The sequence below is a fragment of the Bifidobacterium sp. VU/mBH4 (B4) genome, from assembly GCF_058199535.1.
Genome location: NZ_JBVPQJ010000006.1, coordinates 1 through 57,671, shown reverse-complemented (window position 1 = coordinate 57,671; position 57,671 = coordinate 1). Strand labels below are relative to the sequence as shown.

At 60.7% G+C, this 57,671-nt stretch carries 40 protein-coding genes, 2 tRNA genes and 1 pseudogene (1 of these 43 running past the window's edge); 24 read left to right on the top strand and 19 right to left on the bottom strand.

Going from position 1 to position 57,671, the window contains the following annotated elements; translation table 11 throughout:
• A protein-coding gene (gene pknB, locus AC0AII_RS07550) for a Stk1 family PASTA domain-containing Ser/Thr kinase (protein WP_490446686.1) crosses the window boundary here: on the top strand, positions 1-121 show its 3' end. The gene continues 2,039 nt to the left of window position 1, outside the view; the window shows 121 of its 2,160 coding nt (coding positions 2,040-2,160); the start codon falls outside the window, past its left edge; its stop codon occupies positions 119-121.
• 241 nt (positions 122-362) lie between these two features.
• On the opposite strand, the gene AC0AII_RS07545 is transcribed toward pknB, so the two are convergent.
• The gene (locus AC0AII_RS07545; RefSeq protein ID WP_490446685.1) at positions 363-1,493 is read right to left on the bottom strand and encodes a class E sortase; all 1,131 of its coding nucleotides are present in this window, start codon (positions 1,491-1,493) and stop codon (positions 363-365) included.
• A complete protein-coding gene (locus AC0AII_RS07540) occupies positions 1,494-2,246 on the bottom strand; it encodes a DUF881 domain-containing protein (RefSeq protein ID WP_101431771.1) in 753 nt (250 codons plus the stop codon). It lies immediately after the preceding gene.
• 90 nt (positions 2,247-2,336) lie between these two features.
• Here AC0AII_RS07540 and crgA point away from each other — a divergent pair, with 90 nt between their 5' ends.
• Positions 2,337-2,756 carry a cell division protein CrgA gene (crgA, locus tag AC0AII_RS07535; RefSeq protein ID WP_024627538.1) on the top strand — a complete coding sequence of 140 codons (420 nt, stop codon included), beginning with the start codon at positions 2,337-2,339 and terminating at the stop codon, positions 2,754-2,756.
• Positions 2,757-3,158: 402 nt separating this feature from the next.
• On the opposite strand, the gene AC0AII_RS07530 is transcribed toward crgA, so the two are convergent.
• The gene (locus AC0AII_RS07530; RefSeq protein ID WP_232342027.1) at positions 3,159-3,920 is read right to left on the bottom strand and encodes a rhomboid family intramembrane serine protease; all 762 of its coding nucleotides are present in this window, start codon (positions 3,918-3,920) and stop codon (positions 3,159-3,161) included.
• A 154-nt stretch (positions 3,921-4,074) separates the two neighbouring features.
• On the opposite strand from AC0AII_RS07530, the gene AC0AII_RS07525 reads away from it, so the two are divergent.
• Both AC0AII_RS07525 and AC0AII_RS07520 read left to right on the top strand, forming a co-directional pair.
• Positions 4,075-4,305, top strand: a complete 231-nt coding sequence (locus AC0AII_RS07525; protein WP_015021110.1) for a hypothetical protein — start codon at positions 4,075-4,077, stop codon at positions 4,303-4,305.
• Positions 4,306-4,440: 135 nt separating this feature from the next.
• Positions 4,441-4,860: a sterol carrier family protein gene (locus AC0AII_RS07520; RefSeq protein ID WP_045923787.1), complete on the top strand. Its 420-nt coding sequence runs from the start codon at positions 4,441-4,443 to the stop codon at positions 4,858-4,860.
• 6 nt (positions 4,861-4,866) lie between these two features.
• Here the strand turns inward: AC0AII_RS07520 and AC0AII_RS07515 are convergent, their stop codons facing one another.
• Positions 4,867-5,250: a DUF3073 domain-containing protein gene (locus tag AC0AII_RS07515; RefSeq protein ID WP_024627535.1), complete on the bottom strand. Its 384-nt coding sequence runs from the start codon at positions 5,248-5,250 to the stop codon at positions 4,867-4,869.
• Between the two features lie 153 nt (positions 5,251-5,403).
• Here AC0AII_RS07515 and trpS point away from each other — a divergent pair, with 153 nt between their 5' ends.
• Positions 5,404-6,489, top strand: a complete 1,086-nt coding sequence (gene trpS, locus AC0AII_RS07510; RefSeq protein ID WP_490446720.1) for a tryptophan--tRNA ligase — start codon at positions 5,404-5,406, stop codon at positions 6,487-6,489.
• Here the strand turns inward: trpS and AC0AII_RS07505 are convergent.
• Positions 6,486-8,264: a threonine/serine exporter family protein gene (locus AC0AII_RS07505; protein WP_490446719.1), complete on the bottom strand. Its 1,779-nt coding sequence runs from the start codon at positions 8,262-8,264 to the stop codon at positions 6,486-6,488. The genes trpS and AC0AII_RS07505 overlap by 4 nt on opposite strands.
• A 306-nt stretch (positions 8,265-8,570) precedes the next feature.
• On the opposite strand from AC0AII_RS07505, the gene AC0AII_RS07500 reads away from it, so the two are divergent.
• Both AC0AII_RS07500 and AC0AII_RS07495 read left to right on the top strand, forming a co-directional pair.
• The gene (locus AC0AII_RS07500; RefSeq protein ID WP_490446684.1) at positions 8,571-11,330 is read left to right on the top strand and encodes a phosphoenolpyruvate carboxylase; all 2,760 of its coding nucleotides are present in this window, start codon (positions 8,571-8,573) and stop codon (positions 11,328-11,330) included.
• A gap of 262 nt (positions 11,331-11,592) precedes the next feature.
• A pseudogene (locus AC0AII_RS07495) lies at positions 11,593-15,196 on the top strand (RCC1 domain-containing protein).
• A 516-nt stretch (positions 15,197-15,712) separates the two neighbouring features.
• Here AC0AII_RS07495 and AC0AII_RS07490 read toward each other — a convergent pair.
• From AC0AII_RS07490 to AC0AII_RS07470, 5 genes are all read right to left on the bottom strand, one after another.
• Positions 15,713-17,350 (bottom strand): glycoside hydrolase family 36 protein, encoded by a 1,638-nt coding sequence (locus tag AC0AII_RS07490; RefSeq protein ID WP_490446683.1) that lies wholly within the window; start codon positions 17,348-17,350, stop codon positions 15,713-15,715.
• Positions 17,351-17,395: 45 nt separating this feature from the next.
• Complete coding sequence (locus AC0AII_RS07485; RefSeq protein ID WP_490446682.1) at positions 17,396-19,516, bottom strand: alpha-galactosidase; 2,121 nt, start codon at positions 19,514-19,516, stop codon at positions 17,396-17,398.
• Positions 19,517-19,621: 105 nt separating this feature from the next.
• Entirely contained in the window at positions 19,622-20,482 is an 861-nt protein-coding gene (locus AC0AII_RS07480) for a carbohydrate ABC transporter permease (protein WP_313837592.1), read from the bottom strand.
• 1 nt (position 20,483) lies between these two features.
• Positions 20,484-21,470, bottom strand: coding sequence for a carbohydrate ABC transporter permease (locus AC0AII_RS07475; protein WP_313842313.1), 987 nt, complete (start codon positions 21,468-21,470; stop codon positions 20,484-20,486).
• Positions 21,471-21,495: 25 nt separating this feature from the next.
• Positions 21,496-22,758 carry an ABC transporter substrate-binding protein gene (locus AC0AII_RS07470; protein WP_490446681.1) on the bottom strand — a complete coding sequence of 421 codons (1,263 nt, stop codon included), beginning with the start codon at positions 22,756-22,758 and terminating at the stop codon, positions 21,496-21,498.
• Positions 22,759-23,082: 324 nt separating this feature from the next.
• Between AC0AII_RS07470 and AC0AII_RS07465 the strand changes: the two genes are divergently transcribed.
• The gene (locus AC0AII_RS07465) at positions 23,083-24,096 is read left to right on the top strand and encodes a LacI family DNA-binding transcriptional regulator (protein WP_490446680.1); all 1,014 of its coding nucleotides are present in this window, start codon (positions 23,083-23,085) and stop codon (positions 24,094-24,096) included.
• Positions 24,097-24,243: 147 nt separating this feature from the next.
• On the opposite strand, the gene AC0AII_RS07460 is transcribed toward AC0AII_RS07465, so the two are convergent.
• Positions 24,244-25,995 carry an FAD-dependent oxidoreductase gene (locus AC0AII_RS07460; protein ID WP_490446679.1) on the bottom strand — a complete coding sequence of 584 codons (1,752 nt, stop codon included), beginning with the start codon at positions 25,993-25,995 and terminating at the stop codon, positions 24,244-24,246.
• Positions 25,996-26,116: 121 nt separating this feature from the next.
• Positions 26,117-26,680 carry a redoxin domain-containing protein gene (locus AC0AII_RS07455; RefSeq protein WP_024627523.1) on the bottom strand — a complete coding sequence of 188 codons (564 nt, stop codon included), beginning with the start codon at positions 26,678-26,680 and terminating at the stop codon, positions 26,117-26,119.
• Between the two features lie 156 nt (positions 26,681-26,836).
• Between AC0AII_RS07455 and AC0AII_RS07450 the strand changes: the two genes are divergently transcribed.
• The 3 genes from AC0AII_RS07450 to AC0AII_RS07440 all read left to right on the top strand — a co-directional run bounded on the left by AC0AII_RS07450 (position 26,837) and on the right by AC0AII_RS07440 (position 30,556).
• Positions 26,837-28,213 carry a hemolysin family protein gene (locus AC0AII_RS07450; RefSeq protein WP_490446678.1) on the top strand — a complete coding sequence of 459 codons (1,377 nt, stop codon included), beginning with the start codon at positions 26,837-26,839 and terminating at the stop codon, positions 28,211-28,213.
• Between the two features lie 214 nt (positions 28,214-28,427).
• Entirely contained in the window at positions 28,428-28,907 is a 480-nt protein-coding gene (locus AC0AII_RS07445; RefSeq protein WP_015021094.1) for a Dps family protein, read from the top strand.
• 227 nt (positions 28,908-29,134) lie between these two features.
• Positions 29,135-30,556: a Na+/H+ antiporter NhaA gene (locus AC0AII_RS07440; protein WP_490446677.1), complete on the top strand. Its 1,422-nt coding sequence runs from the start codon at positions 29,135-29,137 to the stop codon at positions 30,554-30,556.
• Between the two features lie 111 nt (positions 30,557-30,667).
• Here the strand turns inward: AC0AII_RS07440 and AC0AII_RS07435 are convergent, their stop codons facing one another.
• Both AC0AII_RS07435 and AC0AII_RS07430 read right to left on the bottom strand, forming a co-directional pair.
• Complete coding sequence (locus tag AC0AII_RS07435) at positions 30,668-31,435, bottom strand: SDR family oxidoreductase (RefSeq protein ID WP_490446676.1); 768 nt, start codon at positions 31,433-31,435, stop codon at positions 30,668-30,670.
• 498 nt (positions 31,436-31,933) lie between these two features.
• Positions 31,934-32,542, bottom strand: a complete 609-nt coding sequence (locus AC0AII_RS07430) for a M48 family metallopeptidase (protein WP_490446675.1) — start codon at positions 32,540-32,542, stop codon at positions 31,934-31,936.
• Between the two features lie 104 nt (positions 32,543-32,646).
• Here AC0AII_RS07430 and AC0AII_RS07425 point away from each other — a divergent pair.
• The 4 genes from AC0AII_RS07425 (at position 32,647) to AC0AII_RS07410 (ending at position 34,141) form a co-directional block, all read left to right on the top strand.
• A tRNA-Ile gene (locus tag AC0AII_RS07425) sits at positions 32,647-32,720 on the top strand.
• 37 nt (positions 32,721-32,757) lie between these two features.
• A tRNA-Ala gene (locus AC0AII_RS07420) sits at positions 32,758-32,830 on the top strand.
• 561 nt (positions 32,831-33,391) lie between these two features.
• Positions 33,392-33,706: a hypothetical protein gene (locus AC0AII_RS07415; RefSeq protein WP_490446674.1), complete on the top strand. Its 315-nt coding sequence runs from the start codon at positions 33,392-33,394 to the stop codon at positions 33,704-33,706.
• Positions 33,707-33,811: 105 nt separating this feature from the next.
• Entirely contained in the window at positions 33,812-34,141 is a 330-nt protein-coding gene (locus AC0AII_RS07410; protein WP_490446673.1) for a hypothetical protein, read from the top strand.
• 218 nt (positions 34,142-34,359) lie between these two features.
• Here the strand turns inward: AC0AII_RS07410 and AC0AII_RS07405 are convergent, their stop codons facing one another.
• Positions 34,360-35,328 (bottom strand): hypothetical protein, encoded by a 969-nt coding sequence (locus AC0AII_RS07405; protein ID WP_490446672.1) that lies wholly within the window; start codon positions 35,326-35,328, stop codon positions 34,360-34,362.
• An 818-nt stretch (positions 35,329-36,146) separates the two neighbouring features.
• Here AC0AII_RS07405 and AC0AII_RS07400 point away from each other — a divergent pair.
• Positions 36,147-37,544: a methyltransferase gene (locus AC0AII_RS07400; protein ID WP_490446671.1), complete on the top strand. Its 1,398-nt coding sequence runs from the start codon at positions 36,147-36,149 to the stop codon at positions 37,542-37,544.
• Positions 37,544-38,494 carry a BsuBI/PstI family type II restriction endonuclease gene (locus tag AC0AII_RS07395; RefSeq protein ID WP_490446670.1) on the top strand — a complete coding sequence of 317 codons (951 nt, stop codon included), beginning with the start codon at positions 37,544-37,546 and terminating at the stop codon, positions 38,492-38,494. Before AC0AII_RS07400 ends, AC0AII_RS07395 begins: the two co-directional genes overlap by 1 nt.
• 947 nt (positions 38,495-39,441) lie before the next feature.
• Here AC0AII_RS07395 and AC0AII_RS07390 read toward each other — a convergent pair.
• Entirely contained in the window at positions 39,442-41,193 is a 1,752-nt protein-coding gene (locus AC0AII_RS07390) for an amino acid ABC transporter ATP-binding/permease protein (RefSeq protein WP_490446669.1), read from the bottom strand.
• Positions 41,177-43,057: an ABC transporter ATP-binding protein/permease gene (locus AC0AII_RS07385; protein WP_490446668.1), complete on the bottom strand. Its 1,881-nt coding sequence runs from the start codon at positions 43,055-43,057 to the stop codon at positions 41,177-41,179. Before AC0AII_RS07385 ends, AC0AII_RS07390 begins: the two co-directional genes overlap by 17 nt.
• Positions 43,058-43,276: 219 nt before the next feature.
• Between AC0AII_RS07385 and AC0AII_RS07380 the strand changes: the two genes are divergently transcribed.
• The 7 genes from AC0AII_RS07380 (at position 43,277) to AC0AII_RS07350 (ending at position 54,226) form a co-directional block, all read left to right on the top strand.
• Positions 43,277-43,885 carry an MptD family putative ECF transporter S component gene (locus AC0AII_RS07380; RefSeq protein ID WP_198216721.1) on the top strand — a complete coding sequence of 203 codons (609 nt, stop codon included), beginning with the start codon at positions 43,277-43,279 and terminating at the stop codon, positions 43,883-43,885.
• A complete protein-coding gene (locus AC0AII_RS07375; protein WP_180335325.1) occupies positions 43,882-44,580 on the top strand; it encodes an energy-coupling factor transporter transmembrane component T in 699 nt (232 codons plus the stop codon). Before AC0AII_RS07380 ends, AC0AII_RS07375 begins: the two co-directional genes overlap by 4 nt.
• Positions 44,558-46,009, top strand: a complete 1,452-nt coding sequence (locus AC0AII_RS07370) for an ABC transporter ATP-binding protein (RefSeq protein ID WP_490446667.1) — start codon at positions 44,558-44,560, stop codon at positions 46,007-46,009. The genes AC0AII_RS07375 and AC0AII_RS07370 overlap by 23 nt, the downstream gene beginning before the upstream one ends.
• A 163-nt stretch (positions 46,010-46,172) precedes the next feature.
• A complete protein-coding gene (locus tag AC0AII_RS07365; protein WP_045923831.1) occupies positions 46,173-46,874 on the top strand; it encodes an ABC transporter ATP-binding protein in 702 nt (233 codons plus the stop codon).
• Between the two features lie 2 nt (positions 46,875-46,876).
• The gene (locus tag AC0AII_RS07360; RefSeq protein WP_490446666.1) at positions 46,877-50,335 is read left to right on the top strand and encodes an ABC transporter permease; all 3,459 of its coding nucleotides are present in this window, start codon (positions 46,877-46,879) and stop codon (positions 50,333-50,335) included.
• 95 nt (positions 50,336-50,430) lie between these two features.
• On the top strand, positions 50,431-53,262 hold the full coding sequence (locus AC0AII_RS07355; protein WP_490446665.1) for an ABC transporter ATP-binding protein/permease: 2,832 nt from the start codon (positions 50,431-50,433) through the stop codon (positions 53,260-53,262).
• Between the two features lie 121 nt (positions 53,263-53,383).
• On the top strand, positions 53,384-54,226 hold the full coding sequence (locus AC0AII_RS07350; RefSeq protein ID WP_232342036.1) for a formate/nitrite transporter family protein: 843 nt from the start codon (positions 53,384-53,386) through the stop codon (positions 54,224-54,226).
• A 706-nt stretch (positions 54,227-54,932) separates the two neighbouring features.
• Here AC0AII_RS07350 and AC0AII_RS07345 read toward each other — a convergent pair.
• Entirely contained in the window at positions 54,933-55,685 is a 753-nt protein-coding gene (locus AC0AII_RS07345; protein WP_490446664.1) for a tyrosine-protein phosphatase, read from the bottom strand.
• Positions 55,682-57,076 (bottom strand): hexose-6-phosphate:phosphate antiporter UhpT, encoded by a 1,395-nt coding sequence (gene uhpT, locus AC0AII_RS07340; RefSeq protein ID WP_101431743.1) that lies wholly within the window; start codon positions 57,074-57,076, stop codon positions 55,682-55,684. The genes AC0AII_RS07345 and uhpT overlap by 4 nt, the downstream gene beginning before the upstream one ends.
• Positions 57,077-57,671: the final 595 nt, after the last annotated feature.

Genomic DNA, 57,671 nt, shown 5'->3' with positions numbered 1-57,671 from the left:
CGACAGGATCACCTCCATCGGCAAGGACACGGACAAGGTGACCGCTGTAAACCCAGCGGCGGGAAGCAGGGTGGACGACAACACACCCATCACGGTGACCACCATCAGCTCCGCCAACTGACCTGATATGGCCCCGGCGGGCACCGTCCTGCCGCCGGGGCCATATGTTGGGTCATATAAGGCCGGGCAGCATGAGTACGGGGTGAATATAGCGGCGCCTTTCAGACCATGGCCACCGTGGTGTCTTAGATAAACCAGGGCAATCACTGCCGGCAGTCGGCAAGACATGGCACCAATAAGCGGCGGGGCCGCAGGATCACATTGGATCCTGCGGCCCCGCCGCTCTTGCTATGCCGTCTAGATCAGAAGGTGGAGTAGTTGGACATCTGTCTGAGCATGGGCACGTTGCTGGCCAGCCATGGGAAGCCCCATTCCATCAGGGCACAGACCAGAGCCAGCAGAAGCAGAATCAGCAGAAGCCATCGAATCGGGGCTATGCCGGACTGGTGCCGCAACAGCCAGCCGTAGAGGCTGATCATGGGCTGGGGCTTCTCGCCCTTGCGAATCTGCTTCAGCAAGGGGTAACGCCAGGCAGCCAGTGCCGCCAGGTAGATGATCAGATAGGCTGCTGCCAAAACCAGGAAGACCGGCTGCAGAGAGCCCAGCCTGGCCATGATCGAACCCTTGTCGTCGGCGAAGGCCACGTTGCTGCCCCGGTCGCCCAGCAGTTCCTTGGGCACGCCGTCGGACACCTTGGCCCAGTAGCCGAATTCGCCCCAGCTGATCCACCGATGGGTGGCCGTGGTGTACTTGGGCTCGCAGGTGGTCAGCGTGATCATGCGCCGATCAGGAGCGTCGCTGGGTGAATAAGGGTTGGGGGCGATGACGCTCACCTCTTCAGGCGAGACGATCTTGTAGCGGGTGTAGTGGTAGACGTACCAGTAATCCTTGGTGCGCAGAACGATGGCGTCGCCCACTCGCAGCTCGTCCACATGGCCCAGCGGCTCACCATAGCCGGCACGGTGTCCGGCTATGGCCACGTTGCCCATCTCGCCCGGCATCTGCGTATTGGGGTAGTGCCCCAGCCCCGCGTAGGCCAACTCTCGGGGTGACGTGCCCTGAACCACGTTGCGCTCCCAATGCTGCCCAAACCGAGGAATGTAGGCCTGGGCCATCAGTTCACCCTCGGAGGCCTGCTTGGGCTGCACCGGCGGCGCCCCTTTCTGCGGCTTGGCCACCTTGCGGGAGTCGCCCGATCCTGGGTTGCTCCAGGAGGTCGAGGCGCGTGCCTGCAACTGCTGATGCTCGGACTGCACGCCGGTCCACCAGAGCTGCCAGACCACGTAGAGGGCGCAGATGACGGCCAGGGTAATCAGCAATTCCCCTACGATTTCTGCAATGCCCACCAGCCAGGTTCGTCGCTTATCCGCCGGCTTATCGGCCGCCGGCTTGTCGGCCGACGTCTTGTCGTTCTCCGCGTCCTCTGTCGTCATTTACCGTGCCTTCTCATCTAGCGATGCGTACTGGAGTGGCTGCAGGACAGCCGTCGTCTCAGGGAATCTCAGATTGTCCGAAGATTCGACATTCCAACCCAGACCCACCGTATTCACATACTCCTTGTAAACGCGGATGGATGGCGAAGCATTCAGGGACTTGGTCATCCGATCGACTGGTCCTATGGCTGAAATCTTATATGGCGGCGAGTACTTTCGGCCGTGCAGCAGCAGCACATTGCCCACGCATCGCACGGCCGTGGTGGGCAGCACCCGCTGATCCTGGATCCGCATGGACTCGGCTCCCCCGGCCCAAAGCGCATTGACCACGCTCTCCACATCCTGCTGGTGGATGACGTAATCATTGATGTTGGCCGTCGACCCGTCGGACCCCACCTTCTGCTGCCAGAGCGGGGAATCGTTGAGGGTCACCGTCAGCCCCGGCCCCTGGACGGCCTTGAGCACCGTGCCCGAGCCAGGGTCCTCACGCGACTGGTCCGAGCTGCCCTTGTCGTCGGTAAGGGTCTTCAGCGCGTTGATCTGCGAGCTCATGTCATTGATGTCCTTGCGCAGCTCGGCAGCCTTGTTCTGGCGCTCCTCCACCAGCCCGGCCGTGTCCGAGGTGACCGTAACCGTCCTGTTGACACGGATATTGGTGGTCAGCATGTACCCGACCAAGGCCAGCACCACAGCCACGGACACTGTGCCGACCAGGGACCTGCGCGCACCGTGCCGTCCCGTCCGTCTGGTCATAGGCATACCCTCATCCTCATCTGCGATAGTATTACGTTCGAGTCTAACCGCTACTATGGCTTAGTAGATCTACTGAAGGAGAATAACCTCATGGCAGAGCATCAACTCCATGATGACGAGGACCAGGCGGTGGACGAGGCCAAGACCGCTGACACTGGCGAGGACGCCGAGGACGAGGAGTACGGCCTGTCCATGGACAAGGTGGAGGCTGTGCTCAACCAGAACGTTGACAAAAAGCACATGACCCCGCAGATGCGCCGCATCGTGCAGCGTCAGGAGGAGAACACCCGCCGCGTGGAGGACACCATCAAGAGCACCAAGGCCAATCCACGTTGGTTCGTGCCTCTCTTCGTCACGCTGATGGTGGTGGGCCTGATCTGGATCGTGGTCTACTACATCGCCTCCACCCGGGGCAATGTCTTCCCCATCCCCGGCATCGGCAACTGGAACCTGGCCGTGGGCTTCGGCATTCTGCTGGTCGGCTTCCTCATGACCATGTGGTGGCACTGATCCAGCCACAGTGTTCTTCAGGAACCCCGCAACCGTCCAGACACGGCTGTGGGGTTCTTTGTGTACCCGCCTATACCCATCCACACCTGAGCGTCAGGCATGTGTGGATTCAAGCCTCCAGCTCCACCTATTTCATCCACTGTTGTCAGACTCAAGCCACAGTTATCCACAATCGCCCGAATTCATCGTGGACTTCCTAGGACACTCGTCCACAACCCTTCTGCTGACTGGGTTCTTCCTTCACTTATCCACTTTTTACCGGTATATATGCACCAGTTCTGGATACTTATTCCCAGGTTATCCACACGATTGTCAACAAATGTGGATAGATGACATCCATGTCATTTACCGATAACGAGGCCCAAAGCGGAGACGAGATAGTCGGCAGTCAGATGCTGATTTTCAGCGCATGGGGTTGGCCATGTTGCAGCCCAGAGCCAGCAGGACCAGGGCCGCCAGGAAGATCAGCGTGGGCAGCAGCCAGGAGAGCAGGCCATGCACCCGCGAGCCAGGCCGGCCCATGTGCAGCAGGGCCAGCATGAAGAGGCCGCCGACTATGAATCCGCCCACATGGTCCTGCCAGGCGATGCCGGGCACAAACAGGGGCATGCAGAAGTTGATGGCCATCCAGACCACCATGGAAACGATGTCGATCCCCAGACGGCGGTAGACCACCAGGATGGCGGCGAAGAGCCCGAAGAGCGCGCCCGAGGCCCCGATGGCCGACGTGCCCCATCCATTGGGCGCCAGGACCGCATAAACCATCAGCCCCAGGTCTCCGCCCAGCCCGCTGATCAGATAGAGGGCCAGAAAACGCCCATGCCCTATCAGATTTTCCAGCACCGGCCCCACAACCCAGAGGGTGATCATGTTGAAGAGTATGTGCGAGACATTGGTGGCGTGCAGAAATATGTTGGTCACGAACATCCAGGGCTCATGAATGGCCGTAATCGGCACGAAGGCCCAGTAGCCCAGCAAAAGCCTCTGGTAGCGAAGCGGAGCCAGCAGGTACAGGGCCATCTGGATGACCCAGGCCACTATGCAGATCAGGGTGATGGCTATGGTCACCACCGGAGCATGGTCACCCCAGTGCCGCCGGATCCAGCCCAGCGGCCCCCGACCGTTCCCTCCGCCTGCGAAACCGGTGCCCATGCCATTGACCATGAACCTTACCTTACCTGACCATCCGGCCCGGGGTGTGCGGTTTCCGTGCCGCAATGGCACCGATGCGCCCCACAGTTCGCCGCTTTCTACTAGGATGTTGACTAGGTCGGTCGAAGTGGGCAGGACCGACGAAAGTCGTCGAAAGGAGCCAAACATGGAGAATTCATCTTCAAACGGCTGGAAGTTCTTTGCACTGCTCTTCGGCACGCTGCTGGCCGGCGTTGTCGCTCTGTTCGTATACAAGCAGCAGAACCCGGATTACGATCCCTGGGAGGAGCCGTGGGAGAACAGCTCATCGCCAGTCGACCTGGGCCTGGCCAAGGATGAGGAGGACAAGGGGTCCGAGGACCCCGAGACCCCTCTGCAAGCGGGCGCACAGGCCTGACCGTTCCGGTCGGGAAGGAATCCGACCCAGCGTCAAAGACGTGAGGGCAACGGGTTCCTTTTTTTCATGCCTGAATTCGGCCCGGCTGCAGCCTGCTGGGACACGCCTGTTGGGGCGGCGCGTCACAATGGAGCCATGAGTGCCATACGGGAAGCAGACATGGAAGAAGGCCGCCGGGATTTTCTGGCCTGGCGCGATGCAGCCAAGGAGGCCGCGAATAATCTGGGCCCGGAGGGCGACCGGCTGACAGTGGCCCCGCAAACAGACAGGCGCAGCAAGGCCATGGCTGTCCGCTATTCCCTGCACATGCTGGAGATCAAGGCCCCCGGCCCCGGCGTAGAGGTCAGGGTGGCGCCTTGGGGGGCCGTCAAGATTCTGGACGGGCCGGCATCCGACCCGCATAACCTGACCCCGCCCGACGTCATCGAACTGGACCCGGATGTCTGGCTGCGGCTGGCCGCCGGCGTCACCAGCTGGAGCGAAGAAGCCGCCGCCGGGCATATCAGCGCCGTGGGCGAGCGAGACGATCTGCACGAGCTGCTGCCGCTGGTATGAGGCCGGCTACTTGCTCGCGGACCCCTTGGCTGCGGTCTTCTTGTCCTTGTGGTGTTTGAGCGCGCTTGGCACGGGAATAGGTATGCGCTTGTGGGGCTTGGGCGTGGCCGGCATCTCGCCAGAGGTGGCCTTGGCAGCAGCCTCGGCGGCCCACCGGGCGTAATCGTCCAGATCATCGTCCGTGGAATCCTCGGGGTCCTGGCCCCCCGATTTGCGCGAATCCGGTTTGGAGTACTCCTCTTCAACCATTTTGAAGGGATCCTTGCCCCTGGTTCCGGGTTCCTTGCTGCTGAGCTCTTTGGCCAGCTCGTCGTAATCCGTGTCCGTTGTCAGATATTTGAGCTTCCGGGCTATTTTCGTCTGCTTAGCCTTCTGACGTCCGCGGCCCATCCGACCCCCTTCGCCAGGTAACGTGCACTTAGGCAACTTGAATGTGAATTTGCATCATTTATGAGAGTACCACCTGAGCATCTTGTCGGCTCGGACTTTTACCATAAAAGCAATTCCCAGAACGACATTCGGCACGACGGCAAGGGTGGGACCATGCAGGGAGAAGTCACAGCGGCAGGCAACGAGATCAGCGACAGCTTCAGAGCCGCCAAGCACCGGTCCGACCAGGTACTGACCGAGCTGGACAAGAATCCCAGCCGCTACACCATGCTGACCGGCGACCGCCCGACCGGCAGGCTCCACCTGGGCCATTACTTCGGCTCCATCCGCGAGCGCGTCCAGATGCAGAATCGCGGCGTGCACACCAACATCGTCATCGCCGACTACCAGGTCATCACCGACCGGGACACCACCGAGCACATACGCGACAACGTGCTCAACCTGGTGCTGGACTATCTGGCTGCGGGCATCGACCCCAGGAAGACCATGATCTTCACCCATTCGTCCACCCCGGCGGAGAACCAGCTGCTGCTGCCCTTCCTCTCCCTGGTGACCGAGGCCGAGCTTCACCGCAACCCCACCGTCAAGGCCGAGATGGAGGCCAGCGGACACGCCCTGACCGGCCTGCTGCTGACCTACCCGGTCCACCAGGCCTGCGACATACTCTTCTGCAAGGCCAACGTCGTGCCCATCGGCAAGGACAACCTGCCGCATGTGGAGCTGACCCGGACCATCGCCCGCCGCTTCGACGAGCGTTACCCCGGCCAGGCCCCGGTCTTCCCGGAGCCTGATGCCATCCTGTCCGACACCCCTGAGATTCCGGGTCTGGACGGACGCAAGATGAGCAAGTCCTACGGCAACTCCATCATGCTGGGAGCCACCGCCGAGGAGACCGCCAAACTGATCCGCAAGTCGCCCACCGACTCCGAGCGCAGGATCACCTTCGACCCTGTCAACCGCCCCCAGGTCTCCGCCCTGCTGACCACAGCCGGCCTGGTGACCGACCGGAAGCCCGAGGACATCGCTGAGGAGATCGGCGATGCCGGCTCGGGCGCCCTCAAGGCCTACGTGACCAAGTCGGTCAACGAGTTCCTGGCGCCCCACCGCGAGCGTCGGGCCGAGCTGGCCAAGGACATGGACGCCGTGCGCGACATCCTGGTCGAGGGCAACAAGCGCGCCAACCAGATAGCCGAGGAGACCCTTGATCAGGTCCGCTCGGCCATGGGCATGCGCTACTAGACGTCGTACCGCCAGGAGCGGTCGGTCAGCACCCGGGCCGTGACCAGGCCGATGGGCAGGCAGATGATGACCATGAAGGCCCGGAAGGCCCAGTCCAGTGCGTTGAGCGTATTGAACTGCCCCAGGTAGAACATGGCCCGGTACATATACAGGCCGGGCACCATGATGACGATGGAGGGCACGGTCAGGCTGATTCGTGGGTAGCCCAGGTGGGGCGGCAGCAGGCCGTGACGGACCGAGGAGCGCCAGACCGTGGCCAGCATGCCGGCCAGGAAAGCGCCCAGAAAGGCGGCCATCTCCGGAGGGACATGAAGCAGGTCCTGCATCTCCAGACGCATGGTGTCGGTCAGAGCGCCGATGACGGCGGCCACCAGGGCCATGCGCTGGGGTGAATTGAAGAGGACCGAGAAGCCCCAGACCCCGCAGAAGGCCGCAATCAAACGCAGGCCGGCCATCAGCCAGGGGCTCAGGTTCATGGGTTCAAAGCCCTGGGGGTTGAGCATGACCATCCGCGCCACGGCCCATCCGCCCAGCGTGGCCACCAGGATGATCGAGAAGGCGTAGGTGATGCGCTGCACCCCCGAGGGGAAGTCCAGCTTGGCGATGTCCAGGCCGCCGGTGACCAGGGGGAAGCCGGGAATGACGAAGAGGATGGCGCCGATGTAAGCCGTGTCGTGCCTGAGGGCCACCGGGTCGAAGATGCCCACCAGTCTCAGCGTGCCGACGCAGGCCAGGGCGGCGATGATGACCGCCACCCCGGTGGCGAAGAACTGGTTGATCCGCCTGCCCAGCATCTGACGGCGCACCCACTGGCCTATGCCAGCGCCGACGAAGGCTCCGGCCATGTCATAGGGGCCGCCGCCCAGCAGGAAGACGAAGGCTGCGCAGGCCACGGCCGAGGCGAAGCCTGAGAAGAGGGGCGAGTAGAGGGGCTTGCGTCGCTCGATCAGGTCCAGGCGTTCGTGCGCCTGCCGGACAGTGATGCCACCCGTTGCCCGCGTCTGCGAGGATGCGGACTCGTCAGGGGAGGCAGGCTCTTTGGAGTCTGTGGCCTCTTTGAAAGACGCAGACCTGTCGGGAGACACTGACTGTTCGGGGGACGCGGCGCCCTCGGAAGACCTGGCCTTCTCATGTGCTTCGCCTTGAGTTGACGCAGATTGTCCGGACGCAGCCTTGGAATCCTTGGAATCCTGCGGCCGAGGCGTGGAGCCTACGGTGCCCAGACCGGCGGCCGTCCTGGTGTCTATGGCCGCTGCATCGATCCGGTTCTGGCTGATCTCGTCCTCGTTGTGCACGGCGGTGGCCACTGCGTCCTTGAGCGCCTTGGCCGCATCCTGGTCCTGGGCCAGCACCTCCTTGACCGCCTTGCGGGCCGCCGCATAGACGTTCGGCTCGTCCAGGTTGTCCACCAGCTCCCGGGAGACCACCGTCATGGTGTGGTAGGTCCCCGCCTGCCCGCACTTGACGCTGAGCCAGTCCGCGAAGTGTTCCAGCAGCCAGATCCGCTCAGTGTTGACGCCGGTGGTGGGCAGGTCCACCACCTCGGTGATCCGAGACACGCCATCCGTGCAGGTGGCCTCGATGTCGGTCAGGTTCACGTCGGCCCGCACATGCACGCCCATGGGGTAGGCAATCCTGTGCATCATCTCGCGCACGCGGAAGCTTCCCGTGCCGGCCCCCAGCTCCAGCATGCCCACCCGCACAATCAGGCTGGTCTTGGCCGCGATGCAGGCCTCGACGATGGGCTTGTCGTAATCGCGTTCAATGTCCTCCATGTCCAGCGGAATGGAGTGGGTGTGGTACTTGCTTACCCGTCTGACCTCGGCTGCGGTCCTGCCGCGATAGCCGTCCTTGGAACTCCTGCTCTTGAATTTCACACCCACATTCATACTCCACCCGGGTCACGTGCCCTTGCACCGCCGCACGGGACCATGAAACGTATTCGACCTGAAAGCGTCCTAGAATGGGCCGCGAGCCATCGAACCGAAGGCTGTGGGCCTGCAACGCCGACCACCAATAACCGCGGAGGAGCCGTGGAATGGTCGAAGACCGGGCAACCTGCGATTCGACAAGGAGGACTGATGACAGACAGTAATCAGCAAATCACGGCTGCCGATGCGACCCTGGTCACATCCGGCACCGGGACCAAGGGGCCGGAGGAACGCAAGCTGCCTCAATCGTTGGATGAGGACATGGCCTTGTGCCTGCGGCTGCTCAGGGATGTGTTGGGGGAATTCGATCAACAGCTGCTCAAGCGGTTCGACTCCCTGCGCGAGGACGTGATGACGGCCAGCGCCGAGCACTTCAACCGCCACCCCTCGGACCCCGTGCCCGACGAGGACGGCCTGTCCAAGGCCGTGGCCCTGATCGACGACACCTCAGTCAAGGATTCCCAGCTGCTGGCCCGCGCCCTGACCACCTACTTCCACCTGGCCAACCTCTGCGAGGAGAACTACCGGGTGAAGGTCCTGCATGAGCGCGAGGGCAAGGTGGACCTCAAAGTCAAGGGCACCGACCCCATCAACGAGATGACCAGCGCCTACAGCCAGCTCCTTCAGGAGATGGGCCCGGCCAAGGCCTCGGAGCTGCTGGAGAAGCTGGAGTTCCACCCCGTCTTCACCGCCCACCCCACCGAGGCGAGGCGCAAGGCCGTGGAGGGCAAGATCCGGCGCATCGCCAACCTGCTGGCCGTTCGCCGCGGTCTGGGCGGTTCCGAGCTGGAGGAGAACGAGCGTCTGCTGCACAACGAGATCGACGCCCTCTTCCGCACCTCGCCCATCGCAGCCAAGAAGCCGACGCCCGTCGAGGAAGCCAACACCATTCTGGACATCTTCGACGCCACGCTCTTCGAGACCATTCCCAAGGTCTACCGCCGCTTCGACGACTGGATGCTGGGCAAGAAGGCCGGCATGGTCAAGCCCGTCTGCCCCGCCTTCTTCCACCCGGGCAGCTGGATCGGCTCCGACCGCGACGGCAATCCCAACGTGACCGCCAAGGTCTCGCGCAAGGTGGCGCGCAAGTTCTCCGACCACATGCTCAAGGCCCTGGTCAAGGCCACCACCACCGTGGGCCGCAACATGACCATGGAGGTGACCACCACGCCGCCCAGCCCCGACCTGAGGAGCCTGTGGAGCCACCAGAAGGAGATGAGCGAGCGCCTGACCGACCGGGCCACCACCATCTCGCACAACGAGCTGCACCGGGCCGTGGTCCTGGTCATCGCCGACCGCCTGCAGGCCACCATCCAGCGTGACGCCGACCTCATGTATGCCGACTGCGACGACTTCATCGCCGACCTGCGCGTGGTCCAGGACTCCCTGGCCAAGGCGGGCGCGGCCCGTCAGGCCTACGGCCCCCTGCAGGATCTGATCTGGCAGGCCCAGACCTTCGGCTTCCACATGGTCGAGATGGAGTTCCGCCAGCACTCCCTGGTCCACGCCCGCGCCCTGGAGGACATCCGCGAGCACGGCCTGCACGGCGAGCGCGGCGAGCTGCAGCCCATGACCCACGAGGTGCTCGACACCTTCCGGGCCCTGGGAGCCATCCAGAAGCGCAACGGCCAGAAGGCCGCCCGCCGCTACATCATCTCCTTCACCAAGTCGGCGCAGAACGTCAAGGACGTCTACGAGCTCAACCGGCTGGCCTTCGAGCATGCCGAGGACGTGCCGGTCATCGACGTGATCCCCCTGTTCGAACAGCTGGAGGACCTGCAGAATTCGGTGGACGTGCTGGAGGAGATCATCAAGATCCCCGAGGTCCAGGCCCGGCTCAAGGAGACGGGCAACAAGATGGAGGTCATGCTGGGCTACTCCGACTCCTCCAAGGATGCCGGACCCGTCTCGGCGACCCTGGCCCTGCACTCCGCCCAGGAGCGCATCGCCAAGTGGGCCGAGAGCCATGGCATCGACCTGACCCTCTTCCACGGACGCGGCGGCGCCGTAGGCCGTGGCGGCGGCCCCGCCAACCGGGCCGTGCTGGCCCAGCCTGTAGGCTCGGTCAACTGCCGGTTCAAGCTGACCGAACAGGGCGAGGTCATCTTCGCCCGCTACGGCAACCCGGTCCTGGCCATCCGCCACATCGAGTCCGTGGCTGCGGCCACCCTGCTCCAGTCCGCGCCCAGCGTGGAGGAGCGCAACACCACCATGACCGAGAAGTACGCGGACATGGCCGACAAGCTGGACCAAGCCGCCCACGAGCGCTTCCTGGACCTGCTGCACACGCCGGACTTCGCCCCCTGGTTCTCCATCGTGACGCCCCTGAACGAAATCGGCCTGCTGCCCATCGGCTCCCGGCCGGCCAAGCGCGGTCTGGGCGCCAAGTCCCTGGACGATCTGCGGACCATACCCTGGGTCTTCTCCTGGGCGCAGGCCCGCATCAACCTGGCCGCCTGGTACGGCCTGGGCACCGCCTGCGAGAAGTTCGGCGACCTGGAGACCCTGCGTCAGGCCTACGAGGAATGGCCGCTCTTCAGCACCTTCATCGACAACATCGAGATGAGCCTGGCCAAGACCGACGAGCGCATCGCCAAGATGTACCTCTCCCTGGGCGACCGGGACGACCTGAGCCAGAAGGTCCTCTCGGAGATGGAGCTGACCCGCAAGTGGGTTCTGCAGATCGTAGGCGACGAGTGGCCCCTGCAGCACCGCCACGTGCTGGGCCAGGCCATCCGGATCCGCTCCCCCTACGTGGACGCCCTGTCGGTGACCCAGGTGCGCGCGCTGCGGGCCCTGCGTCGTCGCAACGACAAGGAGGAGCTCAGCAAGAGCCAGCAGGCCGACTTCATCTACCTGATCCTCTGCACCGTTTCGGGAGTCGCCGCCGGCCTGCAGAACACCGGCTGATCTCTTCTTGACGGTTTAAGGATGAGGCCCCGTTCTCTTGCAGATAGCAGGAGGCAGGGCCTCGCCGTATTCAATTGCCTTTGCTGTGGTCGTGTGTTGTTTTCTGACTGGGTGGTAGGGTGAAAGGCGGGGGATGTCGAGAAGACGGCTGGCTTCGCCATTGGCTCCTGCGATGTGATGCAGGGTTGGCGCTGGCAGGCAGAACTTGAGTAGGCAAACGGAATTGATTCCGTTTGGTGTTTGGTGAAGGGGTTTTGGTTTCATGCATCTGGTTTCCCGTCTGCGTCGCATCCTGGCGATGACGATCATCCTGCTGGGAATGCTGGCAGGCCTGGGCGTCGCATCCGCCCAGGCGGACGCTCCCATCCTCACCGGGGGGGGGGGGTCGTCAGACCCCTCGCGTAGCTGAGCAAACCCCCGGCACCCTCCCCAGCAGCGCACCAGACACCCCACTGCCCACACCCTCGCCGATACAACCAACCACACCATTAAGCCCCACACCAGGAACCCCGTCATCGACGACGGGAACACCCGGCAGCGCAGGCTCCGCCCAGGCCAAACCAGCAGAGAACACGGATGCTCAGGCTTCGCACACAGTGCGTTTCGACCCGGTCGACGGCAGCAAGCCAACACAGGCGACCGTGAAGACCGGCACCCTCGCCGATCCCCCGCAGCAGAATCCTCAGCGACCCGGCTTCCGGTTCGACGGGTGGACGCTTGACGGCCAGCCCTTCGACTTCCGGACCCCCATCCTCCAGGACACGACCCTGAAAGCCCAGTGGTCGAAAACCACGGACTGGACGCTGAGCCCGGACCACGGGCCCGCCACCGGCGCCCGGCTGACCATCAGCCCGCCCGACAGGCAGGAGCCTCAGTTCGCCAGCATCCACGCCGCTGGAGACCGGTTCCTCGGCCTGGCCGGCGACGGCCGCATCTACACCTGGACGCAGGACGGCACACCCAAACAGATGCCCTCCCCCGCCCAGGCCCCCGACGGGTTCCGCTACCTGCAGGCCGCAGCCGGCAGCCGATCGCAGGCCGCGCTCGGATCCGACCAGCGGATATACACCTGGAACAGCGGACAGCCCACGCCCGCCATCCTCGACACCGGCAAGGATGCCGGGTTCACCAGCATCAGCACGGACAATGACCTCCTGCTGGCGGTGGACCGGCAGGGACAGGTCCACGCCTATCAGGCCAGCAAGGCCGACAGCCAGAATCAGAACCCGAAATTCTTGGAGCAGGCCGCAACCAGCCTGCCCGGGCAAGCGCAGGCCGTCACCGCCGTCGCCTCCGCCAGCCAGGCGCTCATCGTGGACGCGGACGGACAAGCCTGGACCTGGGAGATGAGCAAGACCGGCAAAACCGCACGCGTCAAGCAGCAGCCGGAAACCCGTATCGTCCAGGCCCAGGCCCTCAACCAGGGGTTCCTCCTCCTGGACGCGGACGGGCAGGCCCGGTACCTGCCAGACGGCAAGAGCAGCCCGACAATCGTCAGCCTGCCCGGCGGCGAGCAAACCGGCACAATCAACAGCAGCGACAATCAGGCCACGATCATCGACAAACACGGCCACGTCTGGGCCTGGAAGCCCGGCGAAGCCCCCAAGCGCGCGGACGACGGGAGCCAGCAGTACGTGCGGGCCGCCGCTGATGGCGGCGGGATCGCCGCCATCAGCAGGCAGGGCAGCCTATACAGGTGGAGTCTGGACGGGCAGGGCCAGCCCGGCAAACCCGTCAGGCTCGACACCATGCAGGCGCCCATCCTGGAATCAGCCAGCCTGGACGGCCAGCCGCTCAAATTTACTAAGTACAACGACTCGTGGCAGGCGGACATGCCCGCCCGCAAGCCGGGGCCGGCCGTCATCCTTATCACGGGCAGGCAGGACGGGCAGCCTTTCGCCAGGAGCCTTGCGTACACGGTCGACCAGCCGCTGGCACGGGCTGCGGAGCCAGGATCCGCGTTCACGGTCCGCTTCGACACGGGCGGCGGAAGCCCGAAACCAGCAGACCAGCATGTCCCCTACCCGTACGGGAGGGTGAAGCGCCCCTCCCCAGACCCGGCGCGGGAAGGCTACCTGTTCGACGGCTGGTTCACCGGTCAGGTCGCCTATGATTTCAGCAGGCCCGTCGGCAAGGACCTGACCCTGGCCGCCCACTGGACGCCGGCAGGCCGGAACAGCAGGTGGAGCATCAGCCCTGATAAGGGCAGCCAGCTGGGCAGGGAACCCGCCACCATCACCCCGCCCGACAGCGCCAGCCGGGGCATACGATTCAGCCAGATCAGCGCATCAGTATACGACAATACCACTTCTTTCTCTGGTTTTTCCTTGGCGGTGGGCAGCGACGGGAACGCCTACGCCTGGGGATACAACAACCGAGGCCAGCTCGGCAACGGGACAACCAGCAGCTATCAGACTACGCCGGTCAGGGTGAAGAGGCCCGACCGGAAGACGTACCCGGACCTGCCAGCGGACTTCACCTACCTGCAGGTCAGCGCCGGAGGCGCTCATTCGCTGGCCCTGGGCAGCGACGGCAACGTTTACGCCTGGGGACGCAACGGCAATGGCCAGCTCGGCGACGGGACAAGCACCGACCGGCATGCGCCGGTCAGGGTGAAGACGCCCGACCGCAACACGTACCCGGACCTGCCAGCGGACTTCACCTACCTGCAGGTCAGCGCCGGAAGCGATCATTCGCTGGCCCTGGGCAGCGACGGCAACGTTTACGCCTGGGGACGCAACGGCAATGGCCGGCTCGGCGACGGGACAAGCAGCAGCCGGTACACGCCGGTCAGGGTGAAGACGCCCGACCGGAAAACGTACCCGGACCTGCCAAAGGATTTCACCTACCTGCAGGTCAGCGCCGGATGGGATCATTCCCTGGCCGTGGGCAGCGACGGATACGCCTACGCCTGGGGATGCAACATGTATGGCAACCTCGGCAACAACACCGCCAGCGGGTACGGTGACGTGAATCCTGTTCCTGAGCGCGTGCGCGACCCCGCCAGCCCCGGGGACGCGAGCAAAGGACTGCAAGCCGCACAGGTCAGCGCCGGATACCATCTTTCGCTGGCCGTGGGCAGCGACGGGAACGCCTGGGCATGGGGATACAACGGCAGTGGCCAGCTCGGCGACGGGACAGGCAGCAGCCGGTACACGCCGGTCAGGGTGAAGACGCCCGACCGGAAGACCTACCCGGACCTGCCAGCGGACTTCACCTACCTGCAGGTCAGCGCCGGATGGGATCATTCCCTGGCCGTGGGCAGCGACGGCAACGCCTGGGCATGGGGATACAACGGCAATGGCCAGCTCGGCAACAACAGCTACAGCTCTTCGTCTGTTCCTGCGCGCGTGCGCGACCCCGCCAGCCCCACCGACACGAGCAAAGGGCTCAAAGCCGCACAGGTCAGCGCCGGATACTATCATTCGCTGGCCCTGGGCAGCGACGGCAACGCCTGGGCATGGGGATACAACTACTATGGCCAGCTCGGCGACAACACTACAAACACAAGAAGGGCTCCTGTGCCGGTGTCGTTCAACCTGGCTCTGGTGATCACCGGCGTCAGATTCGACCAGACCCCCGTGTCAGGCCTGACCCGCGGCGACGGCAGCAGCGTCACCGTGACAACTCCCGCACACCAGCCGGGCACGGTCACGGTCAGCGTGGACTACACGCTGGGCGGCGCACCCCAAACGCCCGACACCTCCCTCCGATACACGTACCTGCCAGCAGGCGTACTCCCCAAGGCAGGCGGGGAAGGCATCCTGCTCGCCCTCATCACCGGGACTGTAAGCATGGGCGGGGTCCTGGCCTCACGCCGCCACCGGAGGGAACAACACCAACTGGTTCACGCTTCGCACGAGTAAGAGCGGCCGGGCGGCGTATCAATCCCCCCGCCCCCGGCCCATCAAGGGGGAGCAGGGAGGACGAGTGCCACACAAGGCTCAACCCCAAGAGAGCCGACACCTCCTCCCGCGCCCCCACCACACTTCTGCAGGCAGAAGCCGAGGGCAGGCATGCACGCCCCCGCCTCTGTTTGGGAGAGGAGGAAACACGGCCAGACCGGCCAGGAGGCTTAACAGCCCCCAGCCAGCCCGGCCGCTGTTTACTCATCCCGTCAATCATAAGTTCCGCCGACACTGGATCAGGCTGTCATAGTCATTGCGCGATGATAGGGTTGTATCACTGTACAAAGACGCAGAAACGGATGACATGCACCGTCTGTTGGGGAGACAGTCGGCAGAGTTCTTGGGAGGCTCTGTAAATGGCATTATCGGATATTCCCCACTGTACTTCGCACGAGTAAGGCCGGGTTCCCATCACTGCAATCCGGCGAACTGGCGGCTGTGCCCATCCCAACCGAGCACGGTCGCCATCTACTTCTAAACGGCGGAAAGGTACCCGTCGTAGCGCTCGGGCTTGTCCGAAAACTCCAGGCCAGCCGACTGATACCAGGAGTATCGGCGGGTGCCGCCGTCGTCAGTCCAGATCTCAGGGCAGTCGTTGACCAGCCAGTCCGAGGGAATGGCATGGACGCCACCAGTGGAGGCCAGGGCCAGCGCCTGCCTGAGCTGGTCCTCCTGGTCGGCGGTCAGGCTGCCGGGGCGGGCCGAAAAGAAGAGCGGAGTGCCGGTCCGCGCCAAGAGATCCATCCACTGGCGGTTGAGCTCCCAGTCGATTGAGTCGGATATGCCCACGCAGTCGGCGTCGGTGGCGTAGAAGCTCCCGTTCTGGGGCAGGCGGAAGGCCAGGGTGTTGACCCCGATCTGCCTGGTCCGTTCCCACTGCAGGCCGCTGGTGTCGTCGCCGGTCCGGTTGATCTGCATGAAGCCGACGCCCAGGTGACCGACCACATTGCATCCCTGAACCAGCATCCCGGCCTCGGTGGCCTGCTCGAAGATGGCCCGGTAAAGCTGTTTGACCACCTGGGCGCTGGTCAGGCTCCGGTCGTAGAAGTGCCAGCCGTCCGGGCTGGGCCAGGGATTCATCTGGAAGCCCCACCTGCCCAGCAGGTCGAAGGTGCTGAAATCATGCTTGACCAGCTGGTAGCCCCACTCCCCCAGCTGGGCGATGTCCTGGCGGATGTAGTCCAGGGCCTGCGGGTTCGAGGGGTCCAGGCATCCGTTGTGCGGGAGCCTGAACCGGTCGGCAATGGCCTCGTCCTCGTTGAGGAGCGGGCGGTACCAGATGCCAGGCTTGATGCCCATGGCCTTGATCTGGTCGGCCAGGGCGCCCATGTCGCCGAACTTCTGGTTGCCACGCCGCCAGGGGCCGCCGTTGTAGTCCTCAAGCCGGTGGTGGTCCTGCCAGCCGTCGTCCACAACCATGGTGGGACGGTGGGCGTTGCCCTGGGTCAGGTCGGCCAGATACTCGGCATCGGCAAGAATCCGGGAACGGCTGGAGTCCCCGTAGGCGTAGTACCAGTTGTTGCTCCCGTAGACCGGCTCAGGGGGCATAAGGCCCTTGCGGCTGATCCGGGAGCAGAAGTCACTGGCCACAGCAAAGACCGGACCGCCAGCCCGCTCCTGGAGCGGATACTGCAGGCAGATGATGGTGGCCGCTTCAAGCTGCCGCCCGTCCAGCACCAGACCACTGCCGCCGTTGCGCAGGTCCATGAAAAGGGTGATGCCGGCCGTATCGACCTGCCAGAAGCAGAAGGCGTTGGCGCCGGTGGCCACCCCGTACCCCTCGGCCTGCTCCTGACCCGCCGCCAGGAAGTACCAGGGCATGAACCGGTTGGCGCGCATGGTCTGGAAACCCATGCGGCCGTAGCCACGCTCCCAGGCATCGCCCAAGTAGAGGTCGTCGGCGGGCATGGGCCTGGTCCAGCGCAGGGCCAGGGACCGGATGGGGGTGGAGCCGGCGGTCAGGCTGACCGTCAGAGCGGATTCACCCTTGAGGCTGACCCTCGCATCGGGGGCTGTGCCGAAGGGCCTGCCTGCGGGCGCGGTCTCCCTGTCGGCATCGGTGGTCAGCGTGATCCAGTCCGGCTCTCCCAGGCTGAGGCTGGTTGGGTTCATGATTCAGTGCTCCTTCATCCCTGCGGTGTAACAGATGGCGATAGGTCAGACCCGGACCAAATCGATCAGGCGGATGGTCTCGGGCTGGCAGCGGGGTATGCGGATGCCCACGCGCTCCAGATAGGTGCCGGTGACCTCGGCGTCGCCTAGTGGACCTGTCGGATCCAAGTGCTCCAGCGAGGCTCTGGGCTTAGCGGGGCCAGTCCAGGCCAGCCGATATCGGGCCTTGGGGTCCAGGCCGGGAATACGTAGATAAACACCACGATTATGCAGGGATTCATCCAACTGGACGTGGGCCATGATGGCACGACTGCGGTCGGGGGCCACCACGCCATGGGCCAGGACCGAGGGGTCGGCCAGGTCCAGGCGAACCACGCGGCCGGAGTGGAGGAAGCTCCGATTGGCCTTGTACCAGGTGATCCATTCCTTGAGTCGCTCCAAGTCCTCCTCGCTGGCCTGGCGGATGTCCCACTCGATGCCCATGGACCCGAAGACGGCCGTGGCCGCCCGGAAATCCAGGCTGTAGGTTCTGCCGGTCTGCTGGGAGGAGGGCTGGGAGATGTGGGCGCCGATGTACTCGGGAGCCACGGTCTGCTCGGTCCAGCGCTGGATCAGCTGCCTGCTCAGGGCGTCGGTCATGTCGGAGTTCCAGAAGCGGCGGATCTTCTCGATCACACCCAGGTCGATGCGGCCGCCGCCCGAGGCGCAGGATTCCCACTCCACCTTGGGGAAGCGAGCGCGGAGGGCGTCCAGCAGGCGGTAGTAGGCCAGGGTCTGCTCGTGGATGGCCGGCGCGCCGCCGTGGGCCTGGGAACCGGCCTCAAGCAGGTCGCGGTTGTGGTCCCACTTGACGTAGTCGATTTGGCAGGACTCCAGGACCTTGGTCATGGCCTCCAGCACGTGGTTGAAGGCCTGGGGGTTGGTCAGGTCCAGGACCAGCTGGTTGCGCTGCAGCTCCGGGTTTCTGGAGGATGCCCTCATGACCCACTCAGGATGGTCGCGGAAGGCGTCCGAATCCGGGTTGATCATCTCCGGCTCGAACCAGAGGCCGAACTGCATCCCCAATTTATGGACATAATCAACTAAAGGCTCCAGACCCTGGGGCCAGACCGCCGGGTCCACCCACCAGTCGCCCAGACCAGCCGTGTCGTCCCGGCGCAGGTGGAACCAACCGTCATCCAGAACGAGCCGCTCCACCCCGATGCGTGCGGCCCGGTCGGCCAGGTCGCGCAGGGTGTCGAAGTCGTGATTGAAGGTGATGGCCTCCCAGACGTTCAGGATGACCGGCTGCTCGCGCGGATGCTCGGGCAGGGTGCGCTCCCAGGCGTGCAGGCTGTTCATGATCGGATCCATGCCATGGTCGGAGGCCGTGGCCACGATCCAGGGCGTGCTGTACTCCTGTCCCTGGTCCAGGACCACTTCGCCGGGCAGGAGGAGCTCGCCAGCGCTGACGCCGGCCGGGGTGGCGCTGTTCCGGTCCACCCGGAGCACGGTGTTCCCGCTCCAGGCCGGCTGAACGCAGAGCACCCTGCCGTGATGGAAGTCGAAGCCGGGGGTGCCCACCATGACCACGGGCCCCTCGAAGCCGGTGCGGCCCCAGCGGAACTCGCGCACCCAGGCCCCGTCGGCCAGGTCGTGGCGCTGGGGGCTGCGCTCACGCTCGTGCCTGCCGGCGAAGTCCAGAATCTGGGTCTGCTGGTCGTCCAAGGGCAGGCGGACCTCCAGACCCTCCAGCAGGAAGGGGTCGGCGCCCAGGTTGCGCAGGGTGTGGCGAATCCGCAGGGAGCCGCCGGCCATGGCCTCCACTCTGGTCTCCAACCCAAGCTGGGCATCCTCGTCACGGGCCTTGATGGTCAGCGAGTCGGCGGTCTGCTCGGTCTGGCCTTCCACCAGGAAACGGGGCGACCAGGAACGCCCGGCCTGGATGCCTTCGGGGCCTTGGGCGATCCGATGCCCGGTCAGGCCCGGATGCAGGTAGGTGTTCTGTGCATGCTCCAGCAGCAGGGGCGAATGGGTCGAGGTCCAGGAGGGGGTCTGTTCCAAGCCATCCAGGTCGGGACCCGCATAGAGCCCCCTGATGTCAGGAATATCGGCACCCGGCGTAATGGGCCCCAGGGCCATATAGGTGAATGGCTGATCAGAATGGACCGGCTGTGGAAAGAGCATGAAAAATCCTTTAGTAACTACGGCACAAATGTGCAAAAACAACGATGCTTGATGAACCAGTGAGCCGCCCAGCCCACTGCAGTTGGGCGGCTCCTGATTGATAGACTACTTGACTGCTCCGGCCACCATCCCTGCAATGAAGTACTTTTGCAGGAACATGTAGGCGACCACCATGGGGGCTGCCGCAATCAGGGATGCCGCTGCGGCGACGCCCAGATTGTTGGTATTGGCCGAGAAGAAGGAGGCCACGCGCGGGGCGATGGTCTGGGCCGAGGGGTCGGTCAGGATGTAGCTGGACAGGGCGTAGTCGTTCCATACTGTCGAGCCGGTCATGATGACCACGGTCGCCGTCACCGGCTTGAGCATGGGCAGGACCAGGCGCATGAAGACCTGGAGCTTGTTGGCTCCGTCCAGCTCGCCGGCCTCGTCGATCGCCGGGGGTATGGCCTTGATGAAGGCCGTGTAGAGGAAGACCGACAGAGGCAGGTTGGTGGCCGTCAGCACCGCGATGATGCCCCAGTAGTTATTCACCCCGCCGATCTTCACCAGGAAGGAATAGAGGGGGACCAGAATGCTCAGGGGCGGAATCATCATCATGGAGAGGATGAAGGCCGAGACCAGCTTGTTGAACCGGGTCAGGCGCCGAGCCAGGGGGTAGGCCGCAGCCGCTCCCAGGACGCAGACCAGGGCCGTCGTCCCCACGGTCACCACCACGCTGTTGAGCACGGATTTGAGGATGCCGCCCTCATTGACGGCCTCGGTCCAGTTGGACCATGCCATGTCGTGGGTGCGCATGCTCAGAGCCGAGCTCAGATCATCCGAGGGCTTGAGCGAGGTGGTGATCGCCAGGTAGAAGGGCAGGAGCTGGCAGAGGCAGACGATGACCAGGAAGAGGTAGATGGCCCAGCGCCCACGCTGGTATGACCGCTCGGCAGGGGTCATCGCATTCTTGTTCTTGCTAGCCATGTCAGGCCTCCCAATCCAGCTTGGCCAGTCCCTTGTTGACCAGCCAGGTCACGATGGCAATCAGGACGAAGAGGAAGACCCCGATGGCCGAGGCATACCCGGCCGCCTGGTTGTCGAAGTAGATCGTGCCGATATAGGTCGAGATGGAGTTGGTGGCATACCCGGGGCCGCCGCCTGTCAGCACCTTGACCATGTCGTAGAGCTTCAGTCCTCCGATCAGGTTCAGGACCACGCTGGTCGTGAAGGCGGGCGACAGGAGCGGCAGGGTGATGTTCCAGAACTTCTTCCAGCCGGATGCCCCATCGACCTCGGCGGCCTCGACGACCTCCTGGTCCATGGTCTGCAGACCGGCCAGGTAGATGATCATGGAGACGCCGACGAACTGGATGGAATTCACCAGCACGATGATGCAGACCGAGAATCCCGCATTGTTGAACCAGGCCACCTTGTGCAGACCCAGTGCCGTCATGACGGCGTTCAGAGCGCCCTGCTGGTACTGGAAGACGAAGTAGTACATGATGCCCATGATGACCGGGGCCACCAGAGCGGGCAGGTAGATGATGGCCCTGATCAGGGTGCGCCCCTTGATCTTGGCGTTCAGCAGCAGCGCCAGAGCCAAGCCCAGGATCTGCTGGAGCACTGTGCTGCCGATGCCGTAGATGAAGGTGTTGATGACCACCTGCTTGAAGTTGGTGTCAGTCAGCATCTGCTTGTAGTTGGCCAGCCCCACGAAGGACTTGGCGTCGTTGTACCCGTCCCAGTTGGTCAGGGAAAGCCCGATCCCCGACAGGAGCGGATAGATGATGAAGACCACCAGGAGGATGACGGCAGGAAGATAGAAGAGATTGATCGAGGCACCCCTGAAGCGGCGACGACGCGGGGAGGGACCCCTGCCGTGGCCAACGGATGCATCCCTGCCATCCCCATGTAACGGTGATCCGGATTGGGTGTCCTGCGAAGGAATCGCCCCTGAGCGACTATCTGTCATGACTCGACTCCTCTTGGTCGACTAATCAGGAAGACTTCTGGCCATACAGGCTGTTGAAGGAGGTCTTGACCTGATCCGCAGCGGCCTGTGCAGTCAGCTGACCGGTCAGCAGACCGTCGGTCGACTTGGCCAAGGTGTTGTACATGCCGTTGGGCAGGTACTTGCGGTCGAAGAAGGGGACCAGCTTGGTCTTCTTCTCGTTCACCCAGTAGTTGTAGGTCGGCTCGAACTGCCCCAGTGCGGACTTGACGCCGGTCAGGGCCGAATCGTTCATGCTCACGTCGACCAGCTTCTGCAGGTTTTCAGGCTCGGCCATGAAGTCGATGAACTTCAGCGCCGCGTCCTTGTTCTTGCTGGTCTTGGAGACGCCGAAGGTCAGGGTGTCCTCGCCGGTGGAGAAGTAGGGCTTGCCGACCTCGGCGGGAACCGGCATCATGCCCAGCTTGACGTTGGGGTTGTAGGATTCGATCAGCTGGGAGCTACCGTTGGCGCGGAAGGAGAAGCCGGCCTTGTCCTGGGCCATCAGCCTGGAGATGTCATCCTGGGAGGCGGAGGTGTAATCCACATTGAACCAGCCGTCCTTGGCCCACTTGGCCACCCTGGAGGTGTACTTCTCGTAGACCGCAGTATCGAACTTGCCCTTGGAAAGATCCTTGAGCTGGCTTTCGTCATACATGCCCGGAAGCATGTAGTCGGCGATGTCGCCGTTGGGACCCGCGTCCTTGTTGGAGGAGATGAGCGGAGTGTATCCGGCGGCCTTCAGCTTCGTGCAGGCCTGCTCAAAGGCGTCCCAGGTGTCGATGGACTTGGGGTCGATGCCGACCGCATCCATGACCGTCTGGTTGTACATGATGCCCGACACCTGGATGTCGGCGGGCAGGGCGTAGAACTTGCCGTCCTTGGTCTTGAATACCTCGTTGCCTATCGGCTTGAGCCGCTTGGCCCAGGGCCTGTTCTGCAGCGGCTCCAGGAAGTTGCCGTACCGGTCGCGCGACCAGCCGTGGGTGTTCCAGATGTCCGGAGGATTGTGGCCCGCCAGGCGAACCTTGATGTCGTTCTCGTTGTTGTTGGTGCCCGGAACCATCTTGATGGTGATGTCCGGATTCTTTTCTTCGAACTTCTTGCCCAGGCCCTGAAGAGCCTTGAGCTGGGGGGTCCCCGTTGACTGCATGGTCATGAATTCCACGGTTTTCTTGCCCCCGGAGGAGGAAGAGCCGCAGGCAGCCAATGAGGTTATTGCCATTGCGCAGCAGATGCCGACCGCCGCCACCGTCTTGATCCTATTCATCAACCACTCCTTCGTAGGTTGCTTCGTTGCCGAACACGTTCCATGAGACCGGAGCACATTCGTGTTTCTTAATATACACGAGTAGATTCATCTGTCAAATATCTGACGCCGATTGCCTGAACAGCTGCTTTTGAAGACAAGGACTTTCCCAACGGCTGGAAATTTGGTGCCATTTCCCTTGATTTTCCGGCTATAGCCCAGCATGTGCGGACAGGTCAATGGCGGTGTAGAACGGAGTTTGAAAACAACATCAATTCGAGTAGATTCTATATTCCGGGTAGCATGAATTGAGACTGGTGAATAGGCAGATGGGATCGAGCTCTGATGGCTGCAAACAATAAGAAACTCCGACAACGCAGAAGGGCCACACGCACGGATGTGGCCAAGCTGGCCAACGTCTCCACGGCGGTGGTCAGCTACGTCTTCAACAACGGGCCCAGGGCAGTGGCCCCGGACACATCCAAGCGGGTGCGCGAGGCGGCGAAGCTGCTGAACTACCACCCCAACCCCACGGCTCGTGCCCTGCGCACCGGGTATTCCAAGATGCTGGGGGTCATCGTGCCGGATTCGTCCAACCCCTTCAGCGCCGGCATCTACGACGAGCTGCAGACGGTGGCCATGCGGCGGGGGTACTCGGTCCTCTTCATGAACGTGCGCAGCGACCCCGAATTGGAGGAGCAGTCCATCAGGCAGCTGCTGGAGCGCAACGTCGATGCCATTTTCCTCTCATCCTCGCGCAGCTACACACAGCTGAGCATGGCTCATCTTGAGGAGAGCCGCTTCGTCTTCATGGACCAGCCTCACCGGGTGGCCAACGCCAAGAGCGTGTCGACCGATTTCTTCCACTCTGGCCTGACCGCCACCCAGCACCTGATCGAGCACCGGCACTGCAGCGTCGACATGCTCTTTGGCGGCTCCCCCGACGACCGGGGCGACGCGCGAATCCAGGGCTGGTATGCGGCCCACCAGAACGCCAACCTGCCCGCCGGCAGGATCCGCCAGGCCTTCTTCACACGCGAGGGCGGCTATCGCGCCACCTTGGACCTGATCGACAGCGGCAAGCCGCCCCAGGCCATTTTCGCCGGTTCTGACATGGAAGCCATGGGCGCTCTTCGAGCCCTGCATGAGCGCGGGCTGCGCATCCCCGAGGACGTGGCCATTGTCTCCTTCGACGGCACCATCGACTCCCTCTACACCTGGCCTCAGCTGACCACCATGCAGCAGGACACCGCGAAAATAGCCTCCTGCGCCATCAATGCGGCCTTGGAGCCGGACCAGGTTCCCGACGTGCAGATCATCAAGGCGGATCTGGTCATCCGTCACTCCTGCGGCTGCTGATAAAACGCATGGTGCAAACCGTGGATAATATCCATCGATTTTCATCAATGCAGACCAGCGATATACACCAAAAAGGCGCTGGCGTCATCGCCACAAAGGCAGTGACACCAGCGCCTTTTCAGACTCTATTCAGGGTCGGATCCAGGGTCAGGCTCCGATCAGATCCAGCATTTCAGGAACGGACTTCTTGCCGAACTCCACGGTCTCCTGGCCGTCCTTGCGGATCACAATGCAGGGGACGCTCATGACCTGGTACTGGTCCTTGAGCTCGGGGAAGTGGGCCAGGTCGTAGGCCTCGGCGCGCACCTTGCCGTTCTGGGCCGCCACCCGCTGTGCGGACAGGACCGTGGTCGGACACATGGTGCAGGTCAGGGAGACCAGCATCATCACGTCCACCTGGTCCTTGATGGCATCGATCCGGTCCGAGGTGGGCTGATCCACCTGCTGGCCGGGGCCCGCCGCATTGTAGAGGGCCAGGACGAAGGAGTTGAACTCGTGGCCGCTGGGCACGCCATGGAAGGCCAGCCCGGTCGGCTGGGAGACGCCCTGGTCGACCACGCGGCAGATGCGCACGCTGGGGCGGGCATCGGGCAGGTCGCCAGCGGGATCGTAATCCTTGCCGTCCTCATCCGTGCGGGAGTCGACCCTGGAGGTCAGCTTGCCGTCGGAGAGCCCGACCAGCTCGTCCACGAAGGCCTCCAGCTCCTTGGAGACCTGGCTGCCGTCCAGGTCCAGGGCCAGCTCCAGCTTTCCGGTCATCTTGCCGAAGACCATGTCCAGCTGCTTGCGGATGTCCGGCCCGAAGAAGCCGGAGGTCTTGGCCGGGGCCTGGTCGTGCTCCTGGGCCACAGGCGCGGGCGAGGTACCCGAGGCCAGTGCGGAGTTCTCGGCCTGCCGCTCGGAGCGGGCGTAGGGGGAATCGTCGGGCCGCGGCGGCACCAGACCGGTCTTGTCCGACATATTGGAGGCGTAGCGCTCCAGCTCCACGGCGGCCACAGCACCATCGGAGGTGGCGGTGATGACCTGGCGCAGGTTCTTGACCCGCAGATCCCCGGCGGCGTAGATGCCGGGCACCGAGGTCTCCAGGTAGCCGTGGGTCAGCACATAGCCGTGGTCGTCCAGATCCACCACGCCCTTGAGCATGCCGGTCTGGGGCACGTAGCCGGCGAAGACGAAGACGCCGAAGGTGCCGCCGTCCTGGGGCTTCCAGGTGGTGGTCTGTCCGCTCTTGCGGTCCAGAAGAGTGGCCTCGACCAGTCCGCCGGGGCCTGCAGAGACCCCCTTGAGCTCGGTGGAGTAATGGATTTCGATCTTGTCGTTGTTCCGGGCCTCGTCAGCCACGGCGGCGTCGCAGGTGAAGTCCTCCTCGCGCACCAGCAGGGTCACCTTGGTGGCGTACTTGGTCAGGAAGACCGACTCCTCGGCTGCCGCGAACCCGCCGCCTACCACCAGGACCTCACGCCCGGTGAAGAACTCGCCGTCGCAGGTGGCGCAGTAGGCCACACCGCGGCCCGCGTACTCCTGCTCCCCCTGGAAGCCGATCTTGCGGGGGCTGGCGCCGGTGGCGATCAGGATGCCGAAGGTGCGCAGGTCGCCCCGGGAGGTGTGGACCACCTTGATGTCGCCCTGGGCCTCGATGCCCGTGGCCTCGGCGCTCATGAACTCGGCTCCGAAGTTCTGGGCCTGCTGGCGCATGGTCTCGGTCAGCTTGCGGCCGTCGGTGCTGGCCACGCCCGGGTAGTTGACCACGTCGGCCGTGATGGTGATCTGGCCACCGAAGTCGTCCTTCTCCAGGATCAGGGTGCGATACCGCGCCCGGGCCAGGTAGAGTCCTGCGCTCAGGCCTGCAGGGCCGCCGCCGATGACGACCACGTCATAAAGATTCTTGTCTTCCGTCATGAATGCCTCTTCCGAAGGAATGCACGGATGTGCTGGTGTTGGATGCTGGTCGTGAATACAGAAAAGGGAACCCGCCCTGGTCGCTTCCGATCGGCGAGTTCCCGATGTTGGCAGCTGCGGATCAGAGCTGGCCGACCAGATCCAGGCTGGGCTCGATGGTGTCCTCGCCGGGCTCCCACTTGGCAGGGCAGACCTGATCGCCGTGCTCGTAGACGAACTGGGAGGCCTGGACGCGGCGCAGCAGCTCGTCGGCGTTGCGGCCCACGTTGGAGGAGATGACCTCGTAGGCCACGACCTTGCCCTCAGGGGTCAGAATGAAGTCGCCGCGCTCGGCCTTGCCCTCGGCCTCGTTGTAGGTCTGCAGGTCCTTGGCCAGGGTTGCAGTCGGATCGGCCAGCATGGGGTACTGGACCTTGGCGATCTTCTCGTTGGCCTCGTGCCAGGCCTTGTGGACGAACTCGGTGTCGCAGGAGACGGAGTAGATCTCGCAGCCGATCTTCTTGAAGTCCTCGTACTTGCTGGCCAGGTCCTCCAGCTCGGTGGGGCAGACGAAGCTGAAGTCCGCAGGGTAGAAGAAGAGCAGCGACCAGTGGCCCAGCAGATCCTTCTTGGAGACCGAGAAGGTCTTGTTATCCTGGTAGGCCTGCGTGGTGAACTCAGTCAATTCGTGCTGAAGCTGTGACATGAAAAATCCTTTCGGGAGCGTTGGGAATGCCGGCTTGGAGCCGAACCTGCTTCCGTGTTTCATGCTAGTCAGGTAGCGCTGTATGGGGAAGACGGCTGTTCACCGCTTGGGTGTGACATAGGGCACATGGGGCGTCCATACCCTAGCATTGAAGGCATGGCATTATGGCTGAACATCCTGCTCATTCTCTTCTTCCTCCTTCTCGGTTCCGTCTTCTCGGGGACTGAGCTGGCGCTGGTCTCCCTGCGAGGCTCGCAGCTGGAGCAGATGGAGCAGCAGGACGCGCGCGGAGCCCGGGTGGCCCGCATCGCCCGCGACCCCAACACCTTTCTTTCCGCCGTACAGATCGGTGTGACGCTGACGGGCTTCCTCTCAGCCTCCTTCGGCGCATCATCCATCGCCCCCTACGTGGTGCCCGTCCTGACCGGGTGGGGCGTGCACGAGGGTTTGGCCGGCACTCTGACCACGGTGATTCTGACACTGATCATCTCCTACTGCTCCATCGTCATCTCCGAGCTGGTGCCCAAGCGGATCGCCATGCAGCGCACCGAGGTCATCGCCCGGGCCGTCGTTCCGGCCATCGACGTCTTCACCACCCTGTGCAGGCCGCTGATCTGGCTGATCGGCAAGAACACCAACCTCATCGTGCGCATCCTGGGCTTCGACCCCCAGCAGACCGACACCGAGGTCAGCGACGACGAGCTGCGGATGCTGGTCTCCTCCAACACCAACCTGAGCAAGGACGAGCGGATGATCCTAGGCGACGTCTTCGATGCCTCCGAGACCAGCGTGGCCGAGGTCATGCGCCCCCGGGCCGACGTGGTCTTCATCGCCGGGGACATGCCGCTGCAGGAGGCGGTCGAATTCGTGCACGACGAGCCCTACTCGCGCTACCCGGTGACCGGCCGCGACTTCGACGACGTGCTGGGCTTCGTCCACGTGCGCGACCTGATGGACGTGCGCAACCCCCATGCCAAGACCGTGGCCGACGTGACCAGGCCCGGCATCGCCCTGCCAGGCACCTCCAAGCTCCTGCCCAGCCTGGAGAAGCTGCGCAAGAAGGGCATCCACCTGGCCGTGGTCATCGACGAGTACGGGGGCACCGACGGCATCGTCACCCTGGAGGACATGACCGAGGAGCTGGTGGGCGACATCCGCGACGAGTACGACCTGCCAGAGGAGCAGAACCCGGCCCATCCCCAGGCGACCGCCTTCGTCAACGGGGTGGCCACGGTCGACGGCGGCATGACCATCGAGGACTTCGCCGACCTGACCGGGATCGAGCTGGAGGACGGCCCCTACGAGACCCTGGCCGGCTACTTCCTGGCCCAGACCGGACGCATGGGGCAGGTGGGCGACGTGATCCACTCCGACGACGGGTATGACATGGTGGTGACCAAGGTGGACGGTCGGCGCATCGAGACCATCGAAGTCAGGCGCCGGCAGGAGGCCGAGGACCAGGCTAGCGATGATGACGACCGCGGAGACGGCCAATCCGACGCGGGCCGAGGCGATGCCGTGACCGCAGCCTAGCTATCCTCTGGCCTGTGCTCGGTTGGCAGTCAGCCGGTGACCAGCCACACGTCAGTCAAGGAAAAGTGACTGTCAGCGTAGCCGATGGTACGTGAATGATTTCACTGGTTGATTCCCGCAAAATCCAAGCGTTTCCTTGCGTTTTCCTCTAGTCTGGAGGTACATGGTCGGGCCGACCCGACCGCAGGCATAATTTCACATTTAAGGAGCGATTATGGCATTGAACTTTACCGTACCGGGACTCGACGAAGCGACCAGCGAGAAGGTCATCGCCATCCTGCAGAGCCGTCTGAGCCAGGAACAGGAGACTGCCCTGATCCTTAAGCACGCCCATTGGAACATGAAGGGCAAGGAATTCATCGGCATCCACGAGATGATGGACCCCGAGGTCGATTCGGTGCTGAACATGGCCGACGAGACCGCTGAGCGCATCGCCACCCTGGGCGGCTCCCCCGCCGGACGGCCCGACGACATCATGAAGAACCGCGACTGGGATGGCATCACCATGACCGGGCGCCAGGATGCTCTGGACTACCTGAAGGCCCTGGACACCTACTACACCACCTTCATTAAGCGCGACCGTGAGGCCATCAAGGAGCTGGACGACCTGGACATCGTCAGCTCCAACATTCTTCAGGACCACGTGCAGGAGCTTGAGCACTTCCAGTGGTTCATGCGCAGCCACCTGTTCTGAGTTACTGAGTTACTGAGTTCTGAGAGCTCATCGCCGCCTCCGATAGGCGGTATGCCAGCGGCCCTGCATCGTAAAAGGTGCGGGGCCGCTGGCATTTTCTCTGACCGAGATAGACTGCTGGGCTTCAGGATAGAATTGACATCTGGGAAACGGCCGGGCGCCGCTTCATGCCGGGAAGACTGGTCGGCCATGGAAGACCGAACCCTACCCGCCCGACCAGGAGCATCATGCCGCCCACGCCTACATTCCCAACATTCTCTGTCAATCCACGTCGTCAGGATTGCGACGATTCGAATTCGCAGCAGAATTCCAAGCCATCAAATGCCCAACCATCAAATCCACAGCGTGGGCAAGGCGGACCTGACAGGGGCCAGCACAACCGATTCCATCCTTCAACCTTCTTCGCCGCCCTGTCGTCGCTGGCTGAAAACGATCGGATCACCGGGCTATTCATGATGGCCTGCGCCCTGGCCGGGCTGATCCTGGCCAATCTGCCAGAGACCGGGCCGGGGCTGAACGCTCTTGCCGCTTGGATTCCTCTGGACCTGCCCGGTGGACTGAACCTGTCCCTGAAGGATTGGATACAGGATGGGCTGTTGACCATATTCTTCCTGACCATGGGCCTTGACCTGCGCCAGGAGGCTGCCACGGGCACTCTGCGCGACCACAGGCAGGTCCTGCTGCCCATGCTGGCCGCTCTGGGCGGTGTGGCCGTTCCGATCCTGATCTACTGCCTGTTCAACCTGGGCTCCCCTGCCGGGTTACGCGGCTGGGCTGTCCCAACGGCCACCGATGTAGCCTTCTCCCTGGCGGCTCTGCAACTGCTCCTGCCCAAGGCCGGGCCTGCCCTGCAGGCCTTTTTGATGACTCTGGCCATCTTCGACGACCTGATCGGCGTCCTGCTGATCGCCCTGGGCTACTCCAGCTTGGGACAACCGAGCTGGCTGCTTGTCTGCCTGGTCGGCCTAGTGGTCTGGGCCTTGCTGGTCCGAGCGGCGAGCCGTTCCGCTCAGATTTGGCGACCCTTGATGCCGCTGTTCCTGCTGGGCGCCCTTGCCGGCGGTCTGCTGGCCTGGCATGGCCTCTTCAAGGCTGGAATCCACCCCGTGCTGGCGGGAGTGGCAATGGGCCTCTTGACCCCTGTTGCCAGGTCGAACGAAGCAGAACCATCCGGGACCGAGACAGCAGGGATTGAGCCGAGCCACGTCCAGACATCATCGCCTGCCGAACAGTTGGATCGCCTGCTGACGCCCTTGAGCGCCCTGGTGGTTCTGCCCGTGTTCGCCTTCTTCTCGCTGTCCATCTCCCTGGATCAGCTGGGACCCGGACTGCTGACGGACCGGGTCTTTTGGGGCGCCACGCTGGGACTGGCCTTGGGCAAACCCCTGGGAATCCTGACCATGGTGATCCTGGCAGGTCATCTAGGGCTGCGGCGGCCTGCCGGCTCTACGACCGGGAACATGATCGGCCTCTGCCAGCTCTGTGGAATCGGCTTCACCATGTCTTTCTTGATCGCCAACCTGGCCTTCGCCGGATCCCCGCACCTGGAGTCAGCTCTTTTGGGCGTGCTGGCAGGGTCGATCCTGTCTGTGCTAATCGTGGCCGTGGGCACAATCGCCGGTCGACTACGTTCCGCCAGGCGCACATAGGCTCAGCTGCCAAGACCCAACCTCCGCCAGACCCGGTTCCTGCCGGAATCAACCTGCCAAACTCTGTTCCTGCCAGAATCGGTTTTTGACAGAATCGGTCCCTTACCAGGCTCAGCTGCGACGGTAAAGCTTGGTGTATGAGCCCTCGGCACGAGGACGGACCACAATCTGGTCAATGTCCACAGTGTCAGGCTGCTCCAGGGCCCAGGTGACGCATCCAGCGATGTCATCGGCGGTCAGCGGGTCGGGTACCCCGGCGTAGACCGCATCAGCCCGGTCGCTATCCCCGCCGAACCGCTTCAGGGAGAACTCGTCGGTGTGGACCAGGCCCGGGGCAATGTCGACCACACGCACCGGCTGACCGATCAGCTCCAGCCGCAGAATGCGGGCCATAACCCGTTCCGCCGCCTTGGAAGCGCAGTATCCGCCGCCGCCCTCGTAGGGCTCGATGCCTGCGGTCGAGGAGATGACCAGGACCGTGCCCTCCGACTCTTTCAGGGCCGGGAGCAGTTTCTGGATGACCCGCAAGGTGCCGATGACGTTCAGCTCGTACATGCCGCGCCAATCGTCCAGGCTGGAGGTAGCCACCGGATCCTTGCCGAAGGCCGCGCCGGCGCAATTGACCAGAGCCTTGACCGGCCCGTCCTTGAGCACGGCATCAACGGCCTCCTGGGTAGAGTCCTCGTCAGTCACGTCGCAGACCTCATAGGTGAAGTTCTGGCCCAGCTGATCAGCCAGGGTCTTGAGATTGTCTTCGCGCCGGGCCAGGCCGACCACCTTCCAGCCCTTGTCTACCAAGGCCCGCACACTGGCCTGACCGATGCCGCTGGAGGCGCCGGTAACCACAGCACGCTTGATCGTCTTCTTGGATTCCGTCATTTCATCCGCTCCTTCATGATCAATTGCCCCGGATCAGCTCCACACGCGCCTCCGGGCCTCAGGGAGCCTGCCCTAGCTGCTGCAGTGCCACCCCTCTTCCTCAACGCTAGCGCACCAGCAGGGGCGGCGGCAGTCTTCCATCGGTCTTCGATGACAAATGTGGTGGAGTAAACCAACCTTGAGCAGGGTCGGAACGAATCAAAGCAAGATCGGGTTGAGTTAGAACAGATCCGAGTTAGAACAGATCAAAGTCAGATCGGTCTGAATCAGGCCCCATAGTCAGGTTAGATCAGGATAGGCAGGACACATCAAAAACCATTCCAGCTTCGTATCAGAGGGTCTAGCGAGGGTTCGAATTCGGAAATCACCAGCACGGATGATGCCCTAGGTTCATACTTCACAAGCGCGCATTGCACAAGTTCAGAAATCATGCGGAGTTGATGGCTCCGGAAATCATGGCTCTGGGAGTCATAGCTTCAGATGTCTAAGCTTCTGGGGTCACAAAGCCAGATAGCGGTTGAGTCGACGACGGCGCTCGGTCCAGTCAGGCATATAGCGATCCATCCGCGCGCGGAAGCCGGGGCCGTGGCCATGCTCATAGAGGTGGGTCAGTTCGTGAACCAGCACATACTCCAGCAGGTCAGGAGCCAGCCAAGCCAGGTCGGTGTTGAGCCGGATGCTGGCAGTGGCAGGGGTGCAGGAGCCCCAGCGGGTTTTCATCTTCCGCAGACTGATGCGCTCGGGCCGACGACCCACCACGGGGACCCAGCGATCCAGCAGAGTCGGCAGCCTTTCTTGGAGAATTCTTTTGGCTTCGGCCTCGGATCGTCCTGGCGACAGCTGATCATCGGCTCCGGGTTGGGCATAGACATCGCGCGAACGGGCCAGACGTTCTCTAGTGGTTGCAATCCAGCGGTGCTTGCCGTCGATAAAGGCACGAATCTGGTCATCGCCCAAGTTTAGAGGCGCCGTCACTTCCAGATGGCCGTCAGGCGGCTTGACCCGCAGATAGACGTTGGCGATCCGCTTCCTGATGACCAGAACCGTCTCACCACCGACCTCCAGCTGCTCTGACCGGACTGGTTCCGCACGCCGTTTCCGCCTCATGACCCCCATTCTTCCGCCAAGACGCGACGCGACGCCGCCGAGATTGACTTGAGAGGACACTATGGTAAGCTATCCATTTGTGTGATTCTTCGGTCACACGGCATGGGCCTGTAGCTCAGCTGGTTAGAGCGCATCCCTGATAAGGATGAGGTCGGAGGTTCAAGTCCTCCCAGGCCCACGCATTCTTGCGCGGTTGAAGTTCTTTTCACATTCACGGGGCTATGGCGCAGCTGGTAGCGCATCTGCTTTGCAAGCAGAGGGTCGCCGGTTCGAATCCGGCTAGCTCCACAGGTAGGGTTTTCCAGGTTTTCGCTAGGAGACCTTTTTTCATATGGTTTTCCTTGATAAAAAGGGAACTATCCGACGGCTGCCAGGTAGTGAACGATGATGCCACTGCGCGAGAGCTGCACTGGCGGATGAAGTCCCTGCAGTTGGGCGCCTCCTCACTGCCATCCATCCGTTGTTGTTCTCGTAGTCCCCGGGCCGCATCTACAGGTGGTGAAGCCCAGTTGTCGGTGATGCAGATCGGTGAGGGTACCGAGGCTAGGCGGTATATCAGCGGCCTGTACCATTGCGGTTCTAAGCGGTGTGCGAGGTGTTCGCAGTCGATAGCGGCCGAGAGGGTGGATCAGCTGTCTAGGGGGCTGGACTGGTTCATGCATGATGGACTCGGGGACGACATCGGCCATCAGGTTCTGTTCGCCACGTTCACAATCGGGCATTCCTTTGCTGACAAGCCGGATAAGCTGATGAACGCGTTGGGTCATGCCGGGAGCGCTCTGACAGCCGGTGGGTCCTGGAGCGAGATCCCGGATCCAGGGCGACCGGAGGAGATTCGGAGCCTGCAGCATGATCAGCACCGTCGAGGTCACCTGGAACTGCGACAGCGGCTACCATTTCCACCTGCATTGTCTGCTGCTGCTTCAGCACCCTCTATGGTATTCCGACTACTTCGTGCTGGGGTCCCGTTTGTATGGGCGGTGGAAGAAGAGTCTGAAAGCCGACGAGTTTGACTGCTCGCTTCAGGGGTTCTCGATGCTGCCGTTGACCAGTACCATCGCGATGTCCGAGAGAATATCCAGGTACGTCAACAAGGCGGATGCCAGGCATGCGGCACGGAGATGCTCAACGACCAGGACAAGCTTGGGCGCGGTGAGTCGGTAGGGTTCTTCGAGCTGCTGGCGTACCTGTGCCTTGATGAGAGGCTGGCCAGGTTCTGGTTCCCGCTCAGGAAAGGGGAAGATGCCTCATGGGATGAGTCGGGGCTTCATGTGGTCAACAAGGCAACCGGTGAAATTACCTGGAGCAGCGCCATGGGGGGGCGACCAGCAGTATTGGCGTGTGCTGCATTCCATCGAGAAGGTCATGAAAGGCCGTCGGGTGCTGAACTACAGTCATCGCTGCAGGCGGGAAGACTCGGTTCTGGATAGCCTGTGGAACAGGTTCCTCGACCATGCGCACGCCGCTGGGTCCAGCGATGAGGACATCACCCGGGATGATATGGGGAAAGGCAAGCTCGTCCAGGTCATCAGTGCCGAGACATGGCAATCGGAATTCGTCAATAATCCATCCAGGGTAATCAGCCTATTGAAACCATGATTTACACAGACCAGGCGTCAGATCAGTGGCATCATAATTCAATTGCAGAGACTAGAACCCCACCAGCAGCTATAGCCGCTTATGGCAACCAATCATTTAATATAGGGAGGAAGGAACAGAAGTAGCTCATATCAAAACCTATCACCAAACTCTAATTCAATTTATTCAGTTATAGAGTGGGTTCTAATCCCGATAAACAGGAGAAGAACCCGGATATTCTATTGAATATCGATATTACCTTCAGTGATACTAGTATTACCATCCCAATGTTGGGTAGCAGAAGAACCATCGATGGTACCGGTCCAAGTAGGGTGACCACCACCATTAGAAGATGCAGGAGCAGAACCGCCACCTGAAGGAGCACGGTAACCGCTACCACCACCGGAAGGAGCACTATAGCCACCGGAAGGAGCTCGGTAACCAGAACTACCACCTGTGGCAGCGCTCGCAGCTTGGGCCTGGGCAGCGGCAGCGGCATCAGCAGCATCCTGAGCGGCTTTGGCATTAACAGCATTATTTACAGCTTGAACCTTGGTATCAAGGGTGGTCCTGGCATCAGCGAAGGTCTTAAGAACCGATTTCCTGTCCTCAAGGGTCTTCTTGGCCGAGTCAAGGGTCTTGGTTAGTTCATCACGGGAGTGGTTCCCATCGGGCACCTTGCCGTTGGAATCAGCGAGGGTTTTGTCTGCATTACCTATAGCGTCGGAGAGCAGCTTGTGGGCCTTAGAAGTGTTCACGGCGAGCACCTTGGCCTTGATGGTCCTGACTTCTGCCTTCATTCTCGAAATCTGTGAGGCCAGGTTTTCGGTCGCCTTCTTCAGCTCCCCGGTGGATGCATCCCCCGTTAGGGCGGTTTTAACACTGGTCTTCCTGCTCGATGCGGGTTTGGTGGTTTTCACATCCCTGGACATGGCCAGGACTGTCTTGGCATCGCTGACCTCTTCCTCTTTGATGGCAGAAGCGGACTTCACTTCGTCGGAGTCCAGGTATGAGCGATATCGGCCCTCCTGGCTTGCATAGATCCTGACCGCCGCCCGGTATGAGGTAAAGGCTTGATCGTGTTCCCGGACCGTGTGGTTATGCCACCACAGTCCCCCGCCGCAGATGACGGCTACCGCCAGCACCAGGACCGCCACAATGACTGCAGGCCTGCGTCTTGAGGTGTCCCCGTTCCCGTTTTCCTTCACAGTCGCCCTTCTCTCTCCACCGACGGCCAACCCCTGTTAACGGCCCGTCCTTGCCGTTTCAAACTTAGTGTGCCATGTACTGGATGCCGCGGCATTTTTATTATGTCATGCACACGTGCCCACGCAGACATGACATTCCTTTTGCTTGCTTTTTACTGTATCTGAAACTGAAATATATCAATGGCAGAAACTTCGAGTAGAAGTCGCTCATGTTGAGTCATTAAGTCCCAGATTTGTTCAATAATAGGTTACGAAATAGGTTACGATTTGATCTTCATTGATGAGAACCACTGCAATTACAAGTAAAATTGTGGATATACGGCGCCCGGTTAGCTCGACAGGTAAGAGCTCTGTTATTTAGAGATGACTTTTCATCAAAATTGGTGGAGCATTTGTTGATTTACACGTATTACCCTAGCCTATAGTTTGCATTTTATGCCAAAATGAGCATTTGGCGTGAAATGTTGGAGATAATGACTTGACAATTATAAAACATATGCCTAACTGATCGGCGCTGACACTACGGTGTTCAGACAAACTAGTAATACTACTGGTATCAGCTTGTTAACTAGTGAGCAAAAATTGCATACTCCTGAGATCGCTCATTATCCCAGCCCTGCAGTTGTAAATAACATACCAATCTAGCCAAGATAGAACGTCATTATTGCAATGAACCACTTGATACTGCATCTCAAATCGAAGTCGAACTCACTTTAGCCAGTTACAGCAACATTTATACTTCATCCTCAGAGTTGACAAAATCCAGCTTCTATTCAATCTTCATATTCCCCCAGTTGAAAGTACAGTATATTTGTTATATGGGTTTTGTTGTGCAAATGCGTGATAACGCTTTGAAGTCATTGCCTGCTGATCGTAAAGCTAAATTCAAGCAATACTTAACACCAGAGAATGTAGCACATCAGGCGGTAAGCTTGTTCACTCCAAACACGAATCCTGTACGAATTTTGGACCTTGGAGCTGGTACTGGAATTCTTGGTGCCGAAACTGCCCTACAATCCGCTCAGAGCAGCTCATTAACCGCCGTAGAGGTTGACGAACGGCTAGCCACTATTTCAAATCAAACCCTCAAACATATAGGAATCACCCATGAAGTTATTCATGGAGATGCGTTATCTATATCACTTGATCCTATCTATGACCGAGTGATCCTTAATCCCCCTTACAAGAAGATTCCCCCAATTCGTATGGCTACGAACTCCGGCTACGTATCAGTATCTAACTTATACGCAGCGTTTCTAGTTCGGGCAATATGTGCGTTAAAAGCAGGTGGCGAATGTGTCGCTATCATACCTCGTTCATGGATGAATGGGGAATATTTTACCCCATTTCGTAAATGGTTGTTTAGCAATTGTTCAATAGATGTGATAGCTATATACCGATCTCGTAAAGACCATTTTAAGGATTCCAACATACTTCAAGAAATCATGTTACTAAAAGTATCAAGAGCAAGACAATCTTGCACAGTTTCGGTTTATAACGAGATTACTCCTCTTGACAATCTCCGCACAAGCAAACATCGAGTTTCTACACTGAGCAATTTGCTAGCTGGCCCCAGACAAATACTGCGCATTCAAACTCAAGACTCTCTCTTAGAGAACTTCCCAACATTAGCCGAATCGGGTCTCTGGGTGTCAACAGGCAAATTAGTTAGTTTCCGGAATCGCGATTTGTTATTAAACAAGCCAGTTGAAAGTTCCTTGCCACTGTATTGGACTGATAACACTAATTCACTTGTGGCGATTCATCCGAATATTGAATCACGGCATGAACAGTGGATTGATGCGAAAGCTCATGAACGGCATGTAGTACTACCAGCTGGTAGCTACTGTCTCATAAACCGCTTTTCTGCTAAAGAACAGACGCGTCGTGTTGTGCCATCACTTCTAACGAGCAAAGTACCGTTTGTGATCGATAACAAACTCAATTACGTGCATCAGGGAACGTCGCGAAGCACAGTTCCCATTAATCAACAGTTGGCTGCAGGCCTTACTCTATGGATGTCCTCAAAACTGGTAGACGACTGGTATCGACAAGTCTCTGGAAGCACACAGGTTAATGCAACGGATCTGCGCGAGTTGCCTATACCTCCAAAGCAAGCGTTACTCAGTATAGCTGAGCGACTCCATATCGAGGATAAGCCAACATACGAATATATTGATCGTGTAATCAATGCTGTGACGGAAAGGCTGAACTAATGAATTCCGTAAATACTCTTATTAGCGAAGCGCAAGATTTGCTTAGACAATTCGGATTCGACAGTATACGGACAAATAAACGATCCGCTATGGTACTACTTGCTTTGTTGCAACTTAAACCCGGTGATGCATGGAGCCAAGCTCAAAACCCACTATTAGGAACGCACGCAATCATGGCTTGGATTGCAAACAACTTTGGCGTCAATTACAAGCCGAACACACGTGAAACAATTCGACGGTTCACACTTCATCAGTTCATAATTGGACAACTCGTCGAAGAAAATATAGATAAACCCATGCGACCAATGAATTCGTCAAAATGGAGCTATCGAGTAACCACTGAGGCGCTTGGCATCATTAAACAATATCGCACATCAGAATTTGAGAGGCATTTAGCAGCCTATGCACATGATCATGTATTTTTCAAGACTCTTGCCGAGGAACGGCTTAATTTACCTAAAACAAACGTGCGACTTCAATCAGGTCAGGTACTTCACCTGTCACCAGGTGGACAAAACATGCTCATTAAATCAATCATCGAAGACTTCATGCCACGTTTTGTGCCAAGAGGCGTCGTCTTATATATCGATGATACGGATCACGGTACTGGGGTAATCAACCCTGATCTCATGAACAAACTTGACATCAAACTTAAACCTAGAGAAAAAGCCCCTGATATAATAATATGGGATCGGACACGGGCATGGCTGTTCCTCATCGAGGCAGTGAGCACGCATGGCCCTATAGATGTGACTAGAAAAATAGAACTGAAACACATTTTCTCCAAACAGTTTCACCAAGCGGTACTCGTGTCCTGCTTCCCAAGTCGAACGGTAATGCGTAGATTCCTATCTCAATTGGCCTGGGAATCTGAAGCTTGGTGCGCAGATACTCCCGATCACATGATCCATTTCAATGGCAATCGATTCATGGGACCGTATGGAATATAGATGCTGTCACTCGTGCATCAGGCGACGCTAACCTCGCATTTTTTTATTTCCGGATATTAATTTCGAGAAACAAGCTAAGTATTTATATCTCAGCTTCAGTTTTGAAAAGACAACATGGGGATAAGATACAGAATGTCTAGCGACTCAACAACTTTGGAGTTAGCTCGATACCATTGATCACCTGCTGGTCCTATAGCGACATAAGTATCTGCCCTTAAGAAGGCTGTTCAATCGATTATAAATTATAGTAACCAAATTAAATGCCGATCAAAATTGAATAATATATGATAAACACGAGAAATCGCCAACAACAGCATCATCTCTTCAGAGGTTTGCCATAAAATAAAAATGACATGACATTTCAGGTCAACATTATAAACTGGCGTTAATATATCCCTGCAATTGGCTTGTTATAAGTTTATCTAAATCCACATACGCTACGGGGCTTAGAGAGAACCAGAGCTAATTATTACTATATTGAGAATACAGCATATACTATTATGCACCTTAGCTCAACTCCGATTGTTATCGTTTTCCTTACTTCTAGCATCAGCCTATTCGTAGTATTTTCTTAAATAATTTTTGTCCACCCTTTTTCCATTGTCTGGAACCTTCATTTATAAGATCACAAATAGAGTACAGCTTGATCTCCGAGTTTCGCATTTTCTTCCGATAAAGAGTTTCTTAAAGGCACAATGACGTTGTGCTAAGAAGAAATACAACCGCCCGCGGTATACCGATTTCATTCCGCTCAAGTTTGATTAATACTATACCCAAAGGTCTCTTTCAACTGAAAGAATGCTCTAAGGATTTACGAATAAAATGATCGCCTTCTTGGCTTACTAATAAGAATCCAGATTCGTAGTAGCAGTTATCCCCCTACGGCTACGATTAAAAAATCGTGTTAATATCATATGAGCATACTGTTCAACGACCAAGCAGAAAAATCATGCAGAGAATAGTCTGCCATCCTGCAGCGTCCACAGACAATCAACCCTGGCAAGGACCGAGGGACGATGGGAGACAATCAGACAGGTACGGTCGCCCTTCCGCTCAATCAGCCTAGTCAAGACCCGGCCCTCGAGGAGGGCATCCATATTGCTGGTGGGCTCATCCAAAAGCATGAAGGGCGCCGAGCTCAAAAAGGCGCGAGCCAAGGCCACTCGTTGCCGCTGCCCCTCGGACAGGTCCGAGCCGTTGTCGGCCAACAGATGATCCAAGCCATCGGGCAGCTGGTCAATCAGATCATCCAAGCAAGCATCATGAGCTGCCTGCTCAATATCCGCTCTGCTGGCATCGGGCCGGGCCAGAGCGATGTTATCTGCAAGAGTGAGACTGAATATGTAGGTGTCCTGGCTCACCAGAGTCTGCTGGGCACGCAGGTCGGCGGTGCGAATAGATTCGATAGGCAGGCCAGAGACGGTCAGGTCCCCGCCGCTGCGCTCCTGGAACCGCATCAGCAAATCGATCAAGGTGGACTTGCCGACTCCGTTGGCCCCCTGGATGCCGATCAGCTCGCCAGGCTTGATGGAAAGATCCAGATTATCCAAAACCGCAATTCGACCACCATGTTCACCCGAGTGAGTCTTACCCGTGTCAGTCTTGCCGGCGTAGGAAAAGGAAACTGCCCTGGCATTCTCTCCAGTGAACTCCGCCAAAGGATTCCCGTGATTGGATTCCACCTCACGTACAGGCAGCTCCTTGTCCAAAAGAGAGAAGACCCGCCGAGCAGCAGCCAGGGTAGGCTGCAGGCCGGCGCCTAGCCGGGCCACAGGTATCAAGGGAGCGAAGGAGGAAAGGAAGCCGACCAGTCCGATCATTCCCCGTGCAGGACCAACCAATCCTGCCGAACCTAGATGGCAGGCCATCAAAGTGAAGGCTCCAACGCAGATCAGAGTGACCACGTTGGTGACCATATCGTTGGTGATGGTCCGCCCAGAGGTGCGCCCCCGGGCATTCAGCATCTGATCCGTGGCAGCTCCCACCCGGCGACGGGTATTGCCAAGAGCCCCCAATCCAGCCAGTTCGGTGCGGCCCTGCAGGGTCTCCAGAAGCAGGGAGTGCAGACTGGCCTGGGCCGTCCGCTCCTGCATGGCCACCTTGAAAGTGGGCCTGGCGCTCAGGATGGGGATGAGCAGGCCGACGATCAGGTAGGAGACCAGGGCGGCAAGTCCCATCCAGGGTGAGAGCCAGGTGAGCAGGGCCAGATTGGCCAGAGATGTCACCAGGGCGATGGCGATGGGCGAAAGCGTATGGGCGTAGAAGATCTCGAGCAGCTCGATGTCGTTGGTGATCACCGTCACCATGTCTCCGCGCGCCTGGTCGCGCAGGCCGGCCGGGGACAGGGACCGCATCTTGTCGAAGACCGTCGTGCGGATGTCCCGGAGCATGCTGAAGGCCATCTCGTGGTTGTAGTACTGCTCCCCATAAGCCATGACCCCACGGCTGAGAGCAGTCAGAACCGCCACCAGGGCCCAGACGACCCACTGGCCATTCAGCGGCGGCCAGTCCGCGACCAGGCCGATCAGAGCCGCAGCGGCTGCCATCATGCTCCAGACAGCAAAGAGATGGCCCAGGCTGCCGCAGAGGATGGCCTTGCCCTCCGTACCAGCCAGAGGCTTCATCAGCCGGGCCATGCGGCGCATCATCGCCAGGTTGCTCGTCGTCTGCTGCTGCATGTCTTCACTCCCCGTCCTCATACTGAGCCTGCTCCTTCCACTGGGCCGCGAATCCGCCCCCGGCATCCACCAGCTCACGGAAACCGCCACACTCCGCCAGACGGCCCCCCTGCAAGAAGAGAATGGAATCGGCATTGCGGACCCCGGCCAAGCGGTGGGTGATGGTCAGGACCAGGGACTCCTTGCCCAGCGCATCCATCAGAGCAGCCAGTGTAGCGTCATGCTCACGGTCCACGGCGCTGGTGGCCTCATCGAAGATATAGACGGGGGAACGCCGCAGGAGCCCGCGGGCAATGGACAGGCGCTGCCGCTGCCCTCCGGATAGGTTGCCTCCCTCGGGGTCGATAGGAGCGTCCAGTCCGCCCTTGCTTTGGACAAGACCGGTCAGGCCGACCTGGTCCAGCGCATCCTGCAGCTCCCAATCCGAGTAGCCCAGTCCGGCCGGGTCCAGATTCGACCTGATGGTCCCGGTGAAGAGGTGATCGGTTCCCCGAACCACAGTCTGCAGGCCGACCAGATCCTCGCGCGACAGGTCGCTGATCTGGCGCCCACCAATGGTCAGCTCTCCGGCATACCCCTGAAGGCGCCCGGACAGCAGGCCCGCCAAGGTGCTCTTGCCGGAGCCCGAAGCGCCGACCAAGCCCACATGTCCCTTGGCAGGCAAATCGAAGTTCAGATCGGTCAGGGCCTGGAAGCCGTCAGGATAGGTGTAGGTCAAATCGCGAGCGCTGATGCCTAGCGAATCATCGCCAGACATATCCGCCTGATCCGCCTGCTCCGAAGCGGATTCCGAGTCAGACTCCCGAATTGCTTCCTCAGATGTTTCGAGACTCGCTTCCGGAGCCGTCTCCGAACCCGTACTCTCGCGTGACTCAGGAGTCGTCTCCGGAACCGCCGACTCCCCGTCGCTCCCCTGCCGTGCTTGGAGGATATCGTCGATGGCCTTGCCCTGCTTGATGGCGACCATGCCGGAATGCATCATGTAGACCAGCTGCCGCTCAGGGGCGAAGAGCCGGACCCCGGCCAGAGCGACAACCAGGCAGGACAGCACTCGAGCGGGCCCGCCCTGCCCAATCAGAACTGTGGCCGCGACCGCCAGGATGAGGCTGGTGTAGATGACCACGTCGGCCTTGATCAGCGAGCGCAGCTGCCCGCCAAGGACCCCCATGGTTATCCGGCGGAATCCCTCGGACTCCTCGGCCAGGTCATCAGCCTGCCGCTGGTCTGCCCCGAAGATCTTCAAGGTGTTGAGCCCCCTCAGGGCATGCTCGAAGTGGACACCGACCTTGTCATACTTGCGCAACTGGCCCAGCTGCACCTTGATGTTCTCGCCCATGGTGGGCTTGGAGGCCAGGGGCAGAGCCACCATGCCGATCACGACGATTGCCGCAGCCAGGGGACTGACGGGCAGAAGGACGATCAGAGTCACGACCAGCATCAAGGCGGTCTGGACCAGGGCCGGAATGTAGGCCGTAAAATATGAGACGACCGACTTGACCCCCTCGGTCGAAAGCCTGGCCAGGGTCTGCGCCGGAACGCCCAGGTCGTCCTTCTGCGCATTGGGGTCGAACACGGACAGGTACAGGGCCTGGGAGAGCGCCTTGCCCATCCCATCAGCCAGCCGGGCGCTGACGGACTTGGCGACCGCCTGGGCCAGGAGCCGAACCAGGATCAGCCCGCCTATCAGCGCCGCCAAGGGTCCGGGCCGGCCAGGCACCCAGGCAAGGGCATGAGGGACAGGCAGGCCAAGGGAACGGCCCACGGCCGCGATGGCCACCGGCAGGAGGAGGACCTCCGCCAACGCGCCGATCGTCTGCAGGAGGGCCAGCAGGAGGCTGGCGCCCATCCTGGCTCCCGGTAGATGAAGTAGTCGCTTGCTGATCATGCCTGTCCTCCGTGCCGCCTTTCTGATACGCCCCTCTCAGTGGACACTAACAAAATCCTCGCGCGCCAGGCAATACCCTGATTGTGAAGCACCGGCAAGAGACATAAAAAAATATCATTTACTTTCCCTCCCGGCCCTCCTAAACTTGACGGCACAACCTGAAATCGGCGGATATGGCCTAGGGCCGAGCGACCGCCACCCAGATGGGAGCGATCCTTTATGAAAGCACTGAAGACAAAAGACCTGGTCAACGTCGGCATTTTCACGGCCCTCTACTTCGTCAGCATGGCGGTGGGCAACTTCATCACCGTCTTCCTGGCTGGCCTGGTCATGCCCGGCCTGTCCTCCCTCTTCATCCCCGCTGTGGTGGGGCTGGTCTCCGGCCCGGTCTACATGCTGATGATCCGCCGGGTGCCCAGGTTCGGGGCCATCACCATCGTCGGCGTCATCATGGGCCTCTTCCTGCTGGTCTTCGGTCACTTCGCCCTCTCCTTCATCCCCTACGCCTTCTGTGGCCTGCTGGCTGATCTGGTTCAGTCCTCGCTCAGGGAGAGCCGTCCCAACCTGGCCCGCTACCTGAGCTACGTCATCCTCACCTTCGGCTGCACCGGCCCCGTCCTGCCTCTTTGGTTCATGAAGGACGCCTATGTGGCCAGCCTGGTCCGCCGCGGCAAGAGCCAGGAGTACATCGACGGGGTCTTCGCGCCCATCACCGGAGCCACCTTCCTGGTCTGCATTCTGGCCACCCTGGTCGGCGCCCTGCTTGGGGCATGGATAGGCGCCAAGATCGTCGACAGGCATTTCAACCGGATACCCGCCAAGCAATGAGGCCCATCTCCATCTACACCAGATTCCTGCTGGTCATCTTCGCCAACGCCCTGATCTTCGTCACCCTCCCCACCCCACTGGTCCTGGCCATCAACATCTACTTCTGCAGCTTCCAGGTCATCGTGGGCAGGGTCAGGAAGGGCCAGGCCTGGCTTCTGGTCTGTCTGGTCTTCGCCCTGGGCGCCTCCCTGGCCATGGTCTTTCCCGAGAACCTGCCAGGACATTACCTGCTCTTCCTCTTCGTCGGCGTGGGCAGGATCCTCCCCCTGGTGCTGGTGGCGGCCTTTATGATGGGCACCACCAAAGTCTCGGAGCTGGTCTACCTGCTGCGCAGGATCCACGCCCCCCAGTGGCTGGTCATCCCCGTCAGCGTCCTCTTCCGCTTCTTCCCGACCGTCAGACACGATTATGCCCAGATCAGGCGGGCCATGAAATTCAGGGGGATCGCGGTCACCACCGGCGACATGGTCCGGCATCCGATGCGAACCATGGAGTACATCTACGTCCCCCTGCTCAATAACGCCACCAATGTGGCCTCCGACCTGACCTCGGCCGCCCTGACCAGGGGGATCGGCGACCCCGGGCCCAAGACCTCCATCCAACGGATTGCCTTCACCGGACTGGATGCGCTCATGTGCGCCCTGGGTCTGGTCCTTATGGGATGTGGAGCCTATGTTGCAATGTTCCAGGCTTAGCTTCACCTACGAGGGTGCCAGCCAGCCATCCCTCCAGGAGGTCTCCTGCCGGATGGGCCAGGGACGGCTGACCGTGGTCACCGGGCCGAGCGGTTGCGGCAAGACCACCCTGTCCAGGGTCATCAACGGCCTGATTCCCGAACTCTACGAGGGCAAGCTGGAGGGAGAGTGCCTGATCGGGGGCGAGCCCACCACGGCCCGGCCCATCTACCGGCTTTCGGAGCAGGTGGGGTCGGTCTTCCAGAATCCCAAGACCCAGTTCTTCACCACCGACGTCCGCAGCGAGCTGGCCTTCCCCCTGGAGAACACCGGGGTCCAGCCGGAGGCCATCCGGGAGCGCATAGACCAGGTGGCCGATCTCTTCGGCATCGCCCCGCTTATGGACCGGGACATTTTCTCCCTGTCTGGAGGCGAGAAGCAGATGATCGCCATCGCCTCCTCCTGCATGATGGATCCGCAGATCCTGGTCCTGGACGAGCCCTCAGGCAATCTGGACGTCGAAGCGGTGGCCAGCCTGGCGCAGATCCTGGGCCGCTTGAAGGACCGGGGCCTGACCATGGTCCTGATCGAGCACCGCCTCTACTACCTGGACGGCCTGGCCGACGACTTCCTGGTCATGAAGGACGGCAGGCTGGCGGAGCACCTGACCCCGGCCGCCATGAGGGGGCTGGATGGTCCGAGTCGCCAGGCTATGGGGCTGCGGGCCCTGGACCTGGACGCGACCGAGAATGCGTGCGCCCCTGCCAGGGTCATCGATGACAAGACCCCCGACCTGCTCCGGGTCAGGAACCTGACCTATGCCTACCATCACGACCAGGATCCTGCCTTGGATGTGGACGACCTGACCCTGTCCAGCGATGACATCACCGGCATCATCGGTCGCAACGGCGCCGGCAAGAGCACCTTCGCCTCGGTCCTGACCGGACTGCTCAAGCCTGGCGACAGGTCGGAGATCAGCCTGAATGGGACCAAGCAGACCGCCAGGGAGCGTGTCGAGGACTCCTACATGGTCTTTCAGGATGTCAACTACCAGCTCTTCAGCGAGACCGTGGAGGGCGAGATGCTCCTTGGAGCCAAACGGACCGACCTCTTCGAAGAGGTGGCACGAAAGCTGGACCTGGAGCGGCTCCTGGGCCGACACCCCAACACCCTCTCCGGCGGGGAGAAGCAACGGGTGGCCATCGCGGCCGCCATACTGTCGGGCAAGCGCCTGGTGGTGCTGGACGAACCCACCAGCGGCCTGGACCTGCTCCACATGAACCAGGTGACCGGGATGATCCGCTACATGCGCTCCCTGGGGGTCATGGTGATCGTCATCTCGCACGACCAGGAGTTCCTGGCCCAGACCTGCCAGCGGTTCATCACCTTCCGCCAGGGCAGACCGGTCAGGGACAGCCGCAAACTGGGCAACCTCCTGCAAGCCCTCTGAACCTCCGAACCCTTGCAGGGTCGGCGAACATGACGCCTCCCGGCAGGCGGTTCTCCTGTGCTCCGGACCCCGCGAACGTATACAGTAGTGGGGAAAAGAGCATCAGGGGGCGTCCCTCGCGTCGGACGGCCCCGCCGCACAGCCAGGGTTACGAGAGGGCATGATGGGCTATATCGACGTCATCGGAGAGACGAAACGGTATGTGACCGGCGAGACGACCATCGTAGCCAACAATGAGGTCACCTTCTCCATCGAGAAGGGCGAGCTGGTGGTCATCCTCGGCGCCTCGGGGGCTGGCAAATCGACCGTGCTGAACATTCTGGGCGGCATGGACACCTGCAACGAGGGCCAGGTGATCGTGGACGGGAAGGACATCGCCGGCTACGACGCCCGGCAGCTGACCACCTACCGCCGCTACGACGTGGGCTTCGTCTTCCAGTTCTACAACCTGGTGGCCAACCTGACCGCCAGGGAGAACGTGGAGCTGGCCTCGGAGATCGTGGACGACGCTGCCGACCCGGTCCAGACCCTGGTCGACGTGGGCCTGGGCGACCGGATCGACAACTTCCCCGCCCAGCTTTCCGGCGGCGAGCAACAGCGGGTGGCCATCGCCCGGGCCGTGGCCAAGAACCCCAAGATCCTGCTCTGCGACGAACCCACCGGAGCCCTGGACTACCGGACCGGCAAGCAGGTGCTGCGCATCCTCCAGGACCAGTGCCGCAAGAAGGGCGCCACCGTGGTCATCGTCACCCACAACGCGGCCATCGCCCCCATCGCCGACAGGGTCATCCGCATGCATGACGCCCGGGTCCAGGCCGTGCAGACCAATGACAGCCCCGAAGACATCGAAAACGTGGAGTGGTGAGGATGCAGCCCGTCAGGAAGGTGCTCTGGCACGACATCCGGGTCTCCCTGCGCAAGTCCCTGGGGCGGTTCATCTCCATCGTCTGCCTGGTGGCGCTGGGCTCCTTCGCCCTGGTCGGGCTGAGCGTGACCGGGCCGGACATGCGACAGGCCGGCAACGCCTACCTGTCCGACCACCATCTGGCCGACTTGATGGCCATCAGCAGCTACGGGCTCGACCAGGAGGATCAGGATGCCATCGACACCGCCCCCGGCAACTCGGGAATCGAATACGGGTATCTGAAGGATGTGGTGCTCAAGGGCACCGACAAGAGCCTGCGTATCTACTCCGCCCCCGACAGGATCTCCACCTATGAGCTGGTCGAGGGATCCATGCCGACCAGGCCCGACCAGATAGCGGTCGACACGGCCCTGGCCGGGAGCCACCCCATCGGCAGCAGCATCCAGGTGGATGAGAAGGCCGACCAGCTGGGCAGGAAGGTCTTGAGGCATCATAAGCTGCGCGTGGTGGGCACGGTCAGGTCGACCGAGATCCTGAGCAAGGTCAACATGGGCCCCTCCACAGCCGGATCCGGATCCCTGGACTCCTACGCAGTGACCACGCCCAAGGCCTTCGACTCGGACGAGTACATGATCGCCCGCCTGACCTTCAAGGACCTGGACCGGATTCGGGACCACTATTCCGACCAGTACATCCAGGCCCTGCAGACCCACAAGGACGATCTGAACAGGATCCTGTCAGGGCGCCCCACTGCCAGGCTGAACGCCATCAAGGCCCCACTGAAGCAGAAGCTGGACCAGGGGCAGGACCAGGTGGATCAGTCCAGAGCGGAACTCGAAGGGAACCGGCAGCAGCTGGACCAGGCCAGGAAGGATCTGGATCAGGGCGCCCAGGGCATCCAGTCCGCCAAGAACCAACTGGCCGCCAAGACGGTACAGGCCCAGGCGGCCATCGACCAGGGACAGCAGGAGGTGGATCTGAGCTCGGCTGAGCTGGCCCGAAAGCAGAAGCAGTACCAGTCCTCCGCCAACCAGGTGGCCCAGGGCAGGCAGCAGGCCGATCAGGGTCAGCAGGCCATCGACCAGGGACAGGCCAAGCTTGATGGTTCCCGCCAGCAGCTGGAGGGCGGCAAGGCCCAGGCCGACCAGGCTGTAGCCCAGGCCCAGGCAGCGCAGAAGCAATGCAGACAGGGCATCGCACAGGTCACCGGCCTCATTCAGACCATCGACGCCCAGCTGGCCACACCCGGGCTGACCCCTCAGCAGCAGGAGGAGCTCAACCGCAGGAAGGCCGGGCTCCAGGCCCAACTGGCCGAGCTCAACCGGCAGTCGCCGCAGATCGATGCCCTGGCAGCCAAGGCCAAGGCGGGCCGCGATGCCTTCATGACCAACCAATACACCCCCGGCATGGCCCAGGTGGCAGCCAACCAGCAGACCCTGGACGCAAAGCGCCGGGAGCTGACCCAGGCAAGAGCCAAGGTGGAGGAAGGCGAGCGCCAACTGTCCCGAGGCAAGGCTCAGCTTGACCAGGCCTCAGCTCAGCTTGCCCAGGGCAGGGCCAAACTAGTCCAGGCCCGGCAGCAGCTGGCCGGCAGCCGCGCCTCGGCCCAGGGGCAGATCGACCAGGCCCAGGCCACCCTGGATCAGAAAACAGCTGAATACCGGACCAAACTGGACAAGTTCAAGAGGGAGAGCCCGGACGCCCAGAAGAGGATCGACGACTCCCAGAAGAAGCTGAACAAGGCGGCGGACCAGCTGAGCCGACTGGAAAAGCCGGTCTATGCCCTGGACTCACGCCGGGAAGTGCCCGGCTCAGAGGGCTACAAGGTCTACGCCTCCGTTTCCTTCATCGTGGACTCGCTGGCCAAGGTCTTCCCCTACTTCATGTACCTGGTGGCTGCCCTGGTCACCTTTACGACCATGACGCGCTTCGTGGACGAGGAGCGGATCAACGCCGGAACGCTGAAGGCCCTGGGCTACAGGGATCGAGATGTCATGGCCAAGTTCCTGGTCTACGGCGGAGCGGCCTCGGCCCTGGGCGCCCTTCTGGGCATCATCGCCGGCCACACCCTCCTGCCCTGGATCGTCTACCAGGCCTATGTCCACGCCTTCGACATGCCGCCCATCCACTACGGCTTCCACCTGCCCATCACCCTCCTGGCCTGCCTTCTGGCCTTCCTGAGCGCCGTGGTCCCCGCCTTCCTGAGCGCCTGGCGGGAGCTGCGCGAGAAGCCGTCGGCCCTCCTCCTGCCCAAGCCGCCCAGCGCCGGATCGAAGATCTTCCTGGAGCGCATACCCCTGATCTGGAACCGGCTCAGCTTCACCCACAAGGTCACCGCCCGGAACATCTTCCGCTACAAGCAACGGATGCTGATGACCATCTTCGGGGTCTGCGGTTCGGTGGCCCTCCTGATGGCCGGTTTCGGCGTGCAGGGGTCCATCTCCGCCATCAACGAGCACCAGTTCGGCCAGGTGATCCGCTACGACCTGATCGCCGCCGAGAATAGCCAGGCCACATCCGACCAGCGCCAATCCATCAAAAAACGGCTGGAAAAGCCCGATGTGAGCCGTTCCCTGAACGTGCGCTACGAGGAGATGAGCAAGACAGCCGGCCACAACGCCGACAAGCAGTCCATCACCATGATCGCGCCGGCCAGCGCCGAACACCTGGACGACTTCATCCGCATGGACACCCGGTCCGGGCACAAGCCCCTGAGTCTCAAGGGCGACGGCGTGATCCTCTCCGAGCGGATCGCCCAGCTGACAGGGACGAAAGTCGGCGACAGGATCACCCTGCAGGATTCAGGCGGCAGGGACAGGACCATGCGGGTGGACGGCATCTGCGAGATGTATCTGGGGCACTTCGTCTTCATGAGCCCGTCGGCCTACAGGACCGTCTTCCACCAGGACTTCTCGCCCAACGCCCATCTGGTCACCTTCAAGGACTCCAGCGCGGAGAACACCAGAAGGCAGGCCGCCTCCTTCATACGGATCGACGGGATCCAGGGGGTGGTGCAAAACACGACCCTGATGAGCCAGATCGACACCGTGGTCAGGTCCCTGAACATGATCATGCAGGTGCTGATCATCGTGGCCACCCTGCTGGCCCTGGTCATCCTCTACAACCTGACCAACCTGAACGTGGAGGAGCGGATCCGCGAGCTGAGCACCATCAAGGTGCTGGGCTTCTACGACCGCGAGGTGACCATGTACATATACCGGGAAACCATCCTTCTTTCAGCTATCGGCGTCCTGGCCGGGTACGGATTCGGAGCCTGGCTGCACCACTACATCATCACCACCGTCCCGCCGGACAACGTCCTCTTTGACCCATCCATCAGCTGGGTGGCCTTCGTCGTGCCCCTGGTCATGATCACGGTCATCACGGCCGGCCTGGGCTGGATGGTCAACAACAAGCTCAAGCATGTGGACATGCTGGAGGCCCTCAAGTCGGTGGACTAGGCCATATCGGCATTTACCCATGCTGATGGCGTAAGCTGGCACTCCAAGAGTCCATAAGTCCATGCCATTGAGAATCCAGAAAGCGGAGGACGACGGTGCTGCAGATCGAACACATCTCCAAACAGTACAAAACGGGGGACTTCATCCAGCAGGCCTTGAATGATGTCAGCGTCAACCTGCGCGACAACGAGTTCGTGGCCATCCTGGGCCCCTCCGGCTCCGGCAAGACCACCCTGCTCAACATCATCGGCGGGCTGGACCGCTATGACCAGGGCGACCTGATCATCAACGGCACCTCCACCAAGAAATACAAGGACAGGGACTGGGACTCCTACCGCAACCACACTGTGGGATTCGTCTTCCAGAGCTACAACCTGATCCCCCACCAGAGCATCCTGTCCAACGTGGAGCTGGCCCTGACCATCTCGGGCGTGCATCGGCAGGAGCGGCGCGAACGGGCCAGGCAGGCCCTGGAGCAGGTGGGACTGGGCCAGCACGTGAACAAGCGGCCCAACCAGCTCTCGGGCGGGCAGATGCAGCGGGTGGCCATCGCCAGGGCCTTGGTCAACAACCCTCGCATCCTCCTGGCCGACGAGCCCACCGGAGCTCTGGACTCGGAGACCTCCATCCAGATCATGGACCTGCTCAAGGAGGTGGCCCAGGACCGGCTGGTGGTCATGGTCACCCACAACCCCGAGCTGGCCCACCAGTACGCTACCAGGATCGTGGAGCTGCACGACGGCTCGGTCATCAGTGACTCCGACCCCCTGCCCGACGACCAGGTGCCCATCCGCCGGGCCCGCCACCGCACCTTCGGCAAGGCCTCCATGGGGCTGCTGACCTCCCTGTCGCTGAGCTTCAACAATCTTCGGACCAAGAAGGCCCGGACAGCGCTCACATCCTTCGCTGGGTCCATCGGCATCATCGGCATCGCCCTGATCCTGTCGGTGTCCACCGGGGTCAACCGCTACATCGACAGGATACAGCGGGAGACCATGACCTCCTACCCCATCACCATTCAGGAGCAGTCCTTTGACCTGAACAAGATAGTGGACTCTGCCCAGGAAACCCAGAAGGAGGCCAAGGCCCACAAGGATCTCAAGGCCATCCAGCCGGACGACTCCAGCGTCAAGGGGGCCTCCAGCCTGACCAGCAGCATCACCCAGAACAACCTGACAGACTTCAAAAAATACTTGGACAATCCCAAGAGTGAAATCCACCAGTACGTAGGGTCCGTGGGCATCCAATACTCCTACGCCACCAAGTTCTCGGTCTTCGGGCACGATCCGGACGGCAAGCTGGTCTCTGCGGATAAGGTGACCATGGGCGGGCAGGACGATGCCAGCTCCACCGCCAGCCAGATGGCCACAGCCAACACCGACAGCGACATGGGCGACATCCAGTCCATGCAGATGTCCTACCTTACCGGCAAGACCGAGAAGAACAAGGCCCCGGAGATCTTCGGCGAGATCATGCCGGGGGCCGATGCCAAGACCACCATCAGCAAGGTGGTGACCGACAACTACCAGGTGGTGAACGGCACCTGGCCCAAGGCCAAGGATCAGGTGGTCCTGGTGCTGGACAAGAACAACCAGATGCCCGTCACCAGCCTCTACAAGCTGGGCATCCTCCCCTCCAGCCAGTACACCGACATGATGAACAAGCTCAACAGCGGCCAGGAGGTCAAGGTCGACACCAAGCCCATCGAATACGCCAAGGCCATGGACCAGAAACTCTCCCTGGTACCCGCTGCTGACCAGTATGCCAAGGGGACCGACGGCCACTACCACTACATCGGCGACAACACCGACCAGATGACCAAGGCCGCCGACCAGGGCCTGCAGCTGCACATCGTCGGCATCGTCCGCCCCAACCAGGGGGCCAAGGCCACGCCACTCAAGGTCGGCGTCGGGTATACCCGCCAGCTGACCGACTACCTGATTGACCAGGCCAAGACCAGCCCCATCGTCACCGACCAGGAAGCCGATCAGGGCCACAGCGTCCTCAACGGGATGGCCTTCGCCCCTGCCGACGATGCCGCCAAGGCCAACGATGCCAAGGCCTACATCGCATCCCTGGGCGTCAGCCAGAAGGCCAGCATGGCCCAGGAGATCATGAAGGGCTCGGCAGCCATGGCCGGCCAGGAAGCCCAGGGTCAGGGCCGGGCCGGAGCCGCTGCAAGAGCCCAAGGTTCTGCCGGCATCCCCACGGGGGCCTCAGCCGAGCAGCAGACGGCCCAGGCCTTCGACCAGTACATCGCCACCGCTCCGCAGGACGCTCTGGTCGCCATCTACAACCAGTACGTTTCCACCGGCACCTACGCCGACAACCTGAGCGACTTCGGCCTGATCTCCCGGGACGCCCCCTCCCGCATCAGCATCTACACGGACAGCTTCGAGAACAAGAATTCCGTGGGCGACTCCATCAAGCACTACAACGACAAGGCTGCGGAGAAGAACCGGATCGTCTATACCGACTACGTGGGCCTGATGATGAATTCGGTCACCACCATCATCAACGTCATCACCTACGTGCTGATAGCCTTCGTCGGGGTCTCGCTGGTGGTCTCCTCCATCATGATCGGCATCATTACCTACATATCGGTTCTGGAGCGGACCAAGGAGATCGGCATCCTGCGCGCCATGGGCGCCTCCAAGCGCAATGTCTCCAACGTCTTCAACGCCGAGACTGGCCTCATCGGACTTCTGGCAGGTCTGCTGGGAGTGGGCATCACCCTGCTGCTGATCATTCCGGCCAACAGCATCATGCACCACTTCATGGGGACCACCGAGGTGAACGCGGCCCTGCCTGCATCGGGCGGCGTGGCCCTGGTCATCCTGAGCGTGGTCCTGACCCTGATCGGCGGCCTGATCCCCTCACGGAAGGCAGCCAAGCAGGATCCCGCCACCGCCCTGCGCACCGAGTGAGGCTGAGCGACACTGGGTGACACTGGCAAAGAAGTGAATTCCCGCACAGTCGGGCCTTGGGGGCGGTCCCTCTTTACTCGGGAATGCCATAATGAACCCCGTGAATGAGCAATCCAATCAGATGACAGATCAACAGAAACGGCAGCCCCTCTTCCCCGGGCGGGCCTTCATCAGCACCGTCCTGGATGTGGTCGAGAGCAAGAAGACCATGAGCGGCGCCCTGACCGGCAAGTACATGCAACGAGCCACCATGGCCGGCCTCTTTGTGGGTATCTTCTTCACGGCCTACTTCGTCATCATGGGCCAGGCCGGCCAGAACCCGGCCGACCACGGGCTGATCCTGGCAGGCCGGGTCCTGGCGGCGACCACCTTCGGCTGGGCCCTGGTCCTGATCTACTACACCAACTCCGAACTGCTGACCTCCAACATGATGGTGGTCACCATAGGCGCCTATCACAAGCGCCTGGGCTGGCTGGCCTCCCTGCGGATCCTGGTCCTCTGCCTTCTGGGCAATCTGGCCGGAGCCCTGATCGTGGCCGTCATCCTGCGCTTCTCATCCATCGTCAGCGGCCCCACCCTGGACCAGATGCTGGCGGCCGCGGCGACCAAGACCGGCTACGTCTCCGGCGGCCCCATGGGCTTCGCTGACCTGTTCGTGCGCGGCATCCTGTGCAACTTCTGCATCAACATCGCCATGCTCATGGTTTACAACGGCAAGCTTTCCAACGACTTCACCAAGTGCATCATCATGGTCGTGGCCGTCTTCGTCTTCGCCTTCTGCGGGTTCGAGCACTCGATAGCGGATTCGGCCCTCTTCCTTATCCTGGGCGTCTTCGGGCGGGTCAACGCCTGGAAGGCGATCCTGGTGGTCCTAGTAGCCATGCTGGGCAACTACATAGGCGGCGGCATTCTGATCGGCCTGAACTTCGCCACCATGAACGACGAGCGCCGGTTCAAGGCCTGACTAACCTTCCCGCCTGCTGCCGTCCGCCGCTCATCAGAAACCACATACGTGCTTACGAGCCTGCGCAAAGACACCTACTCATGAAGAAACTCGAATGTCTATATACAGGCAGAAAGCGGAGGTTCATGATGAGCGAGACTGAGACGGCAGCCAGCAAGTCCCTGGTGTAGGAGTTCTACGACCAGGTCTTCAGCCGGGGAGATACCAGTAATATCGACATGTTCATGCGAAACGACTACATCCAGCACAACCTGGAAGACATACAGTCCCGTAACGGCAACGGCATCTTCTGACCCCAGCGACATAAGAAAGGGCGTAAACAGACCGGGCAGGGAGACAACTGCAGCCGCTCCAGGACATGGATATCTCTTTTAAGTTGGGTCCAAAATCCTCCTAGATCATCCAGACACCTGCAGCGTTGATATGGTCAGCCAAGACTGATCCAGCTGCTTCCATACCGTTTTGCTGACCATATAATCGCAGTCTACGCGGCAATCCGTCTGTGTGAAAGAAACCCGCGCCCGCATTCATGGCCGTCTTCACAATGGCCCGGGCCTCCTGGTCGTCTGGCGATCAACATTGACCGACCAGGGCCACACGGGAGGCCCGGAATCATCACCGTCCCAGACTTATGTATGCACGATGCCCTCCTTACAATTGGCACTCAAGCCCGATCGCCTGTCCGCACCTATTTGGTCTTGTCCGGTTACTCAAGCAGGTTGCGACGCAGGGCCTCCACCTGGTCTGGCCCGAACCCTAGGGCCTGATGTGCATAGGCAAAGACATCACCATAGGCATCAATCATGAGCTGGCGGGCGTAGATCAGATATTCCTTCTTGACATAAAGCGCGACCGCCAGTGCGTCCAGTGAATCCTGGTCGAAGCCTTTGGCGCGGAATTGGTCCAGCAATTGATTGTTGGCCGCGACCCTCTCCTCGTTGGTCTTCAGATAGTCCGCGAATATCTCGTCGTCGTCCACCTCCAGCAGCCAGAGCACCAGGGCCGCGGCGAACCCGGTCCTGTCCTTGCCGGCAAAGCAGTGGAAGAGGGTGGCCCCCTGGGTGTTGCCCACGACGATGCGCAGGAAGCGCCCAAAACCTTTCTGAGCACCTGGATTCAGGACCATATCGTGGTAGGTGCCCAGCATATGGTCATTGACCCGATCGACCGAACCTATTGAGGCGAAGTCGTCCAAGCTGGTATTACGGGCACCGATCATACCCAGCAGATCGATGTTGGTAAAAGTGATGCCTTCGATTGAGTCGTCAGGACTCTCCTGTATCTCGAAGGGCCTACGGAAGTCCACGACCTCCTTCACCCAGTAACGGTTAACCAAATCCCTCTTGGTCTCCTCGTCCAGGCCGACCAGCTGCCCGGACCGGATGAACTTGTGCTGGCGGACCCGGCGGCCGTGGATGGTCCGCATGCCACCCAGATCCCGAAAATTGGTGATGTTCATCGACGACCTCCTCTAATACGTTTCTCTTCCATCAAGGCCACTAGGCCCAAAAGCACAACTGCACAGACAATGGCGATATACAGCACGATAAAAGTGTCATTCCAACCATGCAGCACATGTCCCAGCACGGTCAGCCCATCGGACGAGGAGTCTGCGATCTTGGCCAGCAGGACCTTGGCGGTGGAATCACCGAACAGGTAGGCGAATGCACCGACCATACCGCCGGACAGCACATTGGCCCGCTTGGGAATTTGATTGAGCATGGAGATGTTGATCAACATCTGGGGTCCGAAGATGAACATACCCAAGAAGAAGAGCGAGATGTAAATGACCACAGGGGTGCGGCCCAGCTGGTAGCCTGCCATTCCAAGCGGCAGGCAGATGGCACAAAGCGTGGAGACGAGGGCGGGCCTGCCACCCAGGAAGTCAGACACCACGCCCCAGAGAAGGCATCCAATCAAAGCACCCATCTCGAAATAGAAGATGGTCCGTGCACCGACCTGATTGCTGAAATGCAGCTGCTCAGTCACGCGCAAAGGCGCCCAGTTGTCGATGCCGATGCGGATCAGATAGACGAAAACGTTGCTGACGCAAAGCACCCAAACCCAAGGGTTGGAAAGCAGGTACCGGCGGAAAATCTGCCAAGTGGTATCGTCATGCGACTCTTCGTCTTCCTGCTTGACAGGCTCATCGAAGATCTTCTCTGACGGTTCCCACCCGAGATCCTCGGGACGGTTCTTGCCGACAAGGAAGCACATAATTGCCACCAGAAGCGCCACTACACCCGGGATGATAAACATCCCGGCTACCTTTCCGCCAAAGAAAGTTTGGGCACACCAGATGGCGAATACTCCAGCCAAGCCACCGCCTATATTGTGAGAAGCGTTCCAGACACCCAAATATCGGCCATATGTCGTCTTCGTTGTCCAGTTAGAAATCACTGTGGCGCAACTAGGGCCTCCGGCGCACTGAAAGACCCCATTCAAGGCCCATAGAACGATCAACCACCCCATAGGTACATGACTCAGGGTGAACAGGAAACCGATGCAGATGACCACAATAGACGAGCAGAAAAGCATAATAGATGCAATTTTCTTGTTGTCTTTGCCCGTGACCAGATATCCCACAACGATTTTTCCGATCCCATAGACAACAGAGAAAACAAAACCAATTACGCCCAACTGCTGGGTGGTAATGCCCAGCTGCTGTTTCATCAAGGGTTGCGCCGCTTTAAAATTATTCCGAACAAGGTACATAGTAATGTACAGAATGATGACCATGAGATACGGTTTCATGAACTCACGGAACCAGAGATGTCGTTGTTCGGCTACCGGTATGGTCGCTTTCGGCACATGTTTGTCCAAATGGATATCGAATATCCTGTCAGCCATCTAATACCTCCCTGTATATGGTGGACAATAGCTGACATTTTACTTATTTGCTTCAACGTTTTATGTATTGACACACAAGGGTTCTTAGACAGTGTCAAGGTTTATTAAAAACACAGTTCGTGGATATATTTCATTAAATACACCAAGCACTTCATCTGTAATACATACATCAATGATCAGTGTGCAGCGTGCCAACTGCTGAGCTAGTCCCGATCAGCGGCGTAAGCCTCCGTTAACGGCTTCTACAGTAACAGATGAGTCAGAATGTCATCAGAGTGCCCGACATAAGTTTCACCATTGTTGTCTAATCTGTCATGAGAACATGAGTCCAGATCCGTAGTACTGGCCTACATGTGTTTCTTGGCTGTACCACACCATAAAGCGTGCTGATATAGCTGCAGTAGGTCTTAGATGTAGAGGTACAGTTTGCTGATAGAGACCGTTTTGTCGGGAGTATGAGCAGACATACAAGTAAAGGCCCCTGGTGACTTGTGTCATCAGAGGCCTTTCAATGTTTAGTGGCGGCGGTGTGCTACTCTCCCACACTCTTCCGGGTGCAGTACCATTGCCGTGCTGGGTCTTAGCTTCCGGGTTC

Bases quoted from the DNA above. Each gene is read 5' to 3' on its own strand.
- AC0AII_RS07470 (WP_490446681.1), bottom strand. From the start codon at position 22,758: ATGAATAGGATCAAGACGGTGGCGGCGGTCGGCATCTGCTGCGCAATG.
- AC0AII_RS07475 (WP_313842313.1), bottom strand. From the start codon at position 21,470: ATGACAGATAGTCGCTCAGGGGCGATTCCTTCGCAGGACACCCAATCC.
- AC0AII_RS07455 (WP_024627523.1), bottom strand. From the start codon at position 26,680: ATGTCACAGCTTCAGCACGAATTGACTGAGTTCACCACGCAGGCCTAC.
- AC0AII_RS07440 (WP_490446677.1), top strand. From the start codon at position 29,135: ATGCCGCCCACGCCTACATTCCCAACATTCTCTGTCAATCCACGTCGT.
- AC0AII_RS07540 (WP_101431771.1), bottom strand. From the start codon at position 2,246: ATGACCAGACGGACGGGACGGCACGGTGCGCGCAGGTCCCTGGTCGGC.
- AC0AII_RS07400 (WP_490446671.1), top strand. From the start codon at position 36,147: ATGGGTTTTGTTGTGCAAATGCGTGATAACGCTTTGAAGTCATTGCCT.
- AC0AII_RS07520 (WP_045923787.1), top strand. From the start codon at position 4,441: ATGAGTGCCATACGGGAAGCAGACATGGAAGAAGGCCGCCGGGATTTT.
- AC0AII_RS07490 (WP_490446683.1), bottom strand. From the start codon at position 17,350: ATGAACCCAACCAGCCTCAGCCTGGGAGAGCCGGACTGGATCACGCTG.
- AC0AII_RS07345 (WP_490446664.1), bottom strand. From the start codon at position 55,685: ATGAACATCACCAATTTTCGGGATCTGGGTGGCATGCGGACCATCCAC.
- AC0AII_RS07415 (WP_490446674.1), top strand. From the start codon at position 33,392: ATGATCAGCACCGTCGAGGTCACCTGGAACTGCGACAGCGGCTACCAT.
- AC0AII_RS07515 (WP_024627535.1), bottom strand. From the start codon at position 5,250: ATGGGCCGCGGACGTCAGAAGGCTAAGCAGACGAAAATAGCCCGGAAG.
- AC0AII_RS07410 (WP_490446673.1), top strand. From the start codon at position 33,812: ATGTGGTCAACAAGGCAACCGGTGAAATTACCTGGAGCAGCGCCATGG.
- AC0AII_RS07485 (WP_490446682.1), bottom strand. From the start codon at position 19,516: ATGCTCTTTCCACAGCCGGTCCATTCTGATCAGCCATTCACCTATATG.
- AC0AII_RS07370 (WP_490446667.1), top strand. From the start codon at position 44,558: ATGTTGCAATGTTCCAGGCTTAGCTTCACCTACGAGGGTGCCAGCCAG.
- AC0AII_RS07365 (WP_045923831.1), top strand. From the start codon at position 46,173: ATGGGCTATATCGACGTCATCGGAGAGACGAAACGGTATGTGACCGGC.
- AC0AII_RS07375 (WP_180335325.1), top strand. From the start codon at position 43,882: ATGAGGCCCATCTCCATCTACACCAGATTCCTGCTGGTCATCTTCGCC.
- AC0AII_RS07525 (WP_015021110.1), top strand. From the start codon at position 4,075: ATGGAGAATTCATCTTCAAACGGCTGGAAGTTCTTTGCACTGCTCTTC.
- AC0AII_RS07395 (WP_490446670.1), top strand. From the start codon at position 37,544: ATGAATTCCGTAAATACTCTTATTAGCGAAGCGCAAGATTTGCTTAGA.
- AC0AII_RS07430 (WP_490446675.1), bottom strand. From the start codon at position 32,542: ATGAGGCGGAAACGGCGTGCGGAACCAGTCCGGTCAGAGCAGCTGGAG.
- AC0AII_RS07465 (WP_490446680.1), top strand. From the start codon at position 23,083: ATGGCTGCAAACAATAAGAAACTCCGACAACGCAGAAGGGCCACACGC.
- AC0AII_RS07545 (WP_490446685.1), bottom strand. From the start codon at position 1,493: ATGACGACAGAGGACGCGGAGAACGACAAGACGTCGGCCGACAAGCCG.
- AC0AII_RS07460 (WP_490446679.1), bottom strand. From the start codon at position 25,995: ATGACGGAAGACAAGAATCTTTATGACGTGGTCGTCATCGGCGGCGGC.
- trpS (WP_490446720.1), top strand. From the start codon at position 5,404: ATGCAGGGAGAAGTCACAGCGGCAGGCAACGAGATCAGCGACAGCTTC.
- AC0AII_RS07435 (WP_490446676.1), bottom strand. From the start codon at position 31,435: ATGACGGAATCCAAGAAGACGATCAAGCGTGCTGTGGTTACCGGCGCC.
- crgA (WP_024627538.1), top strand. From the start codon at position 2,337: ATGGCAGAGCATCAACTCCATGATGACGAGGACCAGGCGGTGGACGAG.
- AC0AII_RS07360 (WP_490446666.1), top strand. From the start codon at position 46,877: ATGCAGCCCGTCAGGAAGGTGCTCTGGCACGACATCCGGGTCTCCCTG.
- AC0AII_RS07385 (WP_490446668.1), bottom strand. From the start codon at position 43,057: ATGATCAGCAAGCGACTACTTCATCTACCGGGAGCCAGGATGGGCGCC.
- AC0AII_RS07350 (WP_232342036.1), top strand. From the start codon at position 53,384: ATGACAGATCAACAGAAACGGCAGCCCCTCTTCCCCGGGCGGGCCTTC.
- AC0AII_RS07445 (WP_015021094.1), top strand. From the start codon at position 28,428: ATGGCATTGAACTTTACCGTACCGGGACTCGACGAAGCGACCAGCGAG.
- AC0AII_RS07500 (WP_490446684.1), top strand. From the start codon at position 8,571: ATGACAGACAGTAATCAGCAAATCACGGCTGCCGATGCGACCCTGGTC.
- AC0AII_RS07530 (WP_232342027.1), bottom strand. From the start codon at position 3,920: ATGGTCAATGGCATGGGCACCGGTTTCGCAGGCGGAGGGAACGGTCGG.
- uhpT (WP_101431743.1), bottom strand. From the start codon at position 57,076: ATGGCTGACAGGATATTCGATATCCATTTGGACAAACATGTGCCGAAA.
- AC0AII_RS07450 (WP_490446678.1), top strand. From the start codon at position 26,837: ATGGCATTATGGCTGAACATCCTGCTCATTCTCTTCTTCCTCCTTCTC.
- AC0AII_RS07505 (WP_490446719.1), bottom strand. From the start codon at position 8,264: ATGGAGGACATTGAACGCGATTACGACAAGCCCATCGTCGAGGCCTGC.
- AC0AII_RS07380 (WP_198216721.1), top strand. From the start codon at position 43,277: ATGAAAGCACTGAAGACAAAAGACCTGGTCAACGTCGGCATTTTCACG.
- AC0AII_RS07480 (WP_313837592.1), bottom strand. From the start codon at position 20,482: ATGGCTAGCAAGAACAAGAATGCGATGACCCCTGCCGAGCGGTCATAC.
- AC0AII_RS07390 (WP_490446669.1), bottom strand. From the start codon at position 41,193: ATGAGGACGGGGAGTGAAGACATGCAGCAGCAGACGACGAGCAACCTG.